This window comes from Streptomyces sp. NPDC088812, from assembly GCF_044750285.1.
GTDB lineage: Bacteria > Actinomycetota > Actinomycetes > Streptomycetales > Streptomycetaceae > Streptomyces.
Genome location: NZ_JBIVJP010000029.1, coordinates 1 through 57671, shown reverse-complemented (window position 1 = coordinate 57671; position 57671 = coordinate 1). Strand labels below are relative to the sequence as shown.

At 72.3% G+C, this 57671-nt stretch carries 48 protein-coding genes and 4 pseudogenes (1 of these 52 running past the window's edge); 34 read left to right on the top strand and 18 right to left on the bottom strand.

Going from position 1 to position 57671, the window contains the following annotated elements; all coding sequences use genetic code 11:
- The 3 genes in view from ACIP67_RS37975 to ACIP67_RS37965 are tightly spaced (at most 6 nt apart) and all read left to right on the top strand, a layout consistent with a single transcriptional unit that may run on beyond the window.
- On the top strand, nt 1–1158 hold the 3' portion of the coding sequence (locus ACIP67_RS37975) for an ABC transporter ATP-binding protein (RefSeq protein ID WP_401698109.1). The gene continues 633 nt to the left of window position 1, outside the view; 1158 of the gene's 1791 nt are visible here — the last part of the coding sequence; its start codon lies off the left edge, out of view; the stop codon is at nt 1156–1158.
- Entirely contained in the window at nt 1155–2870 is a 1716-nt protein-coding gene (locus ACIP67_RS37970) for an ABC transporter ATP-binding protein (protein WP_401698108.1), read from the top strand. The genes ACIP67_RS37975 and ACIP67_RS37970 overlap by 4 nt, the downstream gene beginning before the upstream one ends.
- Before the next feature lie 6 nt (nt 2871–2876).
- Nucleotides 2877–3677: a thioesterase II family protein gene (locus ACIP67_RS37965; RefSeq protein WP_401698185.1), complete on the top strand. Its 801-nt coding sequence runs from the start codon at nt 2877–2879 to the stop codon at nt 3675–3677.
- Between the two features lie 9 nt (nt 3678–3686).
- On the opposite strand, the gene ACIP67_RS37960 is transcribed toward ACIP67_RS37965, so the two are convergent.
- A complete protein-coding gene (locus tag ACIP67_RS37960) occupies nt 3687–4370 on the bottom strand; it encodes a TetR/AcrR family transcriptional regulator (protein ID WP_401698107.1) in 684 nt (227 codons plus the stop codon).
- 167 nt (nt 4371–4537) lie between these two features.
- On the opposite strand from ACIP67_RS37960, the gene asnB reads away from it, so the two are divergent.
- Nucleotides 4538–6382: an asparagine synthase (glutamine-hydrolyzing) gene (asnB, locus tag ACIP67_RS37955; RefSeq protein ID WP_401698105.1), complete on the top strand. Its 1845-nt coding sequence runs from the start codon at nt 4538–4540 to the stop codon at nt 6380–6382.
- A gap of 75 nt (nt 6383–6457) precedes the next feature.
- On the opposite strand, the gene ACIP67_RS37950 is transcribed toward asnB, so the two are convergent.
- Complete coding sequence (locus ACIP67_RS37950; protein ID WP_401698103.1) at nt 6458–7759, bottom strand: cation:proton antiporter; 1302 nt, start codon at nt 7757–7759, stop codon at nt 6458–6460.
- A gap of 142 nt (nt 7760–7901) precedes the next feature.
- The gene (locus tag ACIP67_RS37945) at nt 7902–8507 is read right to left on the bottom strand and encodes a response regulator transcription factor (RefSeq protein WP_401698101.1); all 606 of its coding nucleotides are present in this window, start codon (nt 8505–8507) and stop codon (nt 7902–7904) included.
- A 612-nt stretch (nt 8508–9119) separates the two neighbouring features.
- Between ACIP67_RS37945 and ACIP67_RS37940 the strand changes: the two are divergent.
- Nucleotides 9120–9414: pseudogene (locus ACIP67_RS37940) on the top strand (transposase family protein); the annotation flags it as partial.
- A gap of 170 nt (nt 9415–9584) precedes the next feature.
- Here the strand turns inward: ACIP67_RS37940 and ACIP67_RS37935 are convergent.
- Together ACIP67_RS37935 and ACIP67_RS37930 are read right to left on the bottom strand one after the other, a co-directional pair.
- On the bottom strand, nt 9585–9983 hold the full coding sequence (locus ACIP67_RS37935; protein WP_401698100.1) for a DNA-binding protein: 399 nt from the start codon (nt 9981–9983) through the stop codon (nt 9585–9587).
- Complete coding sequence (locus ACIP67_RS37930) at nt 9980–10264, bottom strand: hypothetical protein (RefSeq protein WP_401698098.1); 285 nt, start codon at nt 10262–10264, stop codon at nt 9980–9982. Before ACIP67_RS37930 ends, ACIP67_RS37935 begins: the two co-directional genes overlap by 4 nt.
- A 481-nt stretch (nt 10265–10745) precedes the next feature.
- On the opposite strand from ACIP67_RS37930, the gene ACIP67_RS37925 reads away from it, so the two are divergent.
- The 9 genes and pseudogenes from ACIP67_RS37925 to ACIP67_RS37885 all read left to right on the top strand — a co-directional run bounded on the left by ACIP67_RS37925 (nt 10746) and on the right by ACIP67_RS37885 (nt 21586).
- Nucleotides 10746–12443, top strand: coding sequence for a subtype B tannase (locus ACIP67_RS37925; RefSeq protein ID WP_401698097.1), 1698 nt, complete (start codon nt 10746–10748; stop codon nt 12441–12443).
- A 389-nt stretch (nt 12444–12832) separates the two neighbouring features.
- A complete protein-coding gene (locus ACIP67_RS37920; RefSeq protein WP_401698096.1) occupies nt 12833–13714 on the top strand; it encodes a helix-turn-helix domain-containing protein in 882 nt (293 codons plus the stop codon).
- Between the two features lie 166 nt (nt 13715–13880).
- Nucleotides 13881–14744 carry an ABC transporter ATP-binding protein gene (locus ACIP67_RS37915; protein WP_401698094.1) on the top strand — a complete coding sequence of 288 codons (864 nt, stop codon included), beginning with the start codon at nt 13881–13883 and terminating at the stop codon, nt 14742–14744.
- Between the two features lie 97 nt (nt 14745–14841).
- Nucleotides 14842–15906, top strand: coding sequence for an iron-siderophore ABC transporter substrate-binding protein (locus ACIP67_RS37910; protein WP_401698092.1), 1065 nt, complete (start codon nt 14842–14844; stop codon nt 15904–15906).
- The gene (locus ACIP67_RS37905) at nt 15903–18005 is read left to right on the top strand and encodes an iron ABC transporter permease (RefSeq protein ID WP_401698090.1); all 2103 of its coding nucleotides are present in this window, start codon (nt 15903–15905) and stop codon (nt 18003–18005) included. Before ACIP67_RS37910 ends, ACIP67_RS37905 begins: the two co-directional genes overlap by 4 nt.
- A 182-nt stretch (nt 18006–18187) precedes the next feature.
- Complete coding sequence (locus tag ACIP67_RS37900) at nt 18188–19300, top strand: peptidase C39 family protein (protein ID WP_401698089.1); 1113 nt, start codon at nt 18188–18190, stop codon at nt 19298–19300.
- 274 nt (nt 19301–19574) lie between these two features.
- Nucleotides 19575–19826: a hypothetical protein gene (locus ACIP67_RS37895; RefSeq protein ID WP_401698087.1), complete on the top strand. Its 252-nt coding sequence runs from the start codon at nt 19575–19577 to the stop codon at nt 19824–19826.
- Between the two features lie 220 nt (nt 19827–20046).
- A pseudogene (locus ACIP67_RS37890) lies at nt 20047–20154 on the top strand (hypothetical protein); the annotation flags it as partial.
- A gap of 499 nt (nt 20155–20653) precedes the next feature.
- Nucleotides 20654–21586: a GntR family transcriptional regulator gene (locus ACIP67_RS37885; RefSeq protein WP_401698085.1), complete on the top strand. Its 933-nt coding sequence runs from the start codon at nt 20654–20656 to the stop codon at nt 21584–21586.
- 34 nt (nt 21587–21620) lie between these two features.
- On the opposite strand, the gene ACIP67_RS37880 is transcribed toward ACIP67_RS37885, so the two are convergent.
- The 3 genes from ACIP67_RS37880 to ACIP67_RS37870 form a co-directional block, all read right to left on the bottom strand.
- On the bottom strand, nt 21621–22001 hold the full coding sequence (locus ACIP67_RS37880) for a DUF1330 domain-containing protein (RefSeq protein WP_401698084.1): 381 nt from the start codon (nt 21999–22001) through the stop codon (nt 21621–21623).
- 187 nt (nt 22002–22188) lie between these two features.
- Complete coding sequence (locus ACIP67_RS37875) at nt 22189–24264, bottom strand: FAD/NAD(P)-binding protein (RefSeq protein WP_401698083.1); 2076 nt, start codon at nt 24262–24264, stop codon at nt 22189–22191.
- Nucleotides 24261–24530, bottom strand: a complete 270-nt coding sequence (locus ACIP67_RS37870) for a hypothetical protein (RefSeq protein WP_401698082.1) — start codon at nt 24528–24530, stop codon at nt 24261–24263. The genes ACIP67_RS37875 and ACIP67_RS37870 overlap by 4 nt, the downstream gene beginning before the upstream one ends.
- 747 nt (nt 24531–25277) lie before the next feature.
- Between ACIP67_RS37870 and ACIP67_RS37865 the strand changes: the two genes are divergently transcribed.
- The 6 genes from ACIP67_RS37865 (at nt 25278) to ACIP67_RS37840 (ending at nt 31685) form a co-directional block, all read left to right on the top strand.
- Nucleotides 25278–26477, top strand: a complete 1200-nt coding sequence (locus ACIP67_RS37865) for an LLM class flavin-dependent oxidoreductase (RefSeq protein ID WP_401698080.1) — start codon at nt 25278–25280, stop codon at nt 26475–26477.
- Nucleotides 26474–27106: a GNAT family N-acetyltransferase gene (locus ACIP67_RS37860; protein WP_401698078.1), complete on the top strand. Its 633-nt coding sequence runs from the start codon at nt 26474–26476 to the stop codon at nt 27104–27106. Before ACIP67_RS37865 ends, ACIP67_RS37860 begins: the two co-directional genes overlap by 4 nt.
- Nucleotides 27107–27128: 22 nt before the next feature.
- Nucleotides 27129–28157, top strand: a complete 1029-nt coding sequence (locus ACIP67_RS37855) for an amino acid ABC transporter permease (protein ID WP_401698077.1) — start codon at nt 27129–27131, stop codon at nt 28155–28157.
- Nucleotides 28154–28918 carry an amino acid ABC transporter ATP-binding protein gene (locus tag ACIP67_RS37850; RefSeq protein ID WP_401698075.1) on the top strand — a complete coding sequence of 255 codons (765 nt, stop codon included), beginning with the start codon at nt 28154–28156 and terminating at the stop codon, nt 28916–28918. Before ACIP67_RS37855 ends, ACIP67_RS37850 begins: the two co-directional genes overlap by 4 nt.
- An 82-nt stretch (nt 28919–29000) precedes the next feature.
- Nucleotides 29001–29981 (top strand): ABC transporter substrate-binding protein, encoded by a 981-nt coding sequence (locus tag ACIP67_RS37845; RefSeq protein ID WP_401698073.1) that lies wholly within the window; start codon nt 29001–29003, stop codon nt 29979–29981.
- Between the two features lie 438 nt (nt 29982–30419).
- The gene (locus tag ACIP67_RS37840) at nt 30420–31685 is read left to right on the top strand and encodes an acyl-CoA dehydrogenase family protein (protein ID WP_401698072.1); all 1266 of its coding nucleotides are present in this window, start codon (nt 30420–30422) and stop codon (nt 31683–31685) included.
- 168 nt (nt 31686–31853) lie between these two features.
- On the opposite strand, the gene ACIP67_RS37835 is transcribed toward ACIP67_RS37840, so the two are convergent.
- The 6 genes from ACIP67_RS37835 to ACIP67_RS37810 all read right to left on the bottom strand — a co-directional run bounded on the left by ACIP67_RS37835 (nt 31854) and on the right by ACIP67_RS37810 (nt 36631).
- Complete coding sequence (locus tag ACIP67_RS37835; RefSeq protein WP_401698070.1) at nt 31854–32756, bottom strand: ABC transporter permease; 903 nt, start codon at nt 32754–32756, stop codon at nt 31854–31856.
- Nucleotides 32743–33534, bottom strand: a complete 792-nt coding sequence (locus ACIP67_RS37830) for an ABC transporter ATP-binding protein (protein ID WP_401698184.1) — start codon at nt 33532–33534, stop codon at nt 32743–32745. Before ACIP67_RS37830 ends, ACIP67_RS37835 begins: the two co-directional genes overlap by 14 nt.
- Nucleotides 33535–33577: 43 nt before the next feature.
- Nucleotides 33578–34684 (bottom strand): ABC transporter substrate-binding protein, encoded by a 1107-nt coding sequence (locus tag ACIP67_RS37825; RefSeq protein ID WP_401698069.1) that lies wholly within the window; start codon nt 34682–34684, stop codon nt 33578–33580.
- Nucleotides 34685–35009: 325 nt separating this feature from the next.
- Nucleotides 35010–35111: a putative leader peptide gene (locus ACIP67_RS37820; RefSeq protein ID WP_389515601.1), complete on the bottom strand. Its 102-nt coding sequence runs from the start codon at nt 35109–35111 to the stop codon at nt 35010–35012.
- A 139-nt stretch (nt 35112–35250) separates the two neighbouring features.
- Nucleotides 35251–35709: an RrF2 family transcriptional regulator gene (locus ACIP67_RS37815; protein ID WP_401698067.1), complete on the bottom strand. Its 459-nt coding sequence runs from the start codon at nt 35707–35709 to the stop codon at nt 35251–35253.
- Nucleotides 35710–35737: 28 nt separating this feature from the next.
- Nucleotides 35738–36631: a prohibitin family protein gene (locus tag ACIP67_RS37810; RefSeq protein WP_401698066.1), complete on the bottom strand. Its 894-nt coding sequence runs from the start codon at nt 36629–36631 to the stop codon at nt 35738–35740.
- A 175-nt stretch (nt 36632–36806) separates the two neighbouring features.
- Between ACIP67_RS37810 and ACIP67_RS37805 the strand changes: the two are divergent.
- Nucleotides 36807–37121: pseudogene (locus ACIP67_RS37805) on the top strand (maleylpyruvate isomerase); the annotation flags it as partial.
- Between the two features lie 10 nt (nt 37122–37131).
- Here the strand turns inward: ACIP67_RS37805 and ACIP67_RS37800 are convergent.
- The 4 genes from ACIP67_RS37800 to ACIP67_RS37785 all read right to left on the bottom strand — a co-directional run bounded on the left by ACIP67_RS37800 (nt 37132) and on the right by ACIP67_RS37785 (nt 42378).
- The gene (locus ACIP67_RS37800) at nt 37132–37977 is read right to left on the bottom strand and encodes a class I SAM-dependent methyltransferase (protein ID WP_401698064.1); all 846 of its coding nucleotides are present in this window, start codon (nt 37975–37977) and stop codon (nt 37132–37134) included.
- A 100-nt stretch (nt 37978–38077) separates the two neighbouring features.
- Nucleotides 38078–39391 carry a DUF6379 domain-containing protein gene (locus ACIP67_RS37795; protein WP_401698062.1) on the bottom strand — a complete coding sequence of 438 codons (1314 nt, stop codon included), beginning with the start codon at nt 39389–39391 and terminating at the stop codon, nt 38078–38080.
- A 114-nt stretch (nt 39392–39505) separates the two neighbouring features.
- Entirely contained in the window at nt 39506–40879 is a 1374-nt protein-coding gene (locus ACIP67_RS37790; RefSeq protein WP_401698060.1) for an MFS transporter, read from the bottom strand.
- Nucleotides 40880–41109: 230 nt separating this feature from the next.
- On the bottom strand, nt 41110–42378 hold the full coding sequence (locus tag ACIP67_RS37785) for an ROK family protein (RefSeq protein WP_401698058.1): 1269 nt from the start codon (nt 42376–42378) through the stop codon (nt 41110–41112).
- Nucleotides 42379–42600: 222 nt separating this feature from the next.
- On the opposite strand from ACIP67_RS37785, the gene ACIP67_RS37780 reads away from it, so the two are divergent.
- From ACIP67_RS37780 to ACIP67_RS37720, 13 genes and pseudogenes are all read left to right on the top strand, one after another.
- Nucleotides 42601–43668 carry a Gfo/Idh/MocA family protein gene (locus tag ACIP67_RS37780; protein WP_401698057.1) on the top strand — a complete coding sequence of 356 codons (1068 nt, stop codon included), beginning with the start codon at nt 42601–42603 and terminating at the stop codon, nt 43666–43668.
- Nucleotides 43665–44585, top strand: coding sequence for a sugar phosphate isomerase/epimerase family protein (locus tag ACIP67_RS37775; protein WP_401698055.1), 921 nt, complete (start codon nt 43665–43667; stop codon nt 44583–44585). The genes ACIP67_RS37780 and ACIP67_RS37775 overlap by 4 nt, the downstream gene beginning before the upstream one ends.
- A gap of 41 nt (nt 44586–44626) precedes the next feature.
- Nucleotides 44627–46111 (top strand): GMC oxidoreductase, encoded by a 1485-nt coding sequence (locus ACIP67_RS37770; protein WP_401698054.1) that lies wholly within the window; start codon nt 44627–44629, stop codon nt 46109–46111.
- Nucleotides 46112–46957: 846 nt separating this feature from the next.
- Nucleotides 46958–48172 carry a pyridoxal phosphate-dependent aminotransferase gene (locus tag ACIP67_RS37765; RefSeq protein WP_401698052.1) on the top strand — a complete coding sequence of 405 codons (1215 nt, stop codon included), beginning with the start codon at nt 46958–46960 and terminating at the stop codon, nt 48170–48172.
- 52 nt (nt 48173–48224) lie between these two features.
- Nucleotides 48225–48620, top strand: a complete 396-nt coding sequence (gene sepF / locus ACIP67_RS37760) for a cell division protein SepF (RefSeq protein WP_389515582.1) — start codon at nt 48225–48227, stop codon at nt 48618–48620.
- A 108-nt stretch (nt 48621–48728) separates the two neighbouring features.
- Nucleotides 48729–49904 carry an AAA family ATPase gene (locus ACIP67_RS37755; RefSeq protein WP_401698051.1) on the top strand — a complete coding sequence of 392 codons (1176 nt, stop codon included), beginning with the start codon at nt 48729–48731 and terminating at the stop codon, nt 49902–49904.
- The gene (locus tag ACIP67_RS37750) at nt 49901–50227 is read left to right on the top strand and encodes a nucleotide pyrophosphohydrolase (protein ID WP_401698050.1); all 327 of its coding nucleotides are present in this window, start codon (nt 49901–49903) and stop codon (nt 50225–50227) included. The genes ACIP67_RS37755 and ACIP67_RS37750 overlap by 4 nt, the downstream gene beginning before the upstream one ends.
- Nucleotides 50228–50573: 346 nt before the next feature.
- Nucleotides 50574–51035, top strand: a complete 462-nt coding sequence (locus ACIP67_RS37745) for a DUF6099 family protein (RefSeq protein WP_401698182.1) — start codon at nt 50574–50576, stop codon at nt 51033–51035.
- A gap of 73 nt (nt 51036–51108) precedes the next feature.
- Entirely contained in the window at nt 51109–52032 is a 924-nt protein-coding gene (locus ACIP67_RS37740) for an LLM class F420-dependent oxidoreductase (RefSeq protein ID WP_401698048.1), read from the top strand.
- A 149-nt stretch (nt 52033–52181) separates the two neighbouring features.
- Complete coding sequence (locus ACIP67_RS37735) at nt 52182–53114, top strand: DUF4232 domain-containing protein (RefSeq protein WP_401698046.1); 933 nt, start codon at nt 52182–52184, stop codon at nt 53112–53114.
- 226 nt (nt 53115–53340) lie between these two features.
- Nucleotides 53341–54933, top strand: coding sequence for a 3' terminal RNA ribose 2'-O-methyltransferase Hen1 (locus ACIP67_RS37730; protein ID WP_401698045.1), 1593 nt, complete (start codon nt 53341–53343; stop codon nt 54931–54933).
- A complete protein-coding gene (locus ACIP67_RS37725) occupies nt 54930–57485 on the top strand; it encodes a polynucleotide kinase-phosphatase (RefSeq protein WP_401698044.1) in 2556 nt (851 codons plus the stop codon). The genes ACIP67_RS37730 and ACIP67_RS37725 overlap by 4 nt, the downstream gene beginning before the upstream one ends.
- Nucleotides 57482–57671: pseudogene (locus ACIP67_RS37720) on the top strand (2-oxoglutarate dehydrogenase, E2 component, dihydrolipoamide succinyltransferase); the annotation flags it as partial. The gene ACIP67_RS37725 and the pseudogene ACIP67_RS37720, both read left to right, overlap by 4 nt.

The following is a 57671-nucleotide window of genomic DNA, read 5'->3' as shown; positions in this document are numbered from 1 at the left end:
GAGGCCATGGGACGGATCGCCGGCTCCGTCGTCGAGTTCGTGCAGGGCATCTCGGTGGTGAAGGCGTTCGGCGGATCCGAGCGCGCCCACGGGAAGTTCCTCACCGCCGTCGACGACTTCGTCGGGACGTTCTTCCGGTGGGTGCGCGGCATGTCCCTGGTCGCCGCCGGGATGCAGCTGGCGCTGTCCCCGCCGTTCGTGCTGCTCGTCGTCCTGATCGGCGGCACGTCCATGATCACGTCCGGCAGCCTGGCCCCGGCCGACCTGCTGCCCTTCCTGCTGCTGGGCCTGGGCCTGACGGCCCCGGTGGCGGCCCTGGGCCACGGCTTCGACGACATGCAGGCCGCCGGCCGCGCGGTCGGCCGGATCAAGGAAGTCCTCGACGTCGCGCCGCTTCCGGAGCCCGCGCATCCGGTCGCGCCCCAGGGACACCGGGTGGAACTGCGCGATGTCCGCTTCGGCTACGAAGAGGACCGTGAGGTGCTGCGCGGGGTCGACCTGGTGCTGGAGCCGGGGACCTTCACCGCGCTCGTCGGACCGTCGGGAAGCGGGAAGTCGACCCTGGTCCAGCTGCTGCCGCGGTTCTTCGACCCGAGCCAGGGCTCGGTCGCCATCGGCGGCGTCGACCTGCGGGAGATCGGCAGCCGGCAGCTCTACCGCACGGTCTCCTTCGTCTTCCAGGACGTCCGCCTGCTGCGCGCCTCGGTCGCGGACAACATCGCGCTCGCGGTGCCGCACGCCGAGCGCGACGATGTGGTGCGCGCCGCCAAGCTGGCCCACATCCACGACCGGATCCTCGACATGCCAGGCGGCTACGAGACGGTGATCGGCGAGGACGTCAAGCTCTCGGGCGGCGAGGCCCAGCGGATCTCCCTCGCCCGCGCGCTGCTGGCCGACGCACCCGTCCTGGTGCTCGACGAGGCGACCGCCTTCGCCGACCCGCAGACCGAACAGGCGATCCGCCAGGCCCTGGCGACCCTGGGCGGCGAGCGGACGATCCTGGTCATCGCCCATCGCCCGGAGACGGTCGCCGACGCCGACACCGTGGTGATGCTGGAGAACGGGTCGATCGTCGAGCGGGGCCGCCCCGCCGAACTGCTGGCGCAGGAAGGAAAGTTCGCCGAGTTCTGGCGATCCCAAGGAGGACAGCCCCGATGATTCGAACGCTGCTGCGCGTACTCGGACCCGAGTACGCCCAGGCGATGCGCCGCACCGTGGTCCTGATGACGATCACCGCGATGGCCGAGGGTCTCTCCTACGCGCTGCTCGTCCCGGTGCTGCGGGAACTGTTCGGCAGCACGCCGGACGACGCCGTGCCGTGGCTGATCGCGTTCGGGTCGGCGGTCGCGGTCTACGCCGTGCTGCGCTACGTCAGCGACCTCTCCGGCATGCGCGTCGGCACCAAGATGCTGCACGGCATGTACTACCGGCTGGGCGAGCACCTGGCCCGGCTGCCGATCGGCTGGTACAACGCCGGCCGGGTCGGCGAGGTCTCCGTCATGGCCAGCCGCGGCCTGCTCCAGGCGATGGGCGTCTCCGCGCACCTGTTGGCCCCGTTCATCTCCGCCCTGGTGACCCCCCTGACGATCGTCGCCGTGATGATCGCCTTCAACTGGCAGCTGGGCGTGGCCGCGTTGATCGCTGCACCCGTCGTGGCGGCGATCCAGAAGTGGACCGCGCGCTCGATGGCCGGCACCGACGCGGACCGCCACGAACGGGACAAGGAGGCATCGGACCGCGTCATCGAGTTCCTCCAGGCCCAGCCGGTGCTGCGCGCCGGCGGCCGCACCGGAGAGCGCTTCGAACTGCTCGACGACTCGCTTCAGGAGGTCCAGCGCTCCTCCCGGCGTACCGTGCTGGCGATGCTGCCCGGCGCGGTGGGCCTGACGGTCGCGGTGCAGGTGGCGTTCACCGCGGTGCTGGCGCTGGGCACCTCCCTCGCGCTCGGCGGGAGCATCGGGGCGGCGGAGGTCCTGACGATCCTGGTGCTCGCGGCCCGCTGCGCCGATCCGTTGCTGTCGCTGTCGGACATCGGCGCGGGGCTCCGCGGCGCCCGGTCCGAGCTGGAGCGGCTCGACAAGGTCCTGAGCACCGCGCCGCTGCCGGAACCCCGTGAGCCCGTCCGGCCGGTCGGCCACGACCTGTCGTTCGAGTCCGTCACCTTCCGGCACGGCGAACGCACGGTGTTCGACGAGGTGTCCTTCTCCGTGCCCCAGGGGCAGCGGCTCGCCGTGGTCGGACTGTCGGGTGCGGGCAAGAGCACCCTGCTCCAGTTGCTCGCCCGGTTCTACGACGTGGACTCCGGCGCGGTGCGCGTGGGCGGCGTGGATGTGCGCGAGATCGACACCGACGTGCTGATGGCACAGATCGCCATCGTCTTCCAGGACGTCTATCTCTTCGACGGCACCATCGAGGAGAACGTGCGCCTCGGCCGTCCCGACGCCGACGAGGCCGACGTCCGCGCGGCGGCGACCGCGGCCCGGCTCGACGAGGTCATCGAGCGGCTGCCCGGCGGGTGGGAGGCGAACGTCGGCGAGGGCGGCGCGCTGCTGTCGGGCGGTGAGCGCCAACGCGTCTCCATCGCAAGGGCGTTGCTGAAGAACGTGCCGATCGTCCTGCTGGACGAGGTGACCTCCGCCCTCGACCCGGTCAACGAGACCGCCGTCCACGAGGGCATCGAGCGCCTGATGGCCGGGCGGACCGTGGTGATGGTCGCCCACCGGATGCGGACCGTGCAGCGCGCCGACCGGGTCCTCTTCCTGGAGGGCGGCCACATCGTGGAGGAGGGCAGCCACGACGAGCTTCTCGCCCGGAGCGGCCGCTACGCCGACTTCTGGAACATTTCCATGGCACCGGCAGCGAGTGAATGAGTGGGTATGCGTATCGATTCCTTGTCGGGGGGCCGGCGGGCCGGAGCATTCCGTCGGCTCGCGTCCCGCCCCTATGCCCGGGCCCGCGTGCTTCTCTTTCCGCATGGCGGCGGCAGTGCGAGCTATTACCGTTCGTGGGACCGGTCGGCACCTTGGGACATCGAATTCTTCGCCGTTCAGTACCCGGGCCGGGAAGATCGATTCGGCGAACCGGTGCCGGACGATATCCAACGGCTCGCCGCTGTACTGGCGGCCGATCTCCCGCTCGACGGGCCACCGGTCCCGACGATTCTGTTCGGGCACAGCATGGGGGCCGTCGTCGCCTATGAGGTCGCCCGACATCTGACGGCGGCGGGGGACCCGCCGATGGGCCTGGCCGTGTCCGGTCACCCCGCCCCGGCGCTGACGCGGCCGGGCCGGATCCACCTCGGCAGCGACGAGGAGCTGATCGAAGAACTGCGCCGCACCGACGCGACGCGGCTCGACCTCCTCGACGACGCCCCGCTCGTCCGGACGTTCCTGCCCATGATCCGGAGCGACTACCGCTTGAGCGAGACCTATCGGCCGTCGCCCGGCGCGCGGCTGCGGACACCGGTCACGGTGCTGTACGGCGACCAGGACCCGGAGATCACAGCGGCCGAGGCCCAGGGGTGGCGCGAGGTCACCGACGCCCGATGCGCGTTCCGCACCTTCGAGGGCGGGCACTTCTACCTGGACGAACACCGCGACGCGGTCGTCGCAGTCCTGGCGGCGTGCGCGCGGACGGCGTCCGAGAAGATGTCGGTCCCCTGGCCGTCCGCCCCGTGAAGCCGCCGGCTACCGGCCCTCCACGGTCTCCTCCGACCGCAGCAGCCCGTCGATGATCGCCGTCAGGCCCTGGCGGTGGGTGTCACGGCCGTTGAGCTCGGCCCATCGATCGGCGACCGCCGCCAGCCGGGGGTGAGTACCGCTCATCAGGCCGGCGACGACCTGGTCCTCGTAGGTCGGTCCGGTGGCCCGGCCGCGTCGCTGCTTGTCGTTCGCACGGATGATCAGGTCGCCGACGATGGTGAACCAGATCGTCCGGTAGATGTACACGGCGTGTTCCGGCGTGTGTCCGTAGTCCACGGCCGCGCTGATCATCTCCTCGACGAACCAGAGCGCCGAGGGGGCGATGAGGTCGCCGCCGGCCACCACCTGCACGATCCACAGCCGGTCGGCGAGCAGCTCGTAGAGCATGATCGACACCGCGATCAGTCGCTCCCGTGGGTCCTCCGGCAGTTCCGGGCGCGGTATGCGCCGGGCCTGGGCCTCCATCAGCATCAGAAGCAGTTCGTCCTTGTTGCGAACGTGGTAATAGAGCGCCATCGGCGCGCTGTCCAATTCGTTCGCCAGGCGCCGCATCGAAATCTTTCCCGCGCCCTCGGTCTGCAAAATATTTTCCGCCGCGGTGATGATGGCATCGAGGGACAGATGAGGTGGCCGGCCGACGGCCTTGGTGCGGGATTTTTCTGCGGGCATCTCATCCTCCATATGGGTGGGTCGATTCTAGCATTCCGCAGCTGTGGAAAGTGCACACCGGTCGGGGTGAAACGAACATTGTCGGGTCATGAGGCCGATGCTAGTTTGGCTGTATTCGTGCGTTCTTGCTTCACTGGAAAAAGGCGCCACGGAAAAGAGGGCGTGAGATGTGCGGGATAGCAGGCTGGGTGTCGTTCGAGGCCGATCTGACGCACCGGGGTGATGTGCTCGATGCGATGACCGGGACGATGGCCTGTCGCGGGCCGGACGGCTGCGGCACCTATGTGCGTACAGAGGTCGGGCTGGGGCATCGACGCCTCGCGGTCATCGACCTGCCCGGCGGAGCGCAGCCGATGACGGTGAGCACGCCGGCCGGTGACATCGTGCTGGTCTACTCCGGGGAGGTCTACAACTTCCGGGAACTGCGCGATCGGCTCGAGGCGTTGGGCCATCCGTTCCGGACGGACAGCGACACCGAGGTCGTGCTCCGCGGCTATCTGCAGTGGGGCGAGAGCGTCGTCGACCATCTGGACGGCATGTACGCGTTCGCGATCTGGGACGGTCGCGGCCGGCGGCTGCTCCTCGTGCGCGACCGCATGGGGATCAAGCCGCTTTTCTACTACCCGACGCCCGACGGAGTGCTGTTCGGCTCCGAGCCCAAGGCGATCCTGGCGAACCCCCTCGTACGGAAGGCGGTCGACGCCGACGGGCTGCGGGAGCTGGTCGCGCAGACCAAGGCCCCGGGCTGGGCGCTGTGGAAGGGCATGCACGAGGTGGTGCCCGGCACGCTGATCGTCGTCGACCGGGGTGGGCTGCGGGAGCGGACCTACTGGCGGCTGAGCGCGGTCGAGCACACCGACGACCGCGAGGGCACCGTGGCCCGGGTGCGGGAGCTGCTCACCGGCATCGTCGACCGGCAGCTGATCTCCGATGTGCCCCAGGGCGTCCTGCTCTCGGGAGGTCTGGACTCCAGCGCGATCACCGGGCTGGCGGCGGAACGGCTGGGCCTGCGCGGCGAACAGGTGCGCAGCTTCTCGGTGGACTTCGTCGGCCAGGAGAAGAACTTCGTCCCGGACGAGATGCGCGAGACGTCCGACGCGCCGTTCGTCCGTGACGTCGCGGCTCATGTGGGCTCCGCGCACCGGGATGTGATGCTCGATCCGTCCGACATCTCGGATCCCGCGGTGCGCCGCGCGACGGTCGGCGCCCGGGACATCCCGAACGGGTTCGGGGATCTCGACAGCTCCCTGTATCTGCTGTTCAAAGCGATCCGGGAGCACTCGACGGTGGCGTTGTCGGGCGAGTCGGCCGACGAACTGTTCGGCGGCTATCCCTGGTTCCACCACCCGGAGGCCCTGCGCGGAGACACCTTCCCGTGGATGATGTTCATCCCGCCGATGAGTCTCGCGGCCCGGACCGATCACATCGAACCCGGCCTGCGGGCCCGGCTCGACGTGGCGGCCTACACCGCCGACCAGTTCGCGACGGCGCGCGCGCAGGTCGAGTATCTCGACGGCGAATCCGAGTTCGACCGGCTCATGCGCATGACGAGCCATATGCATCTCACGCGATTCGTCCGGGGGCTGCTGGACCGCAAGGACCGGTTGTCGATGGCGGTCGGGCTGGAGGTGCGGGTGCCCTTCTGCAGTCATGAACTCGTCGAGTACGTCTACAACACGCCCTGGGCGATGAAGTCGTTCGACGGCCAGGAGAAGAGCCTGCTCCGCCGGGCCGCGGCGCATGTGCTGCCGCGTTCGGTGCTGGAGCGGGTCAAGAGCCCGTTCCCCTCGCCCCAGGATCCGGGGTACGCCGCTCATCTGCAGCAGCAGGTGAAGGAGCTGGTGTCGGAGCCGGACGCGCAGGTCTTCGCGCTGGTCGACCGTGCCTGGGCGCAGCAGATCGCATCGCAGGATCCGGCGGCCATGTCGATGGCCGTACGGTCCAACGTCGAGCGGATGCTCGACCTGCATGTCTGGCTGGAGCTGCACGCGCCCGAACTCCTGCTGGACTGAATCGACTTCGTACGGCGAATCGCCGCCATGGCATCCACTGCCATGGCGGCGACCGCTCTGTGTGCTGGCCCGCGCCTAGGGGATCGCCCCGGCCAGTTCCTCCGGGAGGGGCCGGAGTCCGGCCCGGCCGACGGGTACCGAGGGCTTCGGGAGGAACGGTCCGGTGAGCGCGGTCGTGAACAACGCCATCACGACCATCATGGTGAACATCCGGCTGTCCAGGACGCCGAGGCTGACGCCGGCATTGAGGATGACCAGTTCGGTGAGGCCGCGGGTGTTCATCAGGATGCCGAGGGTGCCGGCCTCCCGCCACGGCATTCCGGACAGTCTCCCGACCATGGACGCGCCGATCATCTTGCCGGCACAGGCGACGGCCATGATGGCGGCCAGTTCGATCAGATCGCGTCCGGACAACGCCCCGATATCGACATTCAGTCCGGTGATGATGAAGAAGACCGGCAGCAGCACCATGCTGATCCCCGCGAACGGCTTTCTGGCCTCTTCGCCGAACGCGCCGCGGTACTCGCTCGGCATGATGAATCCGAAGGCGAATGCACCGAATATCGCGTGGATCCCGATCCAGGTCGTCGCACAGGAAGACAGGAACAGCCCGGCGACGAGTACGACGATGAGCTGCGGTGTCATGCGGTCACGGCCCCGGCGGCGCATGAGGAATGACAGGAACGGGCGTACGAAGACCAACATCGCCGTGATGTAGAGCGCGGAAAATATCACCGTCTGCGCGAGATGCCCGGCGCCACCGGACGCGGTCACGATCGCCGCGACCAGAGCGAGCAGGCACCAGGCGATGACATCGTCGATGGCCGCGCTGGCCAGTGCGAGTGCGCCGACCCGTGTTCCCAGGACACCGTGTTCGGTCAGCATCCGGGCCAGCACGGGAAAAGCGGTGATCGACATCGCCGCACCCATGAACAGGGCGAACGCGGTGAAGGAGACCTGATGTCCGTTTACGGTGTCGTGCCGCTGGTACAGCAGCGCCGCAAGTCCGATCGCCAGAGTGAACGGGACCACGACCGAGGTGACGGAGACCGCCGCCGCGGTACTGCCCCGGCCCTTCAGCAATCTCTTGTCGAATTCCCAACCAATGCCGAACATGAAGACGAGCAGCCCGACCTGGGCTATCGCCGACAGATAAGGCCGTACCTCGCTCGGGAAGATCAAAGAGGGGAGATCCCCGGGTAACAGGCCGAGGAGACTCGGCCCCAGGGCAATTCCGGCGATGATCTCGCCGACGACGGGTGGCTGGCGTACGTATCGGACCAGCCAACCCAGGATGGATCCGACGACGAGGATGATGGCAATGTCGGCCATCGTGATGGCGATGATCAGATCTTTGCTGCGAGAGATATCCGCCATGATCGGCTCTCCGTACGTGTGAGTGGGAACTCCCGAGATTCTGCCTGGTGCGGAACATCGCCGCACGTCAGCGGCGTACACAAAGGAACCCGGAGAGATGACCGTGAGGTGATCTGGAGGTGGCCTCGAGGTGTCCTGCGTGTCAGATCCAGTGCGCTTCCCGTGCGATACGCAGCGCGTCGATCCGGTTACGCGCGCCCAGTTTCGTCACCGCGGAAAGGAGATAGTTCCGCACGGTCCCGTCGGAGATGTGCAACTGTGCCGCGATCTCGCTGAGCGTGTCACCCTGGGCGAGCCGCTCAAGCACGGAGAGTTGCCGCGGGGAAAGCGGGCAGTCATTATTTCCCAGCACGGCCACGGTTAACTCCGTGTCGAAGACTCTTTCTCCTTGATGCACCCGATGGACGGATTCGAAGAAACGGTACGGGGAGGCGCTCTGCTGTACCATTCCGGCGATTCCGGCGGTGAATGCCTGGCGTATGACCGGCCGGGTGAATGATTCGGCGAGCAGCAGGCATCGACACCTCGGAAGGCCAGTGATCTTCTCGGCGACGGTGATGACGTTGCCGTCCGCGCCGTCGAAGCTGAAGATCACGACATCCGGATGGTGTGTATCGGCGAACTCGAGTGCATCAAGATTGCCGGCCACCGATCCGACGACCTGTATCCCCTTGCCCTGTTCGAGCAGGGCGGTGAGCGCGTAGCGGGACACATTCATCTTGTCGGATACCAGTACGTTGATTCCCATTTCTTCCCCCTGTTGCCGATGCTGAGGTGGAATGTCTTGACTCTGACCGAGCACGCGCATGATTCAGGACCGGGCCGGCTCCCTTGAGCGGCCCAGCTGTCACATGACGGGAGTTGCACGGTTTTAGGGGCATGTTGGGAACATGTAGATAACGTCATGGACCTTCGCGGCGGCGTCACGCCGTTTCCGCTGAAGTATTCTGTCCCGGACGTCAGGACTCCCCCGTCGTGACCTCGCTGAATCCCCTGCAGGCAGGCGATCGAAACCGAAACAAATACTACAATAGTCATCAGGGAAAGCAAGGCTCGGAATCGCCGTTCCGAGTCGCTGTAAACGTGACTCATCCGCACCCCTTGACGCCCTGCCGGCCGCCGCTCTCAGGGAAAGTGCGAACCCGGATTCCGGAAAATGCAGGGCTCTATCAGCGGAAACGTGGTGAAGGCGGTGCTCGGCCACGGCCGACGCCGGAAGGTTCGTCCCGTACGCGTACGAATTCAAGCCAGTGAGCCTTCGCCAACCTGCCGCGCAGGGTGTGCAGTTGGGCTGACAGCTAGGTAAAGCCCCTGGTGGGCGGTTTTCGATCAAGAGAACCGTCTCCGTCAGAGGCTTCACGTGCTTGTCTGCCCGTCCGGAGTCGACGTGTCCAGCTCCACCCTGCGCTTCCTCACGCGGCAACTGCGCCGGCACCGCCGTGCGAGCGGCTCTCGGTGGCGGAGACCGAGCTCCGGCCGGCAGGACCTCCTCACACTCGCCCACCTGCGGGTGGGACACACCTGTGCCCAGCTCGCCGCAGGCTTCGCCGTCGGGACCACGACCGCCCACCGCTACGTCGCCGAGGCCGTCGCCCCTCCTGGCCGGCCTCGCCCCCACCCTGGCCGAGGCCGCCCGCACCGCCCCGATCAGGTCGGGATGCTCACCATGACGTGCTCAAGGGGCGAGGGCTGCCGCCGGCCCTGCGAGGAGCGATCGAAAAGGTCGCCGAGTCGAACAGCGAGCCGGCGGAGACGACCCGCGCCCCACGATGCTGATCCGGGTGGTACCGCACGGCTCTGGGATGAGGAGCCGGAACGACGCGGATCAGACCTTCTCGGCGGTCACACGGGTGTGGTCGGAGGTGAGCACGGTGATGTCCTCGACATCGGACGTCAGGATCGTGACGCGGCCCGACCGGGCGAGGGCGGTGGCGCAGAGCATGGCGTCGATCGCGTGCTTGTGGCCGTGCAGTCCGGTTGCTCGCAGCAGACTGGCGGCGGACTGGGCGAGGGCCTGAGTGACCGGCTCGCCCCGCAGCCGGGACAGCGTCCATGTCAGCGCGGCATCGTTGATCCGGGGGTGGATCACCTCGACGAGCACGGCGGCCGAGGCGATCACCGGAAGGTCGGCGTCGCGGGCGGCGGTGAGCCACTCGTGGACCTCGCGGTCGCGCTGCACGGCTTTGGCCAGGCCGTCGCTGTCCAGAATGAGCGCGCCGCTCACACGGCTGCCCCGGTGCCGGAAGAGGTGCCGCCGGTGAGCTTGGCCCGCTTGGCGGCCACGGCCTCCGGGTCGGCGGGGCCGTGGTTCTTGTCGAAGTCGGCGATCAACTCGTCCAGGTTGTCGCGCTCGATCTGCCGTTGCGCGGCCCTCTCCAGGTACGCGGACACGCCCCGCTTGCCGACCCGCTCGCGGATCGCCCGGAGCGTGCCGGCGGTCAGGGAGACGGAGATGCCGCTGCTGGGGCCGTCGCCGGGCGGGAAGTCGGTGTCGGCGTCAGCCATGACACGAGTATGGCCTCCGGAATGCCATACGACTCTCGGCGGCCGTCCCGCCGGCTGGGCCCCGTGGCTGATGCCCGGCACCGACGCCCGTCCCGCCGGACGGCGCACCGCCGTCGACCATGCGGGTTTCGCGGTCTCCCTCGGCGCGCTCGGCGCCGACCCCGCACTCGGGGGTGCCCTCCACGTCGGCAGGGAGCGCGTCCTGGCGATGCCCGTCATGGTGCCGGTGCCGGTGTCTCCAGCGGCCGGTTCCTGGCCCGTCGGGCGCCCAGGACAATGTCTGCGAGATTGCTGTGCATATTGTTAACAATCTTGTAGCGTGCGTCACGCCTCGATTCCGAGGCCTTGGGCGAAGCACTCGGTGCTCGATGAGGGGAGACCCATGCACAGGCTCTCTGCGTCTTTCGGACGTGACGCGTTCACTCACCCGGCGGGTACGGGAGCAGGACGCCCCGCGCCCCGCGGCCGTCTCCTGAGAGGCGTGGCGCTCGCGGGTTCCCTCGTGCTCGCGGCGGTTGCGGTGCCGACCTCCGTCGCGGTGGCGGCTCCCTCCGCCGGCCGCGGTCACACGGCGGACCTCCAGGACGCCGCGCTGGACTTCGACTCCGCCGCGTACACGACGATCACCGTCACGATCGACGGCCTGCCGGTGAACGTGCGCTGGTACAAGGAGATCTGCTACGTCGCCAGTCCGGTCGCCGCGGCGGCCCAGCAGCCCGGCGGCCCCGGTGGCGGCACCACTACGATCCCCAACACCGCCTGCGGCTACCAGAGCATGAACGTGTTCGTCCCCGAGAGCGCCTTCGGCGACCAGCGGGCGCCGGTCTACTTCGCGGTGAACAACAGCGGCTGGAAGGCCAGTTACGTACGGGCCAGCGTCACCGCCGGCACCTCCTACAGCAGCTCGACGAGCAACGTCGGTGCCGCGCTGAAGGCGGGCTACGTCTTCGTCGACGTCGCCAGCCGCAGCCGCGGACTCGTCGGCGCCGACGGCTCGTCCCCCGGCAAGGCCCCGGCCGCGGTGGTCGACGCCAAGGCCGCGGTCCGCTACCTGCGCCTGAACGACGCCACCATGCCCGGCAGCGCGGAGCGCATCGTCATCAACGGCACCAGCGGCGGCGGCGCGCTGGTGTCGATCCTGGGCGCCTCCGGCAACAGCGCCGAGTACGACCCCTACCTCGCCGCGATCGGCGCCGCCGGTATCGACGCCAAGGGGCGCAGCACCCTGCGCGACGACGTCTTCGCCGTCAACGCGTACTGCCCGATCACCGACCTCGGCAACGCCGACGCGGCCTACGAGTGGCTGTACAACGTCCTCGCCACCCGTGACACCACCGGCTCGAACCCTTCCCCCGAGGACGCCGCCGCGATCGCGGCCCAGTTCCCGGCGTACGAGAAAAGCCTCGGGCTGCGCAACCCCGACGGCTCCCGGCTCACCGCCGCCACCCTGCTCGACACCATCGAGAAGGAGGTCGTCCGCTCCGCCGAGACCTACCTGAAGGCCGACCCCGCCCACACCATCCCGCCGCTGGGCGGCACCTTCGAGATCACGTCCGGCGGCCCCGGGGGCACGACCACCAAGTCGTACGTCAACGACTGGATCGACGTCGACACCGCCACCGGCAAGGTGCGCTCGGTCGACATGACGAAGTACCTCGCCTTCGTCGCCACCCAGGCCACGCTCAAGACGACGCCCGCCTTCGACGCCGTGGGCGTCAACGGGAACACCACCAGCGGCACCGAGACCGACCTCTTCGGCCCGCCGTCCCAGAAGTACATGAACTACACCGAGTACAGCTGGAACCACAACGACGTCGCCGGCGACGGCAGCGGCCTCGACGACACCGGGCTGACCTGGGACCAGTACACCGCGAAGAAGAGCACCACCGTCGACGATCAGATCCACCTGATCGACCCGATGGACTTCGTCGGCACCGGCGCCGACACCGCGCCGAACTGGTACGTCCGTCACGGCACCCGCGACCGGGACACCGCGTTCACCGTCTCGGTCAACCTCGACCGGGCGCTCGCCGCGGACCCGCAGGTCAAGGACCTGAACTACCAGCTCGCCTGGAACCAGCCGCACGCCGGGAACTACGACGTGCCCGAGGCCATGGCCTGGATCGCCGACGTCGTCCGCAAGGCCGGCGACCCGCTCACCTCGCGGCACAAGGGATAGGACGGCCGTCTGCCGCCCCGCCCCGCCCCGCCGGGACAGGACGGGGCGGGGCGGCCAGGGGGGCCGTCGTCCCCGGTGGTCGGGGCACCAGGGCCAGGGGCCGACGTCGCGGAACCTGGCCGGCGGCCAGGCGGTCACCTTGCCGGTCGGCTCCCCGGGCAGGGTGACCACCGGCGCGCCGTCCTCGGTGCTGCGGACCCCGTGGGCGACGAGCTCACGTCCGTCGGGCGGGACGAGCAGGTCGACGTGGGCCACGCGGTCGTCGTGCTCCGACCCCGCGCGGGCGACCGTGGCGGACGTCCCTGGGCGACGTCGTGGTGCGGTCCCCGGGCCATGGAGCGGGGCGACGCCGTTCCCGACGCGGCCCGGGAGTTCGTAGACTCGCCCGTATGGTCCGATCGTTCCGTGGTGAGGCGAGCCCCGGGATGTGGCGGCGCGAGGCGGGAACCGTGGTGCGCCGGGCCGTGGCACTCCCGGACCGGGCGGTGGCCCCGTTCGCCATCACCGCCGGGTTCCACATCCCCCGCGTTCCCACGGAGTGGGCGCCGCACGCGCATTCCTTGCACGAGCTCGTCTGGGTACGCGGGGGAACGCTGACGTCCCGGGTGGAGGACCGCGTCTTCACCGTGTCCGAGGGACACGGGCTGTGGATGCCCGCCGGAGTGGTGCACGGGGGCCGGGCCACGGCCGGCGCGCACTTCCACGACGCCTTCTTCGCCCCCGACCGCACGCCGTTCGCGTTCGCGTTCGGGGAACCGAAAGCGATCGCGATGACGCCGTTGCTCGAGTCGCTGCTGGCCCATCTGTCCCGCACGGATCTCGACGCGGCGGCCAGGGCGCGGGCGGAGTCGGTCGTGTTCGACGTACTCCAGCCGTCGGAACGCCAGTTCGCGTTGCAACTGCCCAATGACACCCGGATCGACGCGATCGCCGAAGCCCTGCTGGAAGACCCCGGCGACTGCCGCTCGCTGGAGGAGTGGGCGCGGTGGCTGGGCATCAGCGACCGCACGGTCACCCGCGCCTTCCGGCACTCGACAGGACTCTCCTTCGCGCAGTGGCGGCAGATGCTGCGGGTGCACCGGGCGCTGACGCTCCTCTCCGAGGGCTTCGACGTGACGACGGTCTCCGAAACGCTCGGCTACGCGCAGCCCAGCACCTTCATCACCGCTTTCCGGCGGGTCATGGGGACCACGCCGGGCGCGTTCTTCGACGCGGTCGACGGCAGCCCCGAGGGTGTCCGGAATCCCGTATCGCGTGTCCAGAACTCCTGATTGTCGACATGGCGAGCGGAATATAGCCTTCTCGGAGTTAGGTAACCCTTAGTTGCTGCTCGCCGTGAACAGTGCTGCCCGCGCGCGGCAGAGTTCGCGGCCCGGCCGGTGAAGGCCGGACGGAGGGTGCCGCAGTCCCCGCCCCTCCGACCACCCGGACTCTTCGATGCTCCCAAGCCCCTTCCGGCGCACCGGTCGCCCGGTGGCCGACCCCGCCGCGCCGGTGCCCGCCCTCAACGGCCACGACCTGGTACTGCGGTACGGCGGCCGGCCGGTCGTCCACGGCGTCTCGCTCGACCTGGCACCCGGCCGCGCGACCGCCCTGGTGGGACCGAACGGCAGCGGCAAGTCCACGCTGCTGCGCGCGCTGTGCCGACTGCATCGGCTGGACGGCGGCCGGGTGACGCTCGGCGCCCCCGACGGATCGCCCGAGCGGGACGCGGCCCTGCTCAGCGCCCGTCAGTTCGCCCGTGAGGTCACGCTGTTCTCCCAGTCCAGGCCCGCGCCCCAAGGGCTGACGGTCACGGAGGTCGTGGCGTTCGGCCGCCACCCCTACCGGCGTGGCTTCGCAGGGCTGACCGCCGAGGACCGGACCGCCATCGACCACGCCATGGGCGTCACCGGCGTGCGGGACATGGCCGGCCGGCCGGTCGGGGAACTCTCCGGAGGGGAGATGCAGCGTGTCTGGCTCGCGGCCTGCCTGGCCCAGGACACCGGCGTCGTACTGCTGGACGAACCGACCAACCACCTGGACCTGCGCTACCAGATCGAGACGCTCGACCTGGTGCGCGATCTCGTCGAGGAGCACGGCATCGCGGTCGGGATCGTGCTGCACGACCTCGACCAGGCAGCCCGTGTCGCGGACACGCTGGTCCTGATGCGCTCCGGCCGCGTGCACGCCGTGGGCGCACCCGCCGACGTCCTCACCGCCGAGAACATCGGCGAGGTCTACGACATCCGCGTCGAGGTCGGCGTCGATCCCCGCACGGGCCGTCTCCGTATCGACCCACTCGGGCGGCACCCCGCCTGAAGCGGCGTATCCGCCGCTCCGAGGCATCGCACACGCATCGCACACGCATCGCACTCATATGGCCATAGGGCCGTATGGCAAGAAAAGAGGACCCTTCATGAACCGTGCCCGTACCCTGGCGGCGGCCGCCTCCGCGGGGCTCGTCCTCCTCGCCGCAACGGCCTGCGGCACGACCGACGTCGACAAGGCCGGGGCCGGCGGCGGCACCAGCGCGTCGCCCGCGTCGGAGAGCTGTGCCGAGGACACCACGACCACCTCGACGAAGCCGGTCTCCTTCACCGACGGCGTGGGCCGGCAGGTGAAGCTCGACAAGCCCGCCGAACGGATCGCGGTCCTCGAATGGCAGCAGGTCGAGGACGCACTGACCCTGTGCGTCACCCCCACCGCGGTCTCCGACGCGGAGGGATACCGCACCTGGGTCAGCGCGGAGGAACTGCCCAGCGGGGTGACCGACATCGGCACCCGTGAGGAGCCCGACCTCGACACCCTCTACGCGGCCGAGCCCGACCTGATCATCGTGGAGGCGTTCGACGCCGACGACGAGACCATCGCGAAGCTGGAGAAGAGAGGCGTCCCCGTGATGGCCACCCGGGGAGCCGACCCGGACGACCCGATCGGCAACATGCGGGAAGTGTTCAGCATGATCGGCGAGGCGACGGGGCGCACCGAACGGGCGGACCAGGTGCTCGAGGAGTTCGACCAGCACCTCGCGACGGCGAAGAAGCAGGTCACCGACGCCGATCTGCCGACCGAGGACTTCCTGTTCTTCGACGGATGGCTGCAGGGCGGCAACCTCACCCTCCGCCCCTACAGCGATGGCGCCCTGTTCACCGAGATAGGCAAGGAGCTCGGCATGAACCCCGCGTGGACCGACGCCGTCAACAAGGACCACGGGGACGGGGGCGTCGATCCCTCCTACGGCCTCGCGCAGACCGACGTCGAGGGACTCACCGCGGTGGGGAACGCCAACCTCTTCTACGCCAACGACGAAGGGGCCGGCGGGTACGTCGCGGCGCTGGAGAAGAACCCGATCTGGAAGTCCCTCCCGGCCGTGAAGGAAGGCCGCGCCCACTCGTTCCCCGCGCGGGTGTGGGGGGCCGGCGGTCCGCGCTCCTGCGAGCAGGCGATCGACGCGTACGTCGACGTCCTCGACAAGAAGTGAGCACGGCGCGGACATCGGCACCCGGAGGGGCAGCGCCGCCGCCCGCCGAGCGCGGTGGCGGCCCCGCCGGGACGGCCGTCCTGGCACTCCTTCTCGCCGTGACCGTCCTGGTGGGCATGTGGCACCTGACGCAGGGGACATCGGGTGTCGGCGTGGGCGACCTGGTACGCCATCTCGCCGGGGAACGGGAGAACACCGGTGGGGCGCCGGTCGGCGAGATCCTCACCGGCTCACGCCTGCCGCGCCTGCTCGCGGGCGTGGCGGTGGGCTTCGCCCTCGGCTCCGCCGGAACGCTGCTCCAGTCCGTCACGCACAACGCGCTCGCCTCCCCCGACACCCTCGCGGTCACGGCCGGGGCCTACTTCACGCTCACGCTCCTCGCGGCCTTCGGTCTCGCCGTCCCGCTGTGGGCGTCGGGCGCCGTCGCCTTCGCCGGCGGCCTGGTCGCGGCGGCGCTCGTGCTGCTCCTCGCGGGCCGGGCCGCGGGCACCGCGGGCACCCGCCTCGTCCTCGCCGGATCGGCGACGGCAATGGCCCTGGACGCGGCGACCGGGGCGCTCCTCATCCTGTTCGACCAGAACACGACCGGCCTGTTCGCCTGGGGGAGCGGCTCGCTCGCGCAGCTGAACATCGACGCGTCGGTACGCGCCTTCCCCCTCGTGGCCGTGGTGCTGTGCGTCGCTCTGGCCCTGTCCCGGCGGCTGGACGTGATGAACCTCGGCGACGACGCCGCGTCCACGCTCGGCGTGCCGATCCGGACCACCCGCGTCACCGCGGTGATCTGCGCGGTGCTCCTGACCAGCACGGCCGTGACCCTCGCGGGCCCGATCTCCTTCGTCGGCCTCGGCGCTCCCGTCCTGGCCCGCCTGATCGCGGGGCGGGTCCGGGCGTTGCGCCGGCACCTCCTCCTGGTGCCCGCGGCCGGGCTGCTCGGCGCACTGCTCATCCTGCTCGCGGACGCGTCCCTGCGCGCGGTGCAGGGTGCGGACGGGGCCGCCTCCATTCCCACCGGCGTGCCGACCGCGCTGCTCGGCTCCGTCGTGATCGTGGTCCTCGCGCTCCGCCTGCGCGACACGGGCCAGATCCGGCGACCACCGCACTCGCGGGTCGCCGCACGGTCACGCCGCGCGTTCCTCCTCGTCGTGTGCGGCGCGGCGACACTCCTGGCCGTGGCGGTCCTGCTGGCGGTCCTGGCGGGGAGCCTCTGGCTGCGGACAGGGGACATCGCGCTCTGGGTCCGGGGCACGGCCCCGGACCTGATCGGCCAGGCGCTCGACGACCGGGTCCCGCGCGTGACCGCCGCGGTCCTCGCGGGCGCGGCGCTCGGACTGGCCGGATGCGTCGTGCAGGGCGCGGTACGCAACCCGCTGGCGGAGCCGGGCGTGCTCGGCATCACGGCGGGCGCCGGGCTGGGAGCGGCGAGCGTCGTCACTTCGGGCCTGTCCGGCGGACGGCCCGTGCTCATCGCGGTCGCGGTCGCGGCGGGGCTCGCCACGTTCGCGGTGATCGCCCTGCTGGCCTGGCGCGGCGGCTTCCTGCCCGACCGGTTCGTACTGATCGGCATCGGCTGCGGGTACGGCCTCAGCTCCGTCACCACCTTCCTCCTGCTGCGTGCCGACCCGTACGACACGCCCCGGATCTTCACCTGGCTCTCCGGTACGACCTACGGCCGCACGCTGCCCGACGTCGTACCGGTCGCGGTGGCCCTGGCGCTGGCGCTTCCCGTGCTGCTCGCCCTGCGCGGCCGGCTCGACCTGCTCGCCGTCGACGAGGACACCCCGCGCATCGTCGGCGTCCGGGTCGAACGCACGCGCTTCGCCGCACTGGCGATCGCCGCGGTGCTCGCGGCGGTCAGCGTGATCGCCGTCGGTGTCGTCGGCTTCGTGGGACTCGTCGCCCCGCACCTCGCCCGGTCACTGGTGGGCGCCCGGCACGGCCGCGCGATCCCGGTCGCGATGCTGCTCGGCGGACTGCTGGTCTGCGTGGCCGACGCGCTCGGCCGCACGCTGGTCGCACCCGCCCAGATGCCCGCGGGCCTCATGATCGCGCTGGTCGGCGCTCCGTACTTCGTCTGGGTGCTCCGGCAGTCCCGCGCATGACGCCGGCCATCTCGCAACCGCGCCGACCGGCCCCGCCACGGTCCCTCGGCCCGCCCGCCCGCCTACCCGCCGCCTGCCGGCCGGCCCCGGCCGATCCCGCCCGGGCCCGAGTCCGCGCCCCCAACCACCCACGGACGAATCCCCGCCCCTCGTCTCCTCCGACCCGTCTCGGGAGCACCGGAATGCCGCCCCAGAAGGAAGCGCCCGTGCAGAGCATCGTCGCCGTCCCGTTCGAACCCGATACGTCGACGACCCTGCTGAGGCGACTCGGACACCACCAGGTGCCGGAGCGCTGGCACGCGGTCGACCGCTCCGCTCACGCCCCTCACCTCGTGGCCGTTCCGGGGGACGACGGCGAGGACTGGACCGCTGCCGCGCTCGTCTCGGCACGCCCGCACACGGCCTATCTGAAGATCGTCGACGCCGTCGGCGACGTGCCGGCAGCCGTCGCGGCCGTCGTCGCCCACGCACGCCGCCGGGGCCTCGCGCAGGTCAAGTGGGAAGGATGGACGGCAAGCCCCGAAGACGCCGCTGCCGCCGGCTTCACCCCGCTGCGCCCTCCGCTCACACCGGCCGAGCACGCGGCAGGGCCCGACGCCGGCTACGTTCGCTGGCTGCGCGACGGCGTCGTGACCGAACCCCCGTACTACGGGCAGACCACGCACTTCACGTGCGGCGCCGTCACCGCGCTGGCCGCGCAGGCGCACGCGGGGACGCTGCCGCGGGAGGCGCTCGACCGTGAGGCGGAGCTGACGCTGTGGCGCGACGCGACCAACTTCCCCGCGTGCGAGCCCGTCGGGCTGGGCGTTGCCGTGCGCCGAGCGTGGCCGTCGTCCCCCGTCACGGTCCACCTCGACGTGGACCGGCCCGTCCTGCTCGACCACTACCCGGAGAACGAGCAGCAGTGGCGTGCCCTGCTCCAACGCATCTCACGTACGCAAGCCGGACGGATCGGCGTCCCGATCGACCCACGCCACCTCTCCATGACCGCGATCCGGAGCGCGATCGGCCGACGGGAGCACGTGCTGCTCCTGGTCTCGCTCGCCGGGATGCAAGGGTTCGACGTGCCGCACTGGGTGCTCTGCCACGGCGCCGTCCCCGGCGCCGTCGTGATCGAGGACCCGTGGGCCAACGCGTCGGCGGGGGACACCTGGGTCGACGCCCATCTGCTGCCCGTCCCCGACCCGTCGCTCGACACGATGGCGACCGTCTCGGCAGACGGCTTCCGCGGTGCCGTGACCATCGGCCGTCCGCTGCGGCGCGGTGCGGTCCCTTCCGGACCGGCCGACGAGTAATCCCCCTCTTCACCCGCCGTCTGCGCGAAGCGTGACGCGCGAGAGCCCTGCCGCCCGACAAGGACCGGCAGGGCTCTCCGGCGCCCTGGACCGGCCCGCGAAGACTCATGGGCGTCGGCTCACACGCGGTCCGCGGTCCGCGGTACTCGGTACTCGGTACTCGGTACTCGGTACTCGGTCCGCGGTACTCGGTACTCGGTCCGCGGCCGAGCCGACGCCGGAGCGGCCGGACGGCGCGGTGGTCGCCACCAGCGAACGTGTCCGGGAAAGGTCGGTGCCGATCCTTGCCCGCAGCTGTCGGCCGGGGACGCCACCACCCGGTTCCGCGGCCATGCCGCCGGACCGGCGCGGCCCACGCGGCGGGGACGAGAGCCTGACCCGGGCCGCGGCGGTCGTCACCGAGCCCGTGGACTCCGCCCTGGACAACACCGCCACCCGCACCCGCGACATCGGCGGCACCCTCGGCACCGCCGACCTCGCCGCCGTGATCTGCCGCGTCATCGAGCGGAACGGAGCCACCCGATGACGATCGTCTCCACCGACCCCGCCACGGGCCGGGAACCGAGCCGTCACACACCGCACGGCGACACCGACGTCGAAGCCGCCGCCCTGAGCGCCGCCGCCAAGGCCCAGGCCGACTGACGCCGCCGCCCGATCGCCGACCGCACCCCCCTGCCCCACGCCGTGGCACGGGTGCTGCGCGAGCACCGCACCGCGACGAGTACGCGGCATTGATCACCGCCGAGGTGGGCAAGCCCGTCCGGGAGGCCCTCGCCGAGATCGACAAGTGCGCCCTGACGCGCGACTACTACGCCGACAACGCCGCCGCCCACCTCGCCGACCGCCCCGTCCCCTCCGACGCCGCCGACAGCGCCGTCGTGTACGACCCGCTGGGCGTGGTGCCGGCGATCGCCGTGGCGCCCCGCACCGCTTCCGCAACGCCTCCTACACGTCTCCGATGCGCATCCTGTGGATCTACGCCTCCGTCGACGCCACCCGCACTCTCGTCGAGACCGGTGTCACCGCCCGCGTCGACGCGGAGCACGCCGAGCCCGCCCGCTGAGAACGGCACCACGTGATCACCGACATCGCACAGATCGAGATCCTGGATCGACCTGCACCGCAGCACCGAACACCCCGGCCGCTACCGGCTCATGGTGCGGTGGGAGACGGTGCAACACCACACCCGCCTCCTCCGCCGGTCCGCCGGGTACGAGCGGTGGCGGGCGCTGGCCGGTCCCCACTTCGCCGCCCCGCCGCAGGGCGAACACCTATACTCGGTCCTCGCCCCATGACCGGGGCCGGGACCGCCCGGTCCCGGCCGCCCCGGCCCCTTCCCGCGGAGGCGACGCCATGACCCCGCCCACGGTGCGCGACGACACCACCGACGCGGACGTGGCCGTGACCCCGCTCACCCGGCAGACCGCGGACCGCATCGCCGAGTACATCGGCAGCAGCGACCTCGCCAGGGGAACCCGGCTCGTCGAGCGGTCCCTGGCGGAACTGCTGAAGGTCTCCCGCTCACCGGTCCGCCGGGCCCTGCGCCTGCTGGAGCGGGAAGGCGTCGTCGAACCCGCGGAGCGGGGCGGGTACGCGGTGGCCCTCGTCCGTACCGAGATCGCGGGGAGCGCCGCACGCGGCCCGGCGCAGGACCCCCTCGAGGAGGTCTACCTGCGCATCGCGGCCGACCGCCTCGACGGACACCTGCCGGACCGCGTCACCGAGAACGCGCTCGCCCGCCGGTACGCACTCCAGCCGGGGCAGCTCACCCACCTCCTGCGCCGCATCGCCGTCGAGGGCTGGATCGAACGGCTCCCCGGGTACGGCTGGGAGTTCCAGCCCATGCTCACCACCATGACCGCGTACGAGGACAGCTACCGGTTCCGCCTCACCATCGAACCGGCGGCCGTCCTCGAACCCGGCTTCCTCCTCGACCGGCCCGCCCTGGAGAACGTCCGGGCCCAGCAGCAACGCCTGGTCGACGGGGACATCTGGTCCATCGGCAACGCGCAGCTCTACGACCTCAACAGCCGCTTCCACGAGGTCGTCATGGCGTGCAGCCGCAACTCGATGTTCATCGACGCCCTCCACCGCGTCGACCGGCTCCGGCGGCTGATCGAGTACCGCCGCTCACTCAGACGCGACCGGGCCGTCGTCCGCTGCACGGAACACGTGGAGATCGCCGACCTGCTCCTGTCCGGCCACCGGTCCCGAGCGGCCGAAGCCCTGCGCGAGCACCTCGCCACCGTCTCGGAGGAGAAGACCGACCGCGACGCTCCTCGGTGAGACGGCAGGCCGACCGACGCTCCGGGCCGCGTCCTCAGTGCGGCGCGGGGGGAGGCGCGGTCGGCTGCTCCGTCCGCTCGGCCTCGGCACGGAGTGCGGCGGCCCGCCGCGTCGGGTCGTAGCGCGGTCCCACGCCTTCGATCAGCAGGACGTCACCCTCGATGTGGTCGGTACGCAGTCGCAGGATGTCCTGGTACTCGGGCGAGTGGTACCAGGCGCGAGCCTCGTCCAGGCCGGGGAACTCGATCAGCACCATGTTGCCGGGCCACGTCCCCTCCACCACTTCGGCCGGCGGGCCGTGAATGACGAAACGGCCCGCGAAGGGGTCGAGAGTGGCCTGGATGCGCTCCAGGTACTCGATGATGTCGGGATGGTGGCGGCTGCTGCGGAGATGGGCGAAGCCATAGGCGGGCATGGTCGGGTCGGGCTCCTTCTTCCGTTCGTACCGGGCGGGGAACGACGACCAGAACGTAGCCGGGAACGACCGGGGCGGCGATTACCTCACGGGTCATCACCGCAGCCGGTGCCCGTCCGGCCCGGGTACGTGGTGGCGGCCCCGGCCCCGGTGGCCCCCGCGGCCCCCGCCGTCCCGCCCGGACGTCTCACGTCGAGTGCGTCGCGACCCTCGGTCCGGGCGCCGGGCGCTCTCGGTCCGTGTCCTCGGCGGTGCGGGTGGCGAGGGAGCGGTCGCCGTCTTCCGGCACGGTGGTCCGTTCCCGGGGGACGGCCGCTGCTCCACCCGCCGCCAGCGCCCGGAGCAGCGCGCGGGCCACCGCGTCGTTCTGGCGGAAGGCGGGGGCGTTGGTGCGGGGGCGGGCGAAGGCGGCGACGGCGCGGCTGTTGGTGGGGGCGCCGAGGGCGACACGGCGGGGGTGGGCTCCGCCGAGGGAGGGGTCGAGGACGTGGCCGTCGGAGGGGGTGACGGTCAGCAGGCCCGAGCGGTGGGTGTGGGTGGGGTCGGCGATGACCTCCTCGGTGAGGGCGCCGGAGCGGTGCAGGGCGCGCAGGAGCGGGTCCTCGGTGCGGTCGAGGGTGGGGCGCGGCAGGTAGGCCTCGATCAGGGCCGTGGCGTGGACGGTGTGTCCGGGCACGGTGGGGCTGGTCGCGGTGAAGGTGCCGGTGGAGTCGTCGGTACCGATCCGGAGGTCCGCGCCGAGGAAGCGGACGATGCCGGCCCGGGACAGGGCGAGCAGCTGGCGCAGCCGGAAGCCCGGCGGGCCGGAGGCGAGGAAACTGAAGAAGCCCTGCCACCAGCCGTCCAGTCCCGTGGCGACGGAGCGGGCGGTCAGCCGGCCGGCGGAGACGAGGCCGGGCAGCTGTCCGTAGACGGAGAGCAGGGCGAGGAAGGCGCCGAGGTCGGCGCTGTGGGCGGGGTCCTCGCGGCGGCCGACGTCCGCGGTGATGTGGTCGCGCAGATGGTGCTGGAAGGAGTGCGGATCGGGGAACGTCAGGTCCGCCAGGGGGCGGTCGAGGGCCTCGAAGTCCAGGCGGTCCACCGGGTCCGGCACGGCCGCGGCGACGAGGGCGGCCATCGCGTCGGAGTACCAGTCGAGACGGTCGTAGGCGGCGAGGAAGTCCGCCCAGGGCAGGGTGGTGCGCTCCGGATGGGCGTGGAACAGCTCGTGGTAGTGGCCGAAGCCGATCTCCTTCGCCATCAGCGGCCACACGTCGCGGCGCAGGTCGAGGGGGCGGTCGAGGGCGACCAGGGCGTCGACGGCCGCGGGGCCGAAGTGGCGCGGCAGCGGTGGCCGGGGGCCCTGGAGCCGGTAGCGGGTCTTGGAGTGGTACGGCACGCCGCGCCGGGACCCGACGTGGAGGACGGGCTCGCGGCCGGACGGGAGGTAGGTGAGGGTGCCGTCGGGCTCGGTGCGGTAGGTGCCGCCGCGTCCCTCGGTGAGCAGCACCATCAGGTCGACGAAGGCCAGCCCGAAGCCGCGCAGGACGACGTGCTCGCCGGGGCGCAGGCCGGACAGGTCGGCGTCGGAGGAGAACTCGGGCGGGAGGTGGAAGCGGCCGTGGCGGGCGGCGAAGGCGGCGTGGTCGTGGTGGCCGGCTTCCGGGGTCGCGTCCAGATGACCCTGCGCGAGGACGACCAGGTCGGCGGTGAGGGGGGTGTCGCGGTCGGCCAGGTGCACCTGCTGGGGCCCGTCCGCGGGGCCGGTGACGGCGGTCGCGACGGTGCGGTGCCACACGACGCCGATGGACGGCGGCAGTTCGGCCAGCGCCCGGCGGAACACCCAGTCCAGGTAGGCGCTCTGGGCCCGTCGGGTGGGGAAGTCGGACGGTGCCAGGGAGCGCAGCTCGGCCAGGACCTCGGGGTCGGCGGGTTCGGGGTCGGCGGGTTCGGGGTCGGGGGTGAGGCGTGGGCCCCGGCCGGAGAACCGGGACGCCCACTCGGCCAGCGAGGGGCCGGGCCGTACGGGACCGTCCATCTCGGAGGTCTCGTCGGTGAACATGGTGACGTCCTCGGCCATGGAGTTCATCCGCAGCAGCGGTGACTGCTCGTGCCGCCAGACCCGTCCCGGCCCCGGCGGGTACGGGTCCACGAGATGGATGGTCAACGTCCGCCGTCCGTCCCACAGTTCGGGAGCGTTGGCGGCGATGCGCTCCAGCAGACCCGTGCCGCGCGGGCCCGCGCCGACGACGACCAGGACGGCGGCCGCGGGGACGGCGTTCACCGGTCACCGCCGATCGCGGGGCGGGCGTCGGCGGTGGTCCGGGCGGTGGTCCGGGCGGTGGGCCGGGTCCTCACGGCGGCCGCGGCCGGCAGACGGCCGACGCGCCGGCGCGGCACGATCGCGGGGAGGTCGCCGGACGCGGAGCCGGACGCGGAGCCGGGCCCGGGGCCGGGCGCGGAGTCGGACGCGGAGCCGGGCGCCTTCGCCCGGGGGACGGGCGGGAGCGGCGGGGCGTCGGGAGCGGTGACGTCGGAAGGCGGGACCATCGGAGGCTCTCCGGGGGAGGGAGTCGCGGGTGTCGGTGACCACCCGGTGGCGGCCGGGTACCGGTGTCATCACGAGCGCCACGTCCCTCAACGCGGCCGGAGGGGCCGCTGCCGCACGCGGCGGAGCCCGTCCGCGGCCGATCGTATGTGCCCGGTGCACGGACCTGTCAACAGTGCGTGCCGATCGGTCGGTACCGGTCCGTCACGTGGTCAGTGGTTGACGGGAGGCAGAATGTACTGCTCAATTAAGCGCATGAATGCTGATCAGCGCCTGGTTACCCGGGGCCACATCGACTTCGGTCGGGTGTGGTCCGCGGCGTGTCGCGGCTGAATCGGCAGCGGGCTGTCTGACCGGCCCTTCCCTCCCTCGGTGACCCCGTCGCGGGCCGAGATCTCCCTCCGCACCACCGTCGTACGCGGGCCCTGACCGGCGTACGGGCGGCCCTGCGGAACCGGACGCGCGCTGCCGCCGCTCCACCCGCCCGAGGCCCCCGCCCCGGCGTCATCACACCTGCACCCCCAGCACCCCCGCGTTCGCACCCCCTGAAACACCGTCACGCCCGGTGTCACGGACGCCGTCACGCACACGGTCGTCACGGACGCCGTCACGCACACGGTCGTCACGGACGCCGTCACGCACACGGTCGTCACGGACGCCGTCCCCGCACGGCCGTCACGAGGGCCGCCGCGCCCTGCCCGCGCGCGGACCAGCACCCCCCAGAAGGACTTGAGGAAAGGCCATCTCCCATGCCCGTGGAGTTCCTCGGCATAGCCGCCACCCACGACGGGTCCGAGACGACGGCGCGCTCCGGCGCCGCCTTCGACAAGGACTACACCCTCCGGCTCGCTCGCGCGCACGAGGACCACGGCTGGGACCGGGTGCTCTTCGCCTACGGATCCGGATCACCGGACCCCGCCCCGGCCGCCGCGTACATCGCGAGCAGACTGGACCGCCTCCAGATCCTGCTCGCCCACCGGCCCAACGTCTCGTACCCCACCTTCGCCGCGAAGACCTTCGCCACCCTCGACCAGATCAGCGAGGGCCGGCTGACGGTCCACTTCATCACCGGCGGCAACGACCACGAGCAGGGCCGCGAGGGCGACACCCTCACCAAGGACGAGCGCTACGCCCGCACCCGCGAGTACATCCGCGTCGTCAAGAAGATCTGGACCACCCACGAGCCCTTCGACCACGAGGGCGAGCACTACCGCTTCCACGACTTCGTCAGCGATGTCTTCCCCGTCCAACAGCCCCGCCCGAACGTCTCGTTCGGCGGCTCGTCGCCCGCCGCGTACGCCGCCGGGGGTGCCGAGGCCGACATCTACTGCCTGTGGGGCGAACCCCTGGAGAGGACCGCCGAGCAGATCGAGGCGGTGAAGGCCGCCGCGCGGGCCGCGGGCCGCACCGAACGCCCGCGCATCCAGGCCGCCTTCCGCCCGATCATCGCCCCGACCGAGGAACTGGCCTGGGAGAAGGCCCACCGCACGGTCGGCGCGATCAGGCAGCGGCGTGAGGCCGGTCTCGTACGGCACCACCGCAGCGGCGCGCCGGAGAACGCCGGGTCGCAGCGGCTGATCGCCATCGCCGAGGCGGGCGAGCGCTACGACCGCGCGCTGTGGACCCCGACCGCCGCCGCCACCGGAGGGGCGGGCAACTCCAACGCCCTGGTCGGCACCCCGGAAACGGTCGCCCAGGCGCTTCTCGACTACTACGACCTCGGCGTGGACATCCTCTCCGCCCGGGGCTACGACCTCCTGGGCGACGCGATCGACTTCGGGCGGTACGTCATCCCGATCGTCCGCGAAGAGGTCGCCAAGCGCGACGCCGAGCGCGACGCCGAGCGCGACGCCGAGCGCGACGCCGAGCGCGACGCCGAGCGCGACGCCGAGCGCGACGCCGAGCGCGCGGCGCGCGGCACCCAGGCCCTCGCGGCGGTGCGCGCATGACCTCCGTCGCCCAGCCGCCCGCCGACGCGACCGCGCTGACGGTCGTCCAGGTCCCCGTGTCCGACCCGCGCGTGGAGCCCCTGCTGCGCGAACTCGGCGACGAGTACTCCACCCGCTACGGCAAGGACGCCCACGCCGAGCTCGCCCGCTACCCCGACGAGGAGTTCACCGCACCGCACGGCGGCGTGCTGCTCCTGCTGCTGGAGCACGGCGAGCCGGTCGCGGGCGGCGCCTTCCGCCGGTACGACGAGGCCACCGCCGAACTGAAGCGGATCTGGACGCACTCCGCCCACCGGCGGCGCGGCCTGGCCCGACGCGTCGTCGCCGAACTGGAGCGTGTGGCGCGCGCCCGCGGCTACCGGCGGGTCTACCTCACCACCGGACCGCGCCAGCCGGAAGCCCGCGGCCTGTACCTGGCCACCGGCTACACACCGCTGTTCGACACGGAGGCCGATCCGGAGACCATCGGCCCGCTCCCCTTCGAGAAGCACCTGACCGCCCCGGCCGCCACTCGCGCCCCGGCACCCACTCGCGCCCCGGCCGCCACCCGCGCCCCGGCCGCCACCCGCGCCCCGGCCCCGGCCGCCGCGATCGACGCGTCGCGGATCAACCCGCCCGAGCACACGTAGAGACGTAAGCAGGAACACCACGATGGGACTCACCACCGACCCCGCGTCCACGCCGCCCGGAGCGGCCCTCCAGGACGCGGGCCCCCACGCCCCGCCCACCGGGGACGACCCGGCCTCTCTCCAGGTCGTCCCCGCCCGCCACTACGGCCGGTGGGTGGCGACGGTCGCCGTGGCCGTGCTGGTCGCCCAGTTCGTCCACGGTCTGGTCACCAACCCGGTCTGGGAGTGGGGGGTCTTCCGCGCCTACGTGCTGTCCGAGACGATCGTCAAGGCGGTGTGGGTCACCCTCCAGCTCACCGTGTACGCCACCGTGCTGGGCTTCCTCCTCGGCACCGTCCTGGCCTTCATGCGGCTGTCGCGCAGCCCGCTGCTCCAGGCCGTCGCCTGGGCCTACATCTGGATCTTCCGGTCCATCCCGATGATCGTCCAGCTGGTGTTCTGGTTCAACCTGAGCGCCCTGTACCGGGAGCTGGGGGTCGGCATCCCCTTCGGGCCGGTGTTCTGGTCCGTCGACAGCAACACCCTCATCGGCACGATCGGCGCCGCCGTCATCGGACTGTCGCTGCACCAGGCCGCCTACGCCGCCGAGGTCGTCCGCGGCGGAGTCGTCTCCGTGGACCACGGACAGCTGGAGGCCGCCGCGGCACTGGGCATCCCCCGGCTGCGGCAGATCCGCCGGATCGTGCTGCCGCAGGCCATGCGCGCCATCCTGCCCACGGCCGGCAACGAGATCATCGGCCTGCTCAAGGGCACCTCGGTGGTCTACGTCATGGCCATCGGCGAGCTGTTCTACCAGGTACAGGTGGTCTACGGCCGCAACGGCCGGGTGATCCCGCTGCTGCTCGTCGCCACCGCCTGGTACGTGGTCCTGACCTCCGTGCTGTCGGTCGCGCAGTACTACGTGGAACGCCGCTACGCCCGGGGCGCGAACCGCACCCCGCCGCCCACCCCCCTCCAGCGTGCCCGGCGGTTCGTCCGCACCCTGCGCGCGGCGGCGGCCCGGCGCGACCGGCCCGTCGTACCCCTGAAGACCCCGGGAGACATCCGATGAGTGAGGCGATGGTGGACATCCGCGGTGTCCACAAGAGCTTCGGCCCGCTGGAAGTGCTGCGCGGCGTCGACCTGACGGTCCGCGCCGGCGAGGTCACCGTGATCCTCGGTCCGTCCGGCTCCGGGAAGTCCACGCTGCTGCGCACCGTCAACCACCTGGAGAAGGTCGACCGCGGCTGGATCAGCATCGACGGTGAGCTCATCGGCTACCGCCGCTCCGGCGGCAAGCTGTACGAGCTGAAGGAGAAGGACGTCCTGAAGCAGCGCACCCACATCGGGTTCGTGTTCCAGAACTTCAACCTCTTCCCGCACCTGACCGTGCTGGAGAACCTCGTCGAGGCCCCCGTCTCCGCGCTGCGCCGCCCCCGCAGGCAGGCGGAGGAGACCGCCCGGCGGCTGCTGGACCGGGTCGGTCTCGCCGACAAGGCGGACGCCTATCCGCGGCAGCTCTCCGGGGGCCAGCAGCAGCGCGTGGCCATCGCCCGCGCGCTCGCCCTCGAACCCAAGGTGCTGCTCTTCGACGAGCCCACCTCGGCGCTCGACCCGGAGCTGGTCGGCGAGGTCCTCGACGTCATCAAGGACCTGGCGAGCACCGGAACCACCATGATCGTCGTGACCCACGAGATCGGCTTCGCCCGCGAGGTCGCCGACACCGTGGTGTTCATGGACGACGGAGTCGTCGTGGAGCAGGGGCCGCCCGCGGCCGTCCTGGACACCCCGCGGCAGGAGCGCACCCGCGCCTTCCTCTCCAAGGTCCTCTGACCTCGCGTTCTCCCCGTTCTCCCCGTTCTGCCCTTCCCGTTCTCTACGTCCCCCGCCCCCTCCGCACGCAAGGAGACCCACCGTGTCCACCCTCGCCCGCCGTACCACCGCAGCAGCATTCGGACTGGCCGCCGCCCTCGTCCTCGCCGGCTGCGCCAACCCCTCCGACGGCGGCACCACCGAGGTCGCGGACACGTCCGGCGCCAAGGCGAAGATCAACATCAGCCCGGACCAGGACCGCGTCACCACGGACAAGGTCGACTCCATAGCCGCCGAGGTCCCGGAGAAGATCCGCGACAGAGGCACCCTGGAGATCGTCCAGTCGTCCACCTCCGCGGCCCCGCTGGGCTTCCACGCCACCGACGACAAGACCGTCATCGGCGTCGAGCCCGACATCGCGTACCTGGTCGCCGACGTGCTCGGCCTGAAGCCGCACATCAACACGGTGTCGTGGGAGAACATCTTCGTCGGCCTGGACAGCGCCAAGTACGACGTCGGCTTCGCCAACATCACCGTCACCGAGGAGCGCAAGGACAAGTACGACTTCGCCACCTACCGCGAGGACAACCTGGGCTTCGAGGCGAAGAAGGGCAGCGGGCTGAAGGTCGACGGGCCCGAGGACGTGGCGGGCCTGACCGTCGCCGTGCAGAGCGGCACCAACCAGGAGAAGCTGCTGGTCGAATGGAGCGAGGAGAACGAGAAGGCCGGCCGGAAGCCGGTGGACATCAAGTACTACCAGAACGACAGCGACACCTACCTCGCTCTCCAGTCCGGCCGGATCGACATCTACCTCGGCCCCAACCCGATCGCGGCCTACCACGCGGCCACCACCGGCAAGACGGAGGTCGTGGGCACGTACTCCGGTGCCGGTGAGACCCTCCAGGGGCTCATCGCGGCCACCACCAAGAAGGACAGCGGGCTCGTCGACGCGCTCGCCGACGCCATCGACCACGTGGTCGAGAACGGGACGTACGCCGAGGTGCTCGAGCGGTGGGGCCTGTCCGACGAGGCCGTGACCAAGTCGGAGATCAACCCGCCCGGCCTGCCCCGGACCGACCAGTAGGGGACCCGAGGCCATGCGCCGACCCTTCCGGGCGCCCGGTGGGCCGCCCTGACCGGCCTCGCCGAACAGGGCGCCCGGACGGAGACGGCCCCCCGGCACCCGGCGCACCGACCGCGCCGGCGCCCCCGACCACCGCGGCCACCGCGGCCACCGGAACGACCGGGCCCCGCCGGCCGGTCACGCCCGACGAGCTGACCGGCCTCCGAGGCCTTTCCGCCACCGGCCGCGGGGCCGGTCGTTGTCGGCCAACTCGCCCGGGGAAGGCGGGATTCCGCGATCGAACACCTGCCCCCGAGCGGGGGTGACAGGGTATTCTCTAGTATTCCTACCGGATTTATAGGGAAGTCGAGGAGGAACGTCAGTGGGAACTGCCCCAGCGTGTGCGTCCGGCGCCCTCGCGTCCTCTTCCTGTACCCGCCCGAGGCGGGGGGAGCGGCCGTGACGGTGGAGGACCTGTTCACGGTCGATCAGCAGAGCAGCACCCGCTGGCTGCACATCGCCCGCGAAGTGGCCGAGGACCTGGCCACGGACGCGGTCGTCCGCGACCAGGCCGGCAAACCCCCGTTCGACGAGGTGGCCCGGCTGCGTGAGGCAGGGCTCCTCACGCTGCTGGTACCCGCCGAACGCGGTGGGGGAGGGGCGGACTGGGCAACGGCCTACGCGGTCGTCCGGGAGGTCGCCGCGGCCGACGGGGCGATCGGCCAACTGCTCGGCAGCCACTACGTCCTGTCGGGAAGCGCCCGGTTCTTCGCCGGCGCGGACCTCGTCGCCCGGCTCGAACGGGAGTCCGCGGCGGGCCAGTGGTGCTGGGGCGGAGGCTTCGCCGCCCACGAACCGCCCCTGATCCTCACGCCGGTCGCCCCCGGCCGCCATCTGCTGAACGGGCGCCAGAGTTGCGCGACCGGCATCCGGGTCGCCGACCGGCTGGCGGTCCGCGCCGCCCGGCTCGACACCGGTGAACCGCTGGCCGTGATCGTCGATCCCACCCGCGCCGGCGTGGTCTGCGGCGACGACGGGGACACCTTCGGCCAGCGGCTGTCGGCCGGCGGCAGCATGGAGTTCGACGCCGTGCCGGTCACCGACGACGAGGTGCTGGGGTCGCTGTCCTCGGACGAGGGCGCCCTGCCGCCGTTCGCCGGCCTGGCCGCCGCCACCGGACGTCTCGTCTCCGCCCATCTCTGCCTCGGCATCGCCCAGGGAGTGCTCGGCGAGGCCCGTGAGTACGCCAGGGCGGGGAACCCGTCCTGGCGGCCCTCCTGGCCGCCCCCGCAGTCCTACCCGTCCTACTCGTCCTACCCGTCCTACCCGTCCTGGCCGGACAGCCGGTCGCAGGACGCGCACGTGCTGATCACCTACGGAGAGCTCACCGTCGCCGCCCGCGCGGCGTCCGCGCTCACCGATCAGGCGGTGGAAGCCCTGGACGGCGGACTCGCGCGCGGCGACGACCTCACCGACGACGAGTGCGCCGAGATCTGCGTCCTGGCGGCCGCGGCCGAGGCCGCCGCCGCGCGGGCGGCGCAGGACATCACCGCCCGCACCCTGGACGTCATCGGCCCCGGCTCCGCCTCCTCGCGGTACGGATTCGACCGCTTCTGGCGCAACGCACGGACCCACACCCTGTACCACCCCGTCGCCCACCGGCTCCGTGACGTCGGGGACTACTTCCTCAGCGGAGCACACCCGCCGTTCACCCTCCCCGCCTGACCGCGCGCACCGGCCCCCCCCGCGAGGGGGGCCCGCACACGGCGGCACCCGCTCCACCGGGCGATGCCCATGCGGTGGAGCGGGTGCCGTGCGCGAGATGTTCCTGGATGCTCCGATACGTGCCGGTGGGCCGCGCTGTCCCGTACCGGCCGGTCGTGGTGCCGTCGGTCAGTGGGTGACCAGCAGTCCCCGGCCGCGCAGTACCCGTCGCTCCAGCGGACTGAAGACCAGCAGGTCGATGGCGATGCCGACGATCAGGATCAGGAAGATGGCGAGGAAGACCTGGGACATGCTGGAGTTGTTCCGGCCGTTCTCCAGCAACTGGCCGAGTCCGACGCCCAGATCGGGCGAGGACGCGATGATCTCGGCGGCCATCAGCGACCGCCAGGAGAACGCCCAGCCCTGCTTCAGGCCGGCCAGGTACCCGGGCAGCGCCCCCGGCATCACGATGTGCCAGGCCCCGCGCAGTCCCGTGGCGCCCAGTGTCTTGCCCGCGCGCAGGAACAGCGGCGGGATCTGGTCGACACCGGCCACCAGGCCGTTGGCGATGGACGGCACGGCGCCGAGCAGGATCACCGCGTACATCATGCTGTCGTTCAGACCCAGCCAGATCACGGCGGGCGGCACCCATGCCACGGACGGCAGGGACTGCAGTCCGGACAGGATGGGCCCGATCGCGGCCCGCACGAACTTCACCCGGGCGACCAGCAGCCCGAGCGGCGTACCGATGACGAGCGCCAGGAGGAAGCCGAGCAGGCCACGCGAGACGGAGGTCCAGACGTACTCGAGCAGGGTGCCCCGCAGCCACGCGTCGGACACCTCGTCCCAGACCGCGGACGGTGAGGGCAGCTTGTAGTCGGGGGCGACCTGCGCCCACACCAGCGCTTGCCAGACCGCGAGGACCAGCAGGACCGCGCTGACGGGGGGCAGCACCTTCTGGACCAGGGTCTGCCGCAGCGGCGTCCGGCCGGCCTGCACCGTGTCCAGCGCGTCGAGCCCGGCCTCCAGCCCCGCCAGGTCCTGTGTGCCGTCGTCCTTCCTCAGGTCGGGCCCGGTGTCAGTGCCGGCCATGTCGGCGGATCTCCTCCCGTAGTTGTCCGGTTATCTCCGAGGACAGTTCGGCGACCTCGCTGTCCTCGATACGGCGCGGGTGCGGAATGTCCACCGTCCACTCCCGGGCGATCCGCCCGGGCCGGGACGACAGCAGCACCACCCGCTGGGCCAGTCGTACCGCCTCCCGCACGTTGTGCGTGACGAACAGGACGGAGAGGCCCGTCTCCCGCCAGATGCGGGTCAGTTCGTCGTGCAGCACGTCCCGGGTGATGGCGTCGAGGGCCGCGAACGGCTCGTCCATCAGCAGCAGCCTGCTGCCCTGGGCCAGCGCCCGGGCCAGCGCGACGCGCTGCCGCATACCGCCGGAGAGTTCGTGCACCCGTTTGCCGTAGGCGTCCTTCAGCCGCACGAGTTCGAGCAGCCGCTCGGCCTCCGCGCGGCGCTCGGGCTTGGCGACGCCGCGCAGCTTCAGGGCGAGTTCGACGTTCCTGCCCGCGGTCAGCCACGGGAACAGGGCGTGCTCCTGGAACATCAGGGCGGGCGGGCCGTCCGTGCTGATCGCGCCGGCGGACGGCCGGTCCAGTCCCGCCACCAGGTTGAGCAGCGTGGACTTGCCGCAGCCCGAGGCACCCAGGAGGGTGACGAACTCGCCGGAGGCGACATCGAGAGTGATGTCGTCCAGGACGAGCTGCTGTCCGGCGGGGCCGTCGAAGGACTTCGAGACGTGCTCGACGCGGGCGGCCCGGGCCGCCGTGGCGGCGCCACCGTCGCCGGCCTTGGCGATCGTGGTGGCCATGGTCGTCACCTCCTGGGAACTCATCGGGACTGCGTGCCGGGTGCTACTCGGCGCCGAGACCGGCGTCGTCGACCTGCTCCTCGCCCGCGGCCTCGAGGACCTTGTTGAGCGGGGCGAGGTCGTAGATGCCCTTCAGGTTCGGCTCCTCCAGCAGACCCGCCTTCACGGCGTGCTCCGCCTCGGCGTCGAGGGTCGAGGCCAGCGGGTCGTCCAGGAACGTGATGGACTCCCAGGCCGGGTCCAGGACCTCCGTGGGCAGCGCCTTGCCGGAGAGCTCCTTCAGCGCCGCGTTCGCCGAGGTCTTGGCCTTGTCGGGGTTGGCGTTGATCCACTGGTTGGTCTTCACCGAGCCGCGCAGCACGGCCTCGACGACGTCGGGGTGCTCCTTGAGGAACTTCTGCGACACGATGATGTTCGTGATCACGAACTTCTTGTCGGGCCACAGGTCCGCTTCGTCGATGAGCACCTCGGCGCCCTCGGCGACCAGCTTGGAGGCGGTGGGCTCGGGCACCCAGGCGCCGTCGATGGAGCCGGACTTGTAGGCGTCGGGGGTGATCTTGTTGTCGGTGCGGACGACGGAGACGTCGCCCTTGCCGCTCTCGGCGTCGACCTTCCAGCCCTGCTCCGCGATCCAGTTGAGGAAGGCGACGTCCTGGGTGTTGCCGAGCTGCGGGGTGGCGATCTTCTTGCCCTTGACGTCCTTCACGGACTTGATCTTGTCCGGGTTGACGACGAGCTTGACGCCGCCGGAGGCCGAGCCGCCGATGATGCGGAGGTTCTTGCCCGAGGACTTGGTGTAGCCGTTGATGGCGGGGGAGGGGCCGATCCAGCCGATGTCGATGGAGCCGGAGTTGAGGGCCTCGATCTCGGACGGCCCCGCGTTGAAGGTCGCCGTGGAGATCTTGGTGCCGCCGAGCTCCTTCTGGAGGATGCCCTCCTGGACGCCGACCAGGGCGGTGGCGTGGGTGAGGTTCGGGAAGTAGCCGATCTTCACCTGGTCCGCGGAGAGCTTCTCGGCGTCCGCCGCGACCTGGGTCTGCTTGTCGTCGTCGGTGGACTCGGAACCGTAGCCGCAGGCCGTCAGCAGGAAGGGGAGTGCCGCTATGGCGGCGAGGGCGCGCAGGGCGGTGAGCGGTCTTGCGGCAGACACGGAGGTGTCCTTTCCAGGAGGAACGGGTGATCAGGGACGTACGGACGTACGGGACGCAGGGCTGTCGGCACGCGTGTCCACGCCCTTCGCCGGCGACGGTTCCGCCGTCGCGGGTCGAGGAGGGCAGGGGTGGCGATGCCGGGTGTCGGGTGCCTCGGGGTGGATGCCGGACCTCCGTCGCGGCCATGGCGCACGCGCGGGCGTGCGGTCATGGGGGAGCGGGGAGTGACGGCGGCGTGATGCGGCCGAGAAGGCGCCCGCCGGACGGCGGCGGGGCGGTGACGAGCACAGCCGTGCGTGGGGGGAGCCGGTCGAAGGACCGGCCTCAGACGGCTCGACAGATGGCGCTGGACGTACGGACCAGGTCGATGTGCCGACGGGAGGTCAGAAGGAGCCGCGTGCGGACCGCATGGTTCAGCGTACTCATGGCCACCCCCTCAGTTCCCTAGTTTCCCCACCTGGTTGATAGGGATCGTGGCAGAAGGTGGCGCCCTTACCAAGGGGCTTCTCGCATCGCGGACGCCCCCGTCTCACGTTCTGGTATCAGCGGGGTCGGGGCCGGTTTTTCAGGGGTTCGTCCAGGCGCCCGGGTCGTCGGCCCGGGCGGACACACCGGCAGGCAGCTCGGCCGAGGCGACGTCGGCGAGCGTCACGCCTTCGAGGATCTCGCGCACATTGGACCGCAGCGCGATCCACAGGGGCAGCAGCGACTCGGCGGGCCCGTTGTAGGACAGTTCCGGTGGACGGACTCCACGTACTGAGACGAGCGGTCCGTCCACGACGCGGATGACGTCGGCGATGCTGATCGACCCGGCGGACTTGGCCAGCCGGTAGCCGCCGTTGCCGCCCCGCTGGCTGACCACGAGCCCGCCGCGGCGCATGTCGTTCAGGATGCCTTCGAGGAACTTGTGCGGGATGCCCTGGGCGTCGGCGATGGCCAGGACCTTGACCGGCTCGTCGTCCCGTGACGTGGCGAGCTGCAGCGCGGCACGTACCGCGTAGTCCGCCCTGGCTGAGATCCGCATGCGGGCATTATCCCGCACGCCCGTCGGGTTACTGGTCGCCGGTCCCGTCCACGATGACCGGGGTGCCGCCGGAGTCCGTGCCGCAGGGGACGGCGTAGACCGGGTTCGCCTTGGCGGCCTCGCGGTAGGCGGCCAGGCACTGGTTATAGAGCACCTTGTCGGTCAGTGAGCGTTCGAGGATCTTGTTGGCGGCGGCGGTGCCCTCCGCCTCGATGCGCTTGCGCTCGGCCTCCGCCGTGGCGGTGCGCTGCGCCTCCACGGCCCGCTCCGTCGCCTGCTCCTGCTGGATCTTCTTGTCGATCTGCTTCTGGAGCTCGGCCGACGGCTTCACGTTGCGCAGGTTGACGACCGTGACGTCGATGCCGCGCGGCGCCAGACGTGCCTTGATGAGGGCGGCGATCTCCGAGCCGATCTGCTCGCGGGCGGAGGCGTACCCCTCCTCGCTGGTGTGCTGGGCGAAGACGTTGCGGATGATCTCGCGGCTGTCCGGCAGCACCAGCCGCTCCTCGACCCCCTCCTCGCTGCCCGCCAGCCGGTACAGCGCGACCGCCTTCGCCGGCACCACGGCCCACTTGACGGTGACGTCCGCGTACAGCACCCCGCCCTGCGAGGAGCGGACCTCGACGGTGTCCTTGTCGTTCAGGTTGAGGTCCACCGGCCGGGTGGAGAAGGTCGTGACCTCGGTGAACGGTGACGTCACCTGGATGCCCGAGGTCAGCGGAGCGCCGACGCCGCCGAAGGTCACCGGTACGCCGACCTCGTAGGCGCTCACGACGTGGACGCAGGAGAAGACGCCCGCCAGCACCCCCGCCACGGCACTGATCGCGGCGCCGATCCGCCAGCCGCCGTCGGTGGTGCGGCCGCGGCCGACGAGGAAGAGCACGACTGCCGCTATGAGCAGCAGGATGGACAGCACGAACACGGGTATCCCCCCTCGGAATGGGACGCGTGCCCCCCAGGCACGCGATCCGCAGCGCAGCGTAGGGGACCGAGGTCCCCGCCGGTCGGGCCCCGATCCGCTGTTCCCCTGCCCGACCGCCCGATGTCACCTGCGCGTCATTCGGGGCGCCGCCCGGGCGGTGGGGGACGGGCTCCGGTGCGCCGACCCGGGCCTTGGGGTCGGCACCCGGGGCGAGGTCCTCACCGCGGTCGACCACCTCTGCGCGTACGTCCTGGAGTGGACGCTGCACCACCTCGGCCTGGGCGCGCACCTCCCGCACGTGGCGGCACCGCCCGTGGAGGGGCTCGCCCGGTCCCGCGCGATGCCGGAGCCGATCGCCGGGACCGCGTTCCCCGCGTCGTTCTCCGACACGGACGCGCTGCTGGTCGGCACCGGACGGCGGGCGCCGACCGACACGGAGAGGGCCGCCCTGGGCACGTCGGCCGCGCGACCGCCGTACGTCCTCGGGTGACCGTCCGGCGTCACCGCTTGTACGACACTCCCAGTTCGATGAGGTAGCGCTTGGTCACCCGGCCGCCGTACGTCCCGTCGATCAGGCCGCCGATGCAGGCGAGCAGCCCGCTCCTGGCGGCTTCCGGCAGAGCGCGGTGGCCCGAGTAGGTCCGCAGCAGGTCCAGGTACCGGGACGTGGTGTAGGTGAGGTCCCGCTCGTGGCGGCGGAAGACCGTGGGGCCGAAACGGCCGCTGCGCGCGACCTCCCGCGCGTGGTCCGAGCCGTCGATGCCGGCGGCCGCGGGAGGCCGCAGCCCTGGTGGCGTGTCCGGGTCGAAGCGTTCGTAGCAGCGCTGGACCTCGGCGAAGAAGTCCTCGGTGCCGCCCCGCACGTGCTGGGTGCGCACCACGGCGAGCGCCCCGCCCGGACGCAGCGCGTCGGCGGCCTTGGCCACCCGCACGGCCGGGTCGATCCAGTGGAACGCCGTCGCCGAGACGACCGCGTCGAACGGCTCCGGTGGCAGCGGCCAGCTCTCGAACCGCGCCGTCACCACGTCCACCGCGGTCGCTCCGGCCAGGTTGCGGCGGGCGACGGCGGCCAGGTGCGGTCCCGCCTCGACGGCCGTGATCCGGCAGCCCCGCCCGGCGAGGGGCACCGTCGCCTGGCCTGTCCCGCAGCCCACCTCCAGGACGCGGCTGCCGCTGCGGACCCCCGCGAGGTCGGCGAGATCGTCGTACAGCTCGGCCGGGTAGCCGGGCCTGGCCCGGTCGTACAGCTCCGCGTCCTCGTCGAAGATCCGGCTCAGACGCGCCCGCCGGGCCTCGTCGGGGCGGTCGTCGCGTCTGGCCCGGGGGGTGCCGGCGTCGTGGGGCATGCGGTGCAGGCTAGCGGCTCCGCCGACGGACCGGCCGGGGACGGGGACGGTTCGTTCCCCGTTCCCGGCCGGTGCGGCCGACGCGCACGGCGGTCGAACCTCAGGCGTCCAGGGTGCGGAGCAGGGCGTGCTGGCGGCGTACCTGGTCGCGGCCGCGGTAGGGCTCGCGGCGGCCCTCGTACTCGCTGGACAGCCAGCCGCTCCAGCCGGCGTCGCGCAGGGTGGTGACGATGTCGTCCCAGGGGACGTGCAGGTCGTGCAGCCGGTCGTCGATCTCGAAGAACTTCGCCTGGATGAAGTGGACGTGGGGGAGCACGTCCACGAGGTCGGCCATCGGGACGGCCAGGGGCTCCAGGAACGGGGGGCGCTTCTTGCCCTCGAAGCCCTCGTGGCCGTCGTCCACCGGGGCGGTCTGGAAGATTCCGGTGTCGATGAGCAGCTTGAAGTGCTCGCTGCCGGTGCGGTCGATGAAGTCGAGGTAGCCCTGGGTGACGGGGTTCTTGATCGGGGTGGGGCTGTGGATCTCCGGGCAGATGACGATGTCGAGGTCGGCGGCGAGGTCCAGGACCCGTTCGACGGCCGGCTGCCAGATCGGGTGGGGTTCGAGCTCCGGGGAGACGACGCCGAACTTCGGGCGGATCGAGGTGAAGCCGAGTTCCCTGGCCAGCCGCAGGTCCGTCTCCAGCTGGGCGCGTCCCTCCTCGGCCGTGAGGTCCCGCTCGCGCCACATCGCGGTGTCGACCCAGGAGCCGTAGTTGGTCGGCGTCAGGCCGTACCGGTCCAGCAGGCCGTGCCAGTCGCGCACCCAGGCGGCGTCGGGGCGGGGGTAGCCGGGGATGTTGCCCTCGCCGAGGATCTCGATGCCGGTGGCGCCCAGGTCGGCGATGTCGGCCATGGCGTCCTCGAGGGTCATCGAGGTGTAGAGGTCGCCGGAGTAGCTGTAGAGCGAGACGCCGTACTTCAGGCCGCTCGTGCCGCCGGTCGTGGGGACGACGGTGCCCGTCGCGGAGGACCGGAAGACGGAGGGGCCGGCGACCTCGGGGATGTACGGCCGGCGCAGGTGGACGGCGACGTCGATGCGGTGGGTGCCCGCGGCCAGCCCGCCCGGCCTGGGCACGGTGACGACGGCGACCTCGTCGAGCTGCCAGCGGACGTCCGTGCTCGCGCGCAGCTCGTCGAGGGTGAAGGTGCGGCCCTGAAGGGTCCACCGGGTCCGGTCCGCGGGGTGCTTCTCGCCGTCGACGATCACCTCGACGCCGTCGACGAGGCTTCCGGCGATGCCGCGGTAGTTGGGGTTGCGCAGGTGCAGCTGGAAGCCGGTGACGGCGCCGTTCTCGACGACGTTGCGGAAGCCGCGCTGTTGGATGATGTTGCGTTCGAGCACCGTCGGCTCGTCCTTTCTCGGACTGCTCATGGGGGGAGTTGCGGGGGGTGGGAGGGGGAGGGGAGTTGCGGGAGTGTGCGGGGGGTGCGGGAGTCGTCGGGGGTGGCGGGGGCTGCCCGTGCCGGGGGCGGGGCAGCCCGTGCGTCAGGCCGTCGGCGAGGGGGCGGGGCGTTCGAGGTCGTACAGGGCCATGCACACCGCCTGCACCAGGCACAGCACCAGCGGGAGGCCGACGAAGGCCCACTCGATGGCGGTGGAGGCGCCGGTGCTGACCTCGTCGGCGTGGTAGCCGCCCCAGGCGAGCGCCCACGCGAAGAAGGTGCCGCCCAGCGCGGTGCCCACCTTCGTCGCGAGGCTGTAGCCCGCGTACAGCAGGCCCTCGTCGCGGCGGCCGGTGACGGACTCGTGGTGGTCGACGGTGTCGGAGACCAGGGCGGGCGCCGCGACCAGGCCGAAGCCGCCGAGGAGGTTCGCGACGAGGAAGACGGCGAGGAACGCGGCGGGGCTGTCGTGGAGCGGGAACAGCAGCGCGTAGAGGACCGCGGTGGCCACCAGGCCGAGGACGATGCCCCGGCGCTTGCCGGTGCGGCGCAGCACCCAGGGGGTGACCAGGGAGCCGGCCAGGGCGGAGAGGGAGAAGGCGAGGAGGATGTAGGTGGTGGCCCAGGTGTCGTGCAGGACGTCCCGGGCGTAGTAGACCGCTCCGGCGGTGATCACGCCGAGGCGCACGAACGCGGCCAGCGAGGAGAGGCACACGCCCAGCCAGTGCCGGTTGCCGAACAGCGCCTTGACGGCGGGCCCGGTGGCGGTGTCCTCCCCGGGCGCCGGGGGTGCGACCCGCTCGCGGCACAGTGCGGCGACCGCCCAGTACAGCAGGGTGCCGACGACGCCGAACACGACGGCCATGCCGGTGAAGCCGCGCCCGAGGTCGCCGGCGCCCAGCAGGCCGACCAGCGGCATGACCGCCACGGAGACCGCGATCAGTCCGAGCGAGGCGCCGACGAACCGGTAGCCGCTCATCTTCAGACGGGTGTCGTTGTCGGAGGTCAGCATCGGCAGCATCGCGCCGTAGGGCACGTTCACCAGGGAGTGGCTGATGCCGACGGCGACGAAGGTCACCCCGGCCCAGACGGCCGCGGTGGTGCCGCTGCCCACGGAGGTGAAGGCCAGCGCGAACGCGGCGGCCAGCACCGGGGAGCCGAAGATCAGGTAGGGGCGGGCGCGGCCGAAGCGGCTGCGGGTGCGGTCGACGGCCAGGCCGACGAGCGGGTCGATCAACGCGTCGGCGATCCGGCCGAGCAGCAGGACGGTGCCCGCCGCGGCGGCGGCGAGGCCGGCGACGTCGGTGTAGAAGAACAGCAGGAAGGCCGTGAGCGTGGTCCAGGTCAGGTTGGACGCCAGGTCTCCGAGACCGTATCCCAGCTGTGCGGCGCGGCCGAGCGGCCGTGCGGCGGCGGGGGGCGCGCCGGCGGGCGCGCCGGCGGGCGCGCCGGTGGCGGGGGAGGATGCGGCACTCATCGTCGAGTCCCTTCGATGGGGAGGGGGCGTGCCGCCTGGAGGGGCATGAGGCCGGGGGACGGGGGCGGCTGCCGTTGACGACGGGCGAGACTCGTCCGGAATCGCCCGTCGGTGACGGAACTTATGTTTGCCACAAGCCAAAGTCAATGGTTCTGGATGTCGATGTGCTGGATGTGTGCCGTTTCCCTCCTCGCAGGGCGTCCCGGGTGCCACGGGGTGTCCTCGGGGGATCAGGCGCCTGCCGTCAGGCGGTCCGGGTCGACCGCGGACGGGCTGCCCAGCGGTGTCCAGGCTGCCATGGCGTCGGCCGACAGCAGCGCCTCCACGGCGAGGTGCGCCCCGCCCGCGACGCCGCCGAGGTCGCCCAGCGCGGAGCCGCGGATCACCAGGTCCGTCGCCGCCAGCGGCAGGGAGCGGCTGCGCACCGTGTGGTCGACCACGCGCAGGAAGGCGTCCCCCACCGTCAGGACGCCGCCGCCGAAGACCAGGTGGGAGGGGTTGTAGAAGTTGACGAGCGTCGCCATGAGGCTGCCCACCCGCTCCGCCGCCCGGGCGACCGCCGTCAGGCACCAGGCGTCGCCCACGGTGACGCCGCGGCCGATGTCGGCCGGGGTGATCTCGCCGTGCGCGCCGTGGATCTCGGCGAGGTACCGGCTGCGCCCCTCGTGGACCGCCGTCACCGCGTCGCGGGCCAGCGCCCAGCCACCCGCCAGCGCTTCCAGGCACCCGGTCCGCCCGCACCGGCACATGACCGAGTTGTCCTCCAGGACCCGGGCGTGCCCTATGTCACCGGCGGCGCCCTTGCTGCCCCGGTGCACGCGCCCCCCGCTGACGAGGCCGGCGCCGATGCCCGTACCCACCTTCACGAAGATCATCTCGTCGGCGCCGGTGCCGCCGGCGCGGGCCTCGCCCAGGGCCAGCAGGTTGGCGTCGTTGTCCACCCACACGGGCGCCCGGTGCCGTGCCTGGAGCCGGCCGCGGATGTCGAAGCCGTCCCAGCCCGGCATGATCGGCGGCTGCGACGGGCGCCCGGTCGAGAACTCCACCGGGCCCGGGATGCCCAGGGTGATCGCCCACAGCGGGGTGTCCCGGCGGCTCTCCAGCAGGCCGGTGAACGCGGCGTCCAGGGCGGTCAGGGTCTCCTCGGGGCCGCGGGCGATCGGCCACTCCAGATGCCGGTGCTCCAGGACGCGGGCGTCCAGGTCGGTCACCGCCACGTCCAGCGCGGCGGCTCCCAGCACCGCGGAGAGGACCAGTCCGCGCCCGGCGTCGAAGCGCAGCTGCCGCGGGGCGCGGCCGCCGCTGGACGGGCCGGTCTCGGCGTCCTCCAGCAGGCCGAGCTCGATGGCCTGCTCGACCCTCTGGGAGATCACCGTGCGGCCCAGGAGGGAGGCGGCGCCCAGCTCGGGCCGGGTGCGGGCGCGTCCCGAGCGGACCATGCGCACGACGGCGGACAGGGCGTCGTAGTGGTCGACTGCGGTCGGAGTACGGCGTGTCATACCCGGAATCATCGCGTACTTCTGCCGCTGCGGACTCAACCCTTGACCACTTTTGCGTGCCGCGTGCAATAGTGGGGGTGTTCACCGCAGTAGAGCACAGCAGAGCAGTGCATTGCCGAGCACAGCAGAGCAGCGCATTTCTGTGCTCAGCAGACCGCGCATTTCTGTGCCCAGCAGAGCAGAGCACTGCTGGGCACAGCAGAGCAGCAAGGACGCAGCCGTATGCCACAGCCGGTCAGGGCCGCCATCGTCGGCACCGGATTCATGGGAGCCGTCCACGCACGGGCCGTCGGCGCCGCCGGAGGGCAGGTGCGTCTGGTCGCCGGTTCCTCGGCCGACCGGGCGAAGGCCCTGGCCGCCTCCGTGCCGGGAGCCGAACCCGTGGACTTCGAGCGGGTGCTCGACTCCGACGTGGACGTCGTACACCTGTGTACGCCCAACCACCTGCACCACCCCATGGCCCGGCGGGTCCTGGAGGCCGGCAAGCACGTGGTGTGCGAGAAGCCGCTGGCCGTCTCCGTGGAGCAGGCCGCTGACCTGGCCGGCCTGGCCGCCGGGTCCGGGGCCGTCGCCACCGTCCCGTTCGTGTACCGCTTCTACTCCTCCGTCCGCCTGGCGCGATCCCGCCTCGCCGCCGACGCCCGGGCCCCCTGGCTCCTGCACGGCACCTACCTCCAGGACTGGCTCGCGGACCCGGCGGCCGACAACTGGCGCGTCGACGCGGACCTGGGCGGCGCCAGCCGAGCCTTCGGCGACATCGGCGTCCACTGGTGCGACCTCATGGAGTTCGTCACCGGCCAGCGCATCACCGCCCTCCAGGCCACCCTGGGCACCGCCCACCCCGTGCGCGGAGGCCGCCGCACCACCACCGAGGACGGCGGGGTCGTCACCTTCCGCACCGACGCCGGGGCGATCGGCTCCCTGGTCGTCAGCCAGGCCAGCGCCGGCGCCAAGAACCGGCTCACCTTCTCCTTCGACGGCCCGGACGCCTCCTACGCCTTCGACCAGGAGGACCCCGAGCGGCTGCGGATCGGCGGTCGCGCCGAGAACCGCGTCCTGCTCCGCGACCCGGCCCGCCCGCACGAGCGCCCCGGCGCCCTGCCGGCCGGACATCCGCAGGGCTACCACGAGTGCTTCGCCGACTTCGTCGCCGACACCTACGCCGCCGTCCGCGGCGACGCGCCCGACGGCCTGCCCACCTTCGCCGACGGCCTGCGCGCCGCCCGCGTCACCGACGCCGTGATGCGTTCCGCGGCCGCCGGCTCCACCTGGACGGAGATCCCCGGATGAACCTCGGCATGCTCACCGCCTGTCTGCCCACCTGGTCGCTCGACCGCATCGCCGACTGGGCCGCCACCGCCGGATACGAGCGCCTGGAGGTCGCCGTCTGGCCCGGCACCGGCAGCCGGGACTTCGAGGCCTCCCACATCGACGTCGCCCGCTTCGGCCCCCGCGAGGCCGACCGGGTCCGCGCCGTCCTGGACCGCACCGGCCTCGGCATCTCGGCCCTGGCCTACTACGAGAACAACCTGCACCCCGACCCGGCCCGGCGTGCGGAGATCCGCGAGCACCTCAAGCGCGCGATCGACGCCGCCCAGGCACTCGACGTCCCCTACGTCGGCACGTTCATCGGCCGCGACCCGGCCCGCAGCGTCCCCGAGAACCAGCGCGAGGCCGAGCGCGTCCTGCCCGAACTCGTCGAGTACGCGGGCGAGCGCGGCGTGCGGATCGTCATCGAGAACTGCGTCATGGAGGGCTGGCACCCCGACGGCCACCCCGGCAACATCGCCTACTCGCCGGAGCTGTGGGAGTGGATGTTCTCCCTCGGCCTCCACCTCAACTGGGACCCCTCCCACCTGATGTGGATCGGCGTCGACCCGGTGGCGACCATCGCCCCGTACGCCGACCGCATCGCCCACGCCCAGGCCAAGGACATCGAGATCGACCCCGTGGCCCGCAACCGCTACGGGTTCTTCGGGACGACGGACAAGAAGGGCGACCCCTGGGCCACCGGCTGGTGGCGCTACCGGGTCCCCGGCCGCGGACAGGTCGACTGGCCCCGCGTCGTCGACCGCCTCTACGAGGCCGGCTTCACCGGCACCCTCTCCGTCGAACACGAGGACCCGCTGTGGGGAGGCACCCCGGAGAAGGTGTGCCAGGGACTGACCATCGCCCACCACACCCTGCGGCCGCTCATCACCGGCTGACCCCGGACCGCCCGGCCGACCCAGACCCCAGGAGCCGAACCATGTCCCTCCCCCCGGCATCCGACTACGACGTCGTCGTGGTCGGCAGCGGCCCCACGGGCTGCACCTACGTCCGCGAGGTGTTCGAACAGCACCCCACCGCCCGGATCCTCCTCGTCGAGGCCGGACCGCGGATCACCGACCCGCCCGGCGGCCATGTGAAGAACATCGCCGACGACGCGCTGCGCGCCCGCGCCCAGCGGGCCTCCGAAGGCCCCTCGCCCGCCTCGCCCGGCCGCCCCGGCACCCGCCTCCTCGGCACCCCGGAGATGCCCGCCGCCGCCGTCTCCACCAACGTCGGCGGCATGGGCGCCCACTGGACCGCGGCCTGCCCCCGCCCCGGCGACGGCGAACGCATCCCCTTCGTCCCGGCCGACGAGATGGACCGCCACCTGACCCGGGCCGAACAGCTCCTGCGCGTCAGCGCCCACGCCTTCGACACGGCGCCCTTCGCCGACGAGGTGCGGCGCCGCCTGGCCGGCCACTTCGACACCGGCCGCCCCGCGTCCCGCCGCGTCGCCCCCATGCCCCTGGCCGTCACCATCCGCCCCGACGGTACGGGCGTCTGGAGCGGCACCGACGTCGTCCTCGGCCCCGCCGCCCACGACCCCCGCGTCGACATCGTCGACCGGTGCCTGTGCCTGCGCGTGCTGCACGACGGCGGCACCGTGACCGGCGTCGCCGTCCGTGACCTGGAGGAGGGAGGGGAGGGACGGGAGACGACGGTGACCGCACGGGCCGTCGTGGTCGCCGCGGACGCCCTGCGCACCCCGCAGGTCCTGCACGCCTCGGGCATCCGCCCCGCCGCGCTCGGCCGCCACCTCAACGACCAGCCGCAGATCGTCCACGCCGTCCGGCTCCCCGACGACCTCGTGACCGCGCACCGCGCCGTCACCGACCGCACCCGGCAGGACGACGGCGGGATCATCCCGCAGAGCGGCGTCAGCTGGGTCCCCTTCACCGACGACCGGCCCTTCCACGGGCAGGTCATGCAGCTCGATGCCTCCCCCGTCCCCCTCGACGGGGACGCGCTCGTCGAACCGGGCAGCATCGTCGGACTCGGCTGGTTCTGCGCCAAGGACGTCACCGCCGACGACCGCGTCACCTTCAGCGACACCGAAGAGGACGCCTTCGGCATGCCGGCCCCCGTCATCCACTACCGCTACACCGACCGCGACCTGGCCACCATCGAGGCCGCCAAGAAGGCCGTCGCGGAGGCCGGAGCCACGCTCGGCATCCCCCTCGGCGAGGCCCCGATCCTCCTTCCCGCCGGCAGTTCGCTGCACTACCAGGGCACCACCCGCATGGGCCCCGCCGACGACGGCATCAGCGTCTGCGACACCCACAGCCGCGTCTGGGACACCGTCGGCCTCTGGGTGGCCGGCAACAACGTCATCCCGACCGCCACCGCCTGCAACCCCACCCTCACCTCGGTCGCCCTGGCCTCCCGGGGCGCCGGGGCACTGGTCGACCACCTGACGTCCTGAGCGGAGGACGCCACCCGGATCCGACCACGGGACGGCCCACGACGAGAGGGCGCCCCGCGTCCCCCGTTGTGTTCGTCGCGGTCCTGCACGAGGGCCGCCGGCCTCCGGGTCCGGCACCCCCTGGCCCGCCCCGCCCACACCGACCGGCGGACGCCCGGCCCCGAGGCATGCTGCACGCCTGGCACGGGGCGCCTTGCCGGTACGCCTGGCTCGGGGCGCCTTGCCGGTACGCCTGGCTCGGGGGCCCTGCCGGCGCGACAGGCCCGGGCGAGCCTGTGCCGGCGTCCCCGCGGCCGCGGGCCCCGGGCCGCGGGGCTGCCGGGCCGCGGGGCTGCCGGGCCGCGGGGCTGCCGGGCCGCGGGGCTGCCGGGCCGCGGGGCTGCCGGGCCGCGGGGCCGCCGCGCCTCGGCGCCGCCGCGCCTGCGCCCGCCCGCGGACCCCCTGACCCCCGGATCCCGAACACTCTGACCTCCGGACCCTCTGGCCTCTGGCCTCCGGACCCTCTGGCCTCCGGACCCTCTGGCCTCCGGACCCTCTGGCCTCTGGCCTCCGGGCCTCCTGGGCCTCCGGGCCCCGGCCCTCAGACCCCTGGGCCTCCTGGGCCTCCCGGCCCCCAGGATCACCTGTCCTGGGCGCAGGGACCCGGGATCTCCGGGACCCGGGACCTCCGGCCCCCTGGGACCCGGCCCCCGTCGGGACGGCACGTCCCGTGCCCTGCCCGCACCCGGCCGTGTCGGGGCCCGCGGAACCGTACCGGGTGCTCGTCGGCGACCATGGCAGGGACGGTCCGCACCGCCGGCTCGTCCTGACATCCGTCCGTCATCGAGCCAGCCGGAGAACCGTCACATGAGGATCTCGCAACGTGCCCGGGCCGTCGCCCCGTTCTACGCCATGGAGTTCGGCAAGCACGCCGCGGCGCTGGAGGCCCAGGGGCACCACGTCGTCAAGCTCAACCTGGGCGAACCCGACTTCGGCGCGCCCCCGGCCGTGCGGGAGGCGATGCGCGAGGCCATGGACGGCAGGCCCATGGCCTACACCGCCGCGCTGGGCCTGCCCGCCCTCCGGCAGGCGATCGCGGGGTTCTACGGCGACCGGCACGGAGTCGAGGTCGATCCGGCCCGGGTGGTCGTGACCGCCGGTGCCTCGGCCGCCCTGGTGCTGGCCACCGCCGCCCTCGTCGACCAGGGCGACGAGGTGCTCATCGCCGACCCCTCGTACCCCTGCAACCGGCAGATCGTCGAGAGCTTCGGCGCCCGCGTCACCCTCGTGCCCACCACGGCCGCGACCCGCTACCAGCTGGACGCGGCCGCCGTGCGCGCGCACTGGACGGACGCCACCCGGGGCCTCATGGTCGCCACCCCGTCCAACCCGACGGGCACCTCGGTCCCGGCCGGCGGACTGGCCGAGCTGTGCGACCTGGCGCGCGAGCGCGACGCGTGGCGCATCGTCGACGAGATCTACCTCGACCTCGGCGACCACGACGAGCGGGGCAGGCCGCCGCGCACCGCGCTGACGCACGACCCCGACGCCGTCGTCGTCAACAGCTTCTCCAAGTACTTCGGCATGACCGGCTGGCGACTGGGCTGGTGCGTGGTCCCGGACCCGCTCGTCCCGGCGATCGAACGCCTGGCCCAGAACTACTTCCTCTGCGCCTCCACCCCCGCGCAGCACGCCGCCCTGGCCTGTTTCACCCCCGAGTCCCTGGCCGTCTGCGAGGATCGCCGCACCGAGTTCCTCCGGCGGCGCGCGATCGTCCTCGACGGCCTGGAGCGGGCCGGGCTGCCGGTCCCGGTCCCGCCCGACGGGGCGTTCTACGTGTACTTCGACGTCAGCGGCACCGGCCTCACCTCATGGCAGTTCTGCGAGCGGGCGCTGCACGAGGCGCACGTCGCCCTCACCCCGGGCCGGGACTTCGGCGTGCGCACGGCGGACACCCACGTACGCCTCTCGTACGCGGCGTCGGCCGACGAGCTCCGTGAGGGCGTCGCCCGGCTGGAGAAGTTCGTGGCATCGCTGCGGGGAGATGTCGCGGACCGTGTCGTTGTTGGGCCGAACGGGTGACTTGGCGTAAGAATTGGCCGGTGCAGGCATTGAGTGAGAGCGAGTCCGGGGGGTGCCGGTGAACCGTTACGACGTCACCGATGAACAGTGGGAGGGGCTTGCTCAGGTCGTTCCGTTGCGAGGCCGGGACGCCTGGCCGTCGTCGGTCGGCCACCGGGCCCTGCCGGACGCGGAGACGGCGGCCCGCCGCCGTTTCGTCGTCCTCAGGGTCAACGTCTTCGCGGACGCCCGTGAGGTCGCCGAGACCCTCATGGCGGGCATCCCGGTCCTCCTCGACCTCACCGGCGCGGAGACCGAGGTGGCCAAACGCGTCCTGGACTTCTCCACGGGCGTCGTCTTCGGCCTGGCCAGCGGGATGCACCGGGTCGACCGCAACGTGTTCCTGCTGACCCCGCCGGGGACCGAGGTGAGCGGAATCATGCAGGGCGCCGGGGTCCCCGGCGTGTGAGGCGGCGCGCTCCGGCGCGTCCCCCCACTGCGACCGCGGTCGCCCGTTCGTAGGAAGCCCACGAGGGTGGAACGGTTCGCCGCGCGGCGGGAGGCCTACGGTCCGCGTATGGCCGTCCCGTCTCCCTCCGCCACCCCGTCCACCACCGCCGCGGTCCGCCCCGTGCCGCGCCCCGCCCGCCCCTGTGTCACCGAGCTGCGGCTGTCCGCCTTCGCCGGGCACCGGGGGGCCGGGTTGCCGATCGGGGCGGTGACCCTCCTCGCCGGGCCCAGCGGCAGCGGCAAGACGACCGCGCTGCGGGCGTACGAGGCGCTGGCCCGGCTCGCCGGAGGGGCGCGGCTCGGTGAGGTGTTCCCGGATCCGGCCGCCTGTGTGCCGGAGGGGACGCGGCCCGACGGCCGGCCCCGGCGGGGCTTCCGCATCGGCTGCACGGCCGACGGCCCCGCGGGCCCGGTCCGGCTCGACCTCGCCGTCCAGGCCGAACCGGACCTGCGCGTGGTGGGGGAGCGGCTGAGCGCGGGCGGGCTCGTCCTGCTGGAGACGGCCCTGCGCGATCCGGGCCGGCGCACCGTGCAGGCCGCCTGGCACACCGCCGGCCCGTCGGAGGTCACCCGCGCCCCGCTCCCCGACGACCGCCTGGGCACCGCACTGCTCCCGCTGCGCGTGGCCGGCCGGACCGACGGGCAGCGCCGTGTCCTCGCCGCCGCCGAACAGATGCTGGTGGCCCTGCGTTCCGTCTTCGCCTGCGATCCGCGGCCCGAACGGATGCGCGGTCCCGTGCCCGCCGGCTCCGGGCGGCTGCTCGGCGGTTGCGACAACCTCGCCGACGTCGTCGCGCGCACCCGCGCGGAGTGCGCCCGGCGGCACGCGCAGCTCGTCGCCGCGGTACGGGGCGGCTGTGCCGGGCCGGTGACCGACGTGCGGGCCGAACCCCTCGGTGACGGCACGGTCCGCGCCGTGCTCGACCGCGGTACCGCCCGGCGTACCGAGCTGGCCCGCCTCGGCGACGGCGAACTGCGCTATCTGGCGCTCGCCCTGGTGCTGCTGACCGGCCCCGGCGTGCTGGACGTGGACCCGCCCGGCGAGGTGCCCGACGCGATGCGCGCCCTCACCGTCCTCGCCGACGGCTTCGACCGCGCGCTGGACGTACGCCAGCGCCGGGAGCTGCTGCGGCTCGCGGTCCGCACGGGCCGGCGCGGGCACCTGCGCTGCGTGGGGGCGGTGAGCGACGCCTCCTGGGCCGCCGGGACCGACGGCGTCACGGTGGTACACCTTGACCCGTGACAGAACACCTCGACGTGGCGACGCTCCAGCGCAGGCTGGCCGAGTTCGCGGCCGCGCGGAACTGGCAGCCGTTCCACACCCCGAAGAACCTCGCCTCCGCGCTCAGCGTGGAGGCCTCCGAACTGGTCGAGATCTTCCAGTGGCTGACGCCGGAGGAGTCGGCCCGGGTGATGGACGACCCGGACAGCGCGCACCGGGTGACGGACGAGATCGCCGACGTCCTCGCGTACCTGCTGCAACTGTGCGAGGTGCTCGGGGTCGACCCCCTCGCGGCACTGGACGCGAAGATCCACCGCAACGAGGGCAGATTCCCGGCGCCGTGAGGCGGGGCCGTGGCGCCGGGAGGCGAGGCCGCGGCACCGCGAGCCGAGGCCGGGCCGCCCGCCGACACCACGGGAACACGGGAACACGGGAACACGGGAACACGGGAACACGGGAACACGGAAGCACGGAAGCACGAAACACGGAAGCACGAAACACGGGAACACGGGAACACGATCATCCGCTATCACTCTCCGAAGTTGTTCGGGCGATCGAAATCGATTTGTTGTCCACAGATTTCCGCCTTCCTCTGGCTTTTCGCCCCACAGCCCCTCACTCTGGGTAGTGGACAAGGGAGTTCGGGTGACGGACGTGCGAGGAGCACGTCGGGACGGACGGGGGCGGCGCATGGACGCGGTGCGGCTCATCCTGACGAGCAGGCGCGCTCTCGCGAGCAGCGACGACGGGCCTCGGACCCTGACGGAGGTGTGGCAGGCACAGGCCCTGGCCCAGGCGATCGGCAGCCGCCTGGCCGTCTCCGGCCCGCCCGAACTGCGCGGTGAGGCACTGGGGTTGACCGAGCTGGCGGGCCGGGGCTGCGGGGTGCTGGACGCGCCGGTCCTGGACCCCGGGGACCTGCGGGCCGCCCAGCTCACCGAGTTGGACGACGCCCGCGAGGCGCTGCTCTGCCTCGGCGGTCTGCTCGGCGAGGTCGGCATCGCGCTCGTCGGCCTCGCCAGCGCGGCGGACGGAGAGGGCACGTACTGGCAGTGCATGGAGGCCATCGACGCGGCGGACGAGGCCCGGGACCGGGTCAGGGAGATGCTGCGGAAGCTGGCCGCGCGGGAGGGGGCGCTGCCGGAGCGGTGAGGCCCCGCCCGGGGGCGGGCGGGAGCGGGGGACCGGTGGGGGCGTCGGGTGGTCCGGAGTGCAGGATGGGGTCATGGACCTCCGCATCTTCACCGAGCCCCAGCAGGGGGCGACGTACGACACCCTCCTCACCGTGGCGAAGGCCACCGAGGAGCTCGACTTCGACGCCTTCTTCCGCTCCGACCATTACCTCAAGATGGGCGACGTGGACGGCCTGCCCGGCCCCACCGACGCCTGGATCACCCTCGCCGGCCTCGCCCGGGAGACCAAGCGCATCCGCCTCGGCACGCTGATGACCGCCGCCACCTTCCGGCTGCCCGGCGTCCTCGCGATCCAGGTCGCGCAGGTGGACCAGATGTCCGGCGGCCGCGTCGAGCTCGGCCTGGGCGCGGGCTGGTTCGGGGAGGAGCACACGGCGTACGGCATCCCCTTCCCGAAGGAGAAGTTCGGCCGCCTGGAGGAGCAGCTGGAGATCGTCACCGGCCTGTGGGGCACGGAGACCGGCAAGACCTTCGACTTCCAGGGCACCTACTACGACCTGAAGGGCTCGCCCGCGCTGCCCAAGCCCGCCCAGGCGAGGATCCCGGTGCTGATCGGCGGTCACGGCGCGAGCCGCACGCCCCGTCTGGCGGCACGGTACGCCGACGAGTTCAACATGCCGTTCAGCTCGGTCGAGGACACCGAGCGGCAGTTCGGCCGGGTCCGGGCCGCCGCCGAGGCGGCCGGCCGCCCGGCCGACGCGATCACCTACTCCAACGCCCTCGTGGTCTGCGTCGGCAAGGACGACCAGGAGGTCGCCCGCCGCGCCGCCGCGATCGGCCGCGAGGTCGACGAGCTGAAGGAGAACGGCCTGGCGGGCACCCCGGGCGAGGTCGTCGACAAGATCGGCCGTTACGCCGAGGTCGGCTCCCGGCGCATCTACCTCCAGGTCCTCGACCTGCACGATCTGGACCACCTGGAGCTGATCTCCGCCCAGGTGCAGTCGCAGCTGTCGTGACACCCGGTCCGGGGGCCGGACATCGTTGTCCGGCCCGTCGGACGCGCCTACCGCCGGGAACCGCCCGGCCCGTCACCTGTGACAGTCCTGTGACTGGAGGAGTGGCTTCCGCCACAGTCGGCGGGGCGGCCCCCTGATGGGGTGACCGGATGCGCAGACCCACCCCCCTCCTCCTTCCCGCCCTCGCCGCCGCCCTGCTGCTCTCCGCCTGCGGTACGGAAGACACCGGCACCGGCGCCGGGTCCGCCGGGCCCGGCGTGGCGGCGCCCGTGCCGCCGACCCAGGTCGACGACCCCGGCACGGACGGCGTCCGGGTCACCTCGGTGACCGTCCCGTCCCCCTCGCCCTCCCCCCGGCGCAGCCTCTCGGTCACCGCCGACAGCCTCCCCGCCGACTCCGGCATCTCCGCCGCCTACGAGGTGACCAACGACGGCGCCGAAGCGCTGACCTACAGCGTCCTGTTCGACTTCACGACGAGCACCGGCGAGGTGATGGACAACGAGTGGGTGACGGTGCGCGACGTCGGTCCCGGCGAGACGGCGCGCGGCACCGTCCGGCTGGGCGTCCTCGCGCCGGGCGCCTCCCCCGTGACGCGGGTGAAGGTCTCGCAGGTCCTCAAGGTGCCCGCCGGCGAGGCACCCGCCGAGGCGGGGTCCTGCCCGTCTTCCGGGATCCGGATCACGGCCGACGAGGGCGACGCGGCGATGGGGCTGCGCGTCGTGGGCCTGCACCTGGAGAACTGCGGAACGCGTGACTACACGGTCGACGGCTACCCGCTGCTGGAACTGCTGGACGAGAACCGCGAGCCGGTCGACGGCGTGCGCGTCCTCCAGGGCAGCGGAGAGATCACCACGGCCGCGGGGCCCGACGAGGCGCCCGAGGAGGTCACCCTGAAGCCGGGCGAGAAGGCGACCGCCGGCCTGGTGTGGCGCAACACCACCGACCTCGGCACCCCCGTCGACGTCCCGTACGTCCGGGTCCGGGCGAAGGCCGGTGCCGACCCGGTGACCGTGACACCCCGCCTCGACCTCGGAACCACCGGAAAGCTCGGGGTCAGGCCCTGGGAGCGGGCGACCGGGTAGCGCGGAAAATCCCGGGTGCGCCCGCACCCTTTCTCGGTACGTTGACGGTGTGCGCGGGCACACCACCAGCGCTTTTCACCCCCGACCCCTTCCTCCAGGTCCTCCGAACCCTCCGTCCGAACCCCGCCGTCCGACCCCTCTGTCCGAACCCTTCGTATCCCTTTCCGATCCTTTCGAGTCCTTTCGAGTCCTTCGAGTCCTTCGAGTCCTTTCGAGGCAGCCCACCGTGTTCCTGACCGTCACCACCACCGGCACCCCCGAACGCCCCGCCACCGACCTGGGCTTCCTGCTGCACAAGCATCCTGACCGGGCGCAGGCGTTCTCCACCTCCTACGGCACGGCGCACGTCCTCTACCCCGAGGCGGACGCCGAGCGCTGCACGGCGGCGCTGCTGCTGGAGGTGGATCCCGTGGCGCTGGTCCGGCGCGGCAAGGGAAAGGGCCGCGGCGGCGCGCCCGACGCCGCCCTCGCGCAGTACGTCAACGACCGCCCGTACGCGGCTTCCTCGCTGCTCGCGGTCGCGCTCAGCGGCGTGTTCTCCAGCGCGATGCGGGGAGTCTGCGCCGCCCGGCCCGAACTGCCCGACCGGGCGCGCCCCCTGCGCATCGAGGTACCCGCGCTGCCCGCCCGCGGCGGACCCGGCCTCGTACGGCGTCTCTTCGAGCCGCTCGGCTGGACGGTGACCGCCGAACCGGTCGCGCTGGACACGCGGTTCCCGGAGTGGGGCGACTCGCGGTACGTCCGTCTCCTGCTGGAGTCCGAGGCGCTGACGCTCGCCGCGGCCCTGCGTCACCTGTACGTGCTGCTGCCCGTGCTCGACGACGCCAAGCACTACTGGGTCTCCTCCGACGAGGTCGACAAGCTGCTGCGCGCCGGTGAGGGCTGGCTGCCCGGCCACCCCGAGCAGAACCTGATCACCAGCCGCTATCTGTCGCGCCGCTGGTCGCTGACCCGGCAGGCGAGGGAGCGGCTGGAGCTGGTGCGGCTCGCCGAGGCCGACGACACCGAGGTCGAGGAGATCGACAACGCGGTCGCGGCGGAGGCGGAGACGGAGGAACGGCCGACCCCGCTCGCGGTGCAGCGCCGGGACGCGATCGTCGCGGCGCTCCAGGAGGCCGGAGCCGCCCGGGTGCTCGACCTCGGCTGCGGCCAGGGCCAGTTGGTGCAGGCGCTGCTGAAGGACGCCCGGTTCACGGAGATCGTCGGCCTCGACGTGTCGATGCGCGCGCTCACCATCGCCTCCCGCCGGCTGAGGCTGGACCGCATGGGCGAGCGCCAGGCCTCCCGCGTCACCCTCCGCCAGGGCTCCCTCGCCTACACCGACGACCGGCTCAAGGGATACGACGCCGCCGTGCTCAGCGAGGTGATCGAGCACGTCGACCTGCCCCGGCTGCCCGCCCTGGAGTACGCGGTGTTCGGCGCGGCCCGTCCGCGCACGGTCCTGGTGACCACGCCGAACGTCGAGTACAACGTCCGCTGGGAGACCCTCCCGGCCGGCCACGTCCGGCACGGCGACCACCGCTTCGAGTGGACCCGCGGGGAGTTCCGGACCTGGGCGGAGACCGTCGCCGCGCGGCACGGTTACGACGTGCGCCTCGCGCCCGTCGGACCGGACGACCCCGAGGTGGGACCGCCGACCCAGATGGCCGTGTTCACCCTGAGCACCCCGAACGACACACCGGCCCCGAACGACACACCGGCGCAGACCGACACGCCGGCCCAGACCGACACGCCGGCCCGGAACGACACACCGGCCCAGAAGGGCACACCGGCGCGGACCGGCACCCCGGACGAGAAGAAGGAGGCGGAGGCGGCATGACCGAGACGCCGGCCACCACCCCGCGGCAGGGCCGCGTCCTGCCCGTCACCGACCTCTCCCTCGTCGTGCTGATCGGCGCCTCCGGCTCGGGCAAGTCCACCTTCGCCCGCCGGCACTTCCGGCCCACCGAGGTCATCTCCTCCGACTTCTGCCGCGGTCTGGTCTCCGACGACGAGAACGACCAGAGCGCCACCCGGGACGCCTTCGACGTCCTGCACTACATCGCGGGCAAGCGGCTCGCGGCCGGCCGGCGCACGGTCGTCGACGCGACCAGCGTGCAGCAGGACGCCCGCCGCCAGCTGATCGACCTGGCCAAGCGGTACGACGTGCTGCCCATAGCGATCGTGCTGGACGTGCCGGAGGCGGTGTGCGCCGAGCGCAACGCGGCCCGCGCCGACCGCGCCGACATGCCGCGCCGGGTCGTCCAGCGCCACACCCGCGAACTCCGCCGGTCCCTGCGGGGCCTGGAGCGCGAGGGCTTCCGCAAGGTGCACGTGCTGCGGGGGGTGGAGGAGATCGAGCACGCCACCGTCGTCACCGAGAAGCGCTTCAACGACCTGACCCACCTCACCGGCCCCTTCGACATCATCGGCGACATCCACGGCTGCGCCGCCGAACTGGAGGCGCTGCTCGGCAAGCTGGGGTACGCCGACGGCGTGCACCCGGACGGCCGGCAGGCCGTCTTCGTCGGCGACCTCGTCGACCGCGGCCCGGACAGCCCCGGTGTGCTGCGCCGCGTGATGGCGATGGTCAAGTCGGGCAACGCCCTCTGCGTCCCCGGCAACCACGAGAACAAGTACGGCCGTCACCTGCGTGGCCGCGCGGTGCAGCCCACCCACGGCCTCGCCGAGACGATCGAGCAGATGGCGGGGGAGAGCGAGGAGTTCCGCGCCGAGGTGCGGGAGTTCATCGACTCACTGGTCAGCCACTACGTCCTCGACGGCGGCCGGCTCGTCGTCTGCCACGCCGGCCTGCCGGAGAAGTATCACGGCCGCACCTCCGGCCGCGTCCGCTCGCACGCCCTGTACGGCGACACCACCGGCGAGACCGACGAGTTCGGCCTGCCGGTGCGCTACCCGTGGGCGGAGGACTACCGGGGCCGGGCGGCCGTCGTCTACGGCCACACCCCGGTTCCGGAGGCGACCTGGCTGAACAACACCATCTGCCTGGACACCGGCGCCGTCTTCGGCGGCAAGCTGACCGCGCTGCGCTGGCCGGAGCGGGAACTGGTCGACGTACCGGCCGAGCGGGTCTGGTACGAGCCGGCCAGGCCGCTGCGGTCGGAGGCGCCCGGCGGGCACGACGGACGGCCGCTGGCGCTGTCGGACGTGCACGGGCGGCGGGTCGTCGAGACCCGGCACCAGGGCCGGATCTCGATCCGGGAGGAGAACGCGGCGGCGGCCCTGGAGGTCATGAGCCGCTTCGCCGTCGACCCGCGTCTGCTGCCCTACCTCCCGCCGACCATGGCGCCGACGGCGACCAGCCGGGTGGACGGGTACCTGGAGCACCCGGCGGAGGCGTTCGCGCAGTACGCCGAGGACGGGGTCGCGCGGGTCGTGTGCGAGGAGAAGCACATGGGCTCGCGGGCGGTGGCGCTGGTGTGCCGGGACGCGGAGGCGGCCCGCAGGCGGTTCGGCGTCGACGGGCCGACCGGCTCGCTGTACACGCGCACCGGCCGCCCGTTCTTCGACGACGGGTCGGTGACGGAGCGCGTCCTCGACCGTGTCCGCACGGCGGTCGGCGAGGCCGGCCTGTGGGACGGGCTCGACACCGACTGGCTGCTGCTGGACGCCGAGCTGATGCCGTGGTCGCTGAAGGCGGCCGGGCTGCTGCGCTCGCAGTACGCGGCCGTGGGCGCCGCCTCGGGAGCCGTCTTCCCGGGCGCCCTCGCCGCACTGGAGGGCGCCGCCGCCCGCGGGGTGGACGTCGCCGGCCTCCTCTCCCGCCAGCGCGAACGGGCCGCCGACGCGGCCGCGTTCACCGAGGCCTACCGGCGCTACTGCTGGACCACGGACGGCCTCGACGGCGTCCGCCTGGCCCCGTTCCAGATCCTCGCCGTCCAGGGCCGCAGCCTCGCCGGCCTGCCCCACGACGAACAACTCGCCCTGCTGGACCGGATGGTGGAACACGACGGCACCGGACTCCTCCGGACGACTCGGCGCCTGTACGTCGACACGGCGGACCCCGAGTCGGTGCGGGCCGGCGTCGACTGGTGGCTGGAGATGACGGACCGCGGCGGCGAGGGCATGGTCGTCAAGCCGCTCGGCGCCGTGGTCCGCGGCGACCAGGGCCGCCTGGTCCAGCCGGGCATCAAGTGCCGGGGCCGCGAGTACCTCCGCATCATCTACGGCCCGGAGTACACCCGCCCCGACCACCTCGCCCGCCTGCGGCAGCGCTTCCTGAACCACAAGCGCTCCCTCGCGATCCGCGAGTACGCCCTCGGTCTGGAGGCCCTGGACCGCCTGGCCGAGGGCGAGCCCCTGTGGCGCGTCCACGAGGCGGTGTTCGGCGTCCTGGCCCTGGAGTCGGAACCGGTGGACCCGAGACTGTGACCCACGGGGCCCCGGGACCCGCCCACCTGGCCCCGGGACCCGCCCACCTGGCCCCGGGACCCGCCCACCTGGCCCCGGGACCCGCCCACCTGGCCCCGGGACCCGCCCACCTGGCCCCGGGACCCGCCCACCTGGCCCCGGGACCCGCCCACCTGGCCCCGGGACCCGCCCACCTGGCCCCGGGAC

Bases quoted from the DNA above. Each gene is read 5' to 3' on its own strand.
- ACIP67_RS37970 (WP_401698108.1), top strand. From the start codon at position 1,155: ATGATTCGAACGCTGCTGCGCGTACTCGGACCCGAGTACGCCCAGGCG.
- ACIP67_RS37965 (WP_401698185.1), top strand. From the start codon at position 2,877: ATGCGTATCGATTCCTTGTCGGGGGGCCGGCGGGCCGGAGCATTCCGT.
- ACIP67_RS37960 (WP_401698107.1), bottom strand. From the start codon at position 4,370: ATGCCCGCAGAAAAATCCCGCACCAAGGCCGTCGGCCGGCCACCTCAT.
- asnB (WP_401698105.1), top strand. From the start codon at position 4,538: ATGTGCGGGATAGCAGGCTGGGTGTCGTTCGAGGCCGATCTGACGCAC.
- ACIP67_RS37950 (WP_401698103.1), bottom strand. From the start codon at position 7,759: ATGGCGGATATCTCTCGCAGCAAAGATCTGATCATCGCCATCACGATG.
- ACIP67_RS37945 (WP_401698101.1), bottom strand. From the start codon at position 8,507: ATGGGAATCAACGTACTGGTATCCGACAAGATGAATGTGTCCCGCTAC.
- ACIP67_RS37930 (WP_401698098.1), bottom strand. From the start codon at position 10,264: ATGGCTGACGCCGACACCGACTTCCCGCCCGGCGACGGCCCCAGCAGC.
- ACIP67_RS37920 (WP_401698096.1), top strand. From the start codon at position 12,833: ATGGTCCGATCGTTCCGTGGTGAGGCGAGCCCCGGGATGTGGCGGCGC.
- ACIP67_RS37915 (WP_401698094.1), top strand. From the start codon at position 13,881: ATGCTCCCAAGCCCCTTCCGGCGCACCGGTCGCCCGGTGGCCGACCCC.
- ACIP67_RS37910 (WP_401698092.1), top strand. From the start codon at position 14,842: ATGAACCGTGCCCGTACCCTGGCGGCGGCCGCCTCCGCGGGGCTCGTC.
- ACIP67_RS37900 (WP_401698089.1), top strand. From the start codon at position 18,188: ATGCCGCCCCAGAAGGAAGCGCCCGTGCAGAGCATCGTCGCCGTCCCG.
- ACIP67_RS37885 (WP_401698085.1), top strand. From the start codon at position 20,654: ATGACCCCGCCCACGGTGCGCGACGACACCACCGACGCGGACGTGGCC.
- ACIP67_RS37880 (WP_401698084.1), bottom strand. From the start codon at position 22,001: ATGCCCGCCTATGGCTTCGCCCATCTCCGCAGCAGCCGCCACCATCCC.
- ACIP67_RS37870 (WP_401698082.1), bottom strand. From the start codon at position 24,530: ATGGTCCCGCCTTCCGACGTCACCGCTCCCGACGCCCCGCCGCTCCCG.
- ACIP67_RS37865 (WP_401698080.1), top strand. From the start codon at position 25,278: ATGCCCGTGGAGTTCCTCGGCATAGCCGCCACCCACGACGGGTCCGAG.
- ACIP67_RS37860 (WP_401698078.1), top strand. From the start codon at position 26,474: ATGACCTCCGTCGCCCAGCCGCCCGCCGACGCGACCGCGCTGACGGTC.
- ACIP67_RS37855 (WP_401698077.1), top strand. From the start codon at position 27,129: ATGGGACTCACCACCGACCCCGCGTCCACGCCGCCCGGAGCGGCCCTC.
- ACIP67_RS37850 (WP_401698075.1), top strand. From the start codon at position 28,154: ATGAGTGAGGCGATGGTGGACATCCGCGGTGTCCACAAGAGCTTCGGC.
- ACIP67_RS37835 (WP_401698070.1), bottom strand. From the start codon at position 32,756: ATGGCCGGCACTGACACCGGGCCCGACCTGAGGAAGGACGACGGCACA.
- ACIP67_RS37830 (WP_401698184.1), bottom strand. From the start codon at position 33,534: ATGGCCACCACGATCGCCAAGGCCGGCGACGGTGGCGCCGCCACGGCG.
- ACIP67_RS37820 (WP_389515601.1), bottom strand. From the start codon at position 35,111: ATGAGTACGCTGAACCATGCGGTCCGCACGCGGCTCCTTCTGACCTCC.
- ACIP67_RS37815 (WP_401698067.1), bottom strand. From the start codon at position 35,709: ATGCGGATCTCAGCCAGGGCGGACTACGCGGTACGTGCCGCGCTGCAG.
- ACIP67_RS37800 (WP_401698064.1), bottom strand. From the start codon at position 37,977: ATGCCCCACGACGCCGGCACCCCCCGGGCCAGACGCGACGACCGCCCC.
- ACIP67_RS37795 (WP_401698062.1), bottom strand. From the start codon at position 39,391: ATGAGCAGTCCGAGAAAGGACGAGCCGACGGTGCTCGAACGCAACATC.
- ACIP67_RS37790 (WP_401698060.1), bottom strand. From the start codon at position 40,879: ATGAGTGCCGCATCCTCCCCCGCCACCGGCGCGCCCGCCGGCGCGCCC.
- ACIP67_RS37785 (WP_401698058.1), bottom strand. From the start codon at position 42,378: ATGACACGCCGTACTCCGACCGCAGTCGACCACTACGACGCCCTGTCC.
- ACIP67_RS37780 (WP_401698057.1), top strand. From the start codon at position 42,601: ATGCCACAGCCGGTCAGGGCCGCCATCGTCGGCACCGGATTCATGGGA.
- ACIP67_RS37775 (WP_401698055.1), top strand. From the start codon at position 43,665: ATGAACCTCGGCATGCTCACCGCCTGTCTGCCCACCTGGTCGCTCGAC.
- ACIP67_RS37770 (WP_401698054.1), top strand. From the start codon at position 44,627: ATGTCCCTCCCCCCGGCATCCGACTACGACGTCGTCGTGGTCGGCAGC.
- ACIP67_RS37765 (WP_401698052.1), top strand. From the start codon at position 46,958: ATGAGGATCTCGCAACGTGCCCGGGCCGTCGCCCCGTTCTACGCCATG.
- ACIP67_RS37755 (WP_401698051.1), top strand. From the start codon at position 48,729: ATGGCCGTCCCGTCTCCCTCCGCCACCCCGTCCACCACCGCCGCGGTC.
- ACIP67_RS37745 (WP_401698182.1), top strand. From the start codon at position 50,574: ATGGACGCGGTGCGGCTCATCCTGACGAGCAGGCGCGCTCTCGCGAGC.
- ACIP67_RS37740 (WP_401698048.1), top strand. From the start codon at position 51,109: ATGGACCTCCGCATCTTCACCGAGCCCCAGCAGGGGGCGACGTACGAC.
- ACIP67_RS37735 (WP_401698046.1), top strand. From the start codon at position 52,182: ATGCGCAGACCCACCCCCCTCCTCCTTCCCGCCCTCGCCGCCGCCCTG.
- ACIP67_RS37725 (WP_401698044.1), top strand. From the start codon at position 54,930: ATGACCGAGACGCCGGCCACCACCCCGCGGCAGGGCCGCGTCCTGCCC.